We start from the raw sequence: 57,671 nt of genomic DNA on the forward strand, positions 1-57,671 counted from the left end.
GAAGTTATTTTTCTCGTCATCAACCAGTGACTAGCAAAACTACTTTTATTATAACATGTTTTCCTAATGATTTCGTGATGATTTTATGAACAGTTACCGTATGAGTTATGGTAAAATGAAGTTCGGTACATTTATTATTAACAATTCATTTGTACTTTAGCATATTCAACATATTTTTTCAAGAAAATAAATTTAAATTAATAATCATTTTAATCTAGGAGTGTTTCGTTTGAAAAAGAATGGTTTGATGGCCTATTTATTAATTGGTATTGGTGTATTTTTCTTACTGCGAGAATTACACTTACCGATTTTAACCGATTTCTACTCATGGCCAACGCTTTTTATACTAATAGGGGCTGCCTTTCTCATCTATGCCTTTACTAGCAAAGAATATAAACAAATATTCCCTGGTGTCGTGTTACTGGGCTTCGGGATTCATTTTCATGGTCTGGCTCATTATCCTTTTTGGATTGATCATTGGGGAATGTACACACTTATCATCTCATTAGCTTTCTTGATTCGAGCCTTTAAAACGAAAAAAGGAGTAGTTCCGGGTCTTCTATTGTTAGCTCTTTCCTTGTTTGTCATGTTTGTTAATCAACAGCCAGGCTGGTTTTCGTGGGTTTATCAAGGAATGAACTGGTTAGAAAGGTTTTGGCCCGTACTATTAATTGCTATTGGATTTTATTTGTTATTGAAAAAGAAATAAGTAGCACGGTAAATGACTAGCTATAATGGTGAGGTGGATGGTCTTATGTGCAGGTGCTCCGGAAACCAGCTCAAATGCAGTGTAACCGGAGCATTGTAATGCACAATAGTAAGATCTGATTATCGATCATGATTTTAACTGCTTATTGCAGATATTGCTTCAAATAGTTCCACACATCCTCTTTTCCTTCGCTTGTTTCTGCGGAAAACGGAATGACGGTATCTTCTGCTTCCATCTCCAGTGTGTTGATCACACGCTTAAGGTGAGAGGCTTTTTTATTCTTTGGAATTTTATCTAATTTTGTTGCTATCACTAACACCGGCAGTTGATAATACTTCAGAAATTCATACATCATGACATCGTCTTTTGTAGGCTGATGGCGGATATCTACAATCAAGACGGTTAGACGAAGTGTTTGTCGCAAAGCGAAATATTCTTCCATCATTTCACCCCACTTTGCCCGTTCCTTCTTGGACACCTTGGCGTATCCATAACCAGGAACATCGACAAAATAAAAGGCATCATTAATGTTATAAAAATTCAACGTCTGCGTTTTGCCAGGTTTACCAGAAGTTCTTGCCAAATTCTTGCGTTGAATCATCTTATTAATAAAGGATGATTTCCCTACGTTCGATCGACCTGCCAAGGCAATTTCCGGCCATTGATCTTGAGGGTACTGTTTCTCTGAGACTGCACTAATCACAATCTCTGCTTTATTGACTTTCATGTTTCTCCTCCAATAATGCATACTTTAATACGGTATCCAAATGATCGACTGGAACGAAGCTAATTGCTTCCTTTACACTATCGGGAATATCTTCTAGATCTTTCTGATTATCGGCTGGGATAATAATCGTTGTAATGCCCGCGCGGTGAGCACTTAATGACTTTTCTTTTAGTCCTCCGATTGGAAGCACCCTCCCCCTTAAGGTGATTTCACCAGTCATACCAACCTCTTTGCGTACCGGTCTTCCAGTCAGTGCTGAAATAAGCGCTGTCGCCATCGTAATCCCTGCTGATGGGCCATCTTTCGGTGTTGCACCTTCCGGAACATGGATATGAATATCATTCTTTTCCAGAAAGTCAGGATCAATTTTTAATGTATCTGCCCTTGATCGAATATAACTCAATGCTGCCTGAGCCGATTCTTTCATGACATCCCCTAGTTTCCCCGTTAATGTAAGTTTTCCTTTACCCTTCGCAAGGCTTACTTCAATGGATAGAATATCGCCACCAGCAGCTGTATAAGCAAGGCCTGTAGCTGCACCTATCTGATCATTCAGCTCCATCATTCCATAACGAAATAGTGGTTTACCAAGTAGCTCTTCTAGTTGTTTTTCTGTGACAACGACACGCTTTTTGGCACCTGAGACAATCACTTTTGCAGACTTACGGCAAAGTGATGACAATTGTCGTTCTAAGCCACGTACGCCCGCTTCCCTCGTATATAAGCGAATCAACTTTAATAATGCTTGATCTCTTATTTGTAGCTGACTCTTCTTTAAGCCGTTTTCCTCTAGCTGTTTTGGTAATAAATGCTGTTTGGCAATAAAAAGCTTTTCTATTTCTGTATAGCCTGGAATCGTGATGACTTCCATTCGATCCAATAAAGGTCGTGGAATGGTCGCCAGATTGTTTGCCGTCGCAATAAACATTACCTTTGATAAGTCATAAGTCTCTTCTAAATAATGATCACTATAATTATGATTCTGCTCTGGATCTAGTACCTCGAGCATTGCAGAAGATGGGTCACCACGAAAATCATTAGACATTTTATCAATCTCATCTAACAAAAAGACGGGATTAATGGTTTCCGCTTTTCTCATACCTTGGATAATCCTGCCTGGCATAGCGCCAATATACGTACGACGATGCCCTCGTATTTCTGCCTCATCACGAACACCACCAAGGGAAGCACGGACAAAATGACGGTCAACAGCTTTCGCAACAGAGCGTGCCAAGGATGTTTTTCCCACCCCGGGAGGGCCCACCAAACATAAGATAGGACCTTTCAGAGAATTAGTCAGCTGCTTTACTGCCAAATACTCAAGCACGCGCTCTTTCACCTTATCCAATCCATAGTGATCTTCATTTAAGATTTGTTCAGCATGCGCAAGATCTAAATTATCCGTCGTTTGTTCTATCCAAGGCAGGGCAAGAATCCAATCAATATAGTTACGGATAACCGAGCTTTCTGCAGAACTTTGCGGCACACGTTCATATCTAGATAATTCCTTGTCTACTACTTCGACGACACGCTCCGGCAATTCCTTTTCTGCCATTTTCTTGCGTAAATCGGCAATCTCACCTGTTTTGCCATCCTTGTCACCTAACTCTTTCTGAATCGCCTTCATTTGTTCTCGTAAGTAATATTCCTTCTGCGTATCCTCCATTGACTTCTTTACTCGCTGCCCAATCTTCCGTTCTAATTCCAACACTTCTTTTTCATTTGAAATAATATCCAACAGTAGCTGCAGTCTGGCCTTTACATCTAATGTCTCTAGTACCTTTTGCTTGTCCGACATTTTCAAAGTGATATGTGAAGCTACAATATCGGCCAATTGACTGGGCTCTTCCATGTCACTGACACTAGCTAATGTCTCCTTCGTCACTTTTTTGGATATTTTGGTGTAGTGTTCAAATTGCTCCAATAAGGCTCGCATTAAAGCGACTTCTTCTGATACGTTGTTATGAATATCCTCTAAGGCTTCAATTTCCACCAAAAAATGATTCTCTTGCTCGATAAAATGATTTAATTTCGCTCGATATATGCCTTCAATCAAGACCCGCACCGTTCCATTGGGCAATTTCAACATTTGATTAACCTTTGCTACCGCCCCTTGTGGATGGATATCTTCTGGTGACGGATCATCCAAGGCACTATCTTTTTGAGCTGCCAGGAAAATATGTTGATCAAGCATCATGGCTTTTTCCAAAGACTGAATTGATTTTTCTCGACCCACATCTAAATGAATCACCATTCCAGGGAAAATAATAAGTCCTCTTAATGGTATTAATGGCATATGTATTAAATTGGTTGTCATACGACACCTCCGTCATGCTGGCTTTATTTTTGAGTAAGTTATTCCTCTTCAGACTTATAGCAGTAAAGAAAGGAACGGAGTCACTGTTATCAGTTTAATGAAGTTTTTCGGGTTTGTAAATCCCTTTAAGAGGTTGTTCAAAAGACCAATAAAAATGACACATAAATTTCTATAATAAGATAACCTCTGTCAAGGTTATCTAGGTCCAGTGGATAACGCAAAAATCAGCGTGATTAACTCTATTTTTAAACACGCACATTCCTGCTTCCTTAATCTTCCCTAAAAAAAAGAAAAGCATACAAAATCCCTTGTTGAAAAACAAGGGATTTCATGTTTATGCACTCTCTTTTGGTGATTTAAGTTCGATAACTGTACCATCTTCATGAACCAGTTTTGGACGCCCATTCTCTGTAGCTACTGTTTCTTTTGTGATAATACATTTCTTCACATCATCTCGTGAAGGTAATTCAAACATCACATCTAACATGATACCTTCAAGAATGGAACGTAGACCACGAGCACCTGTTTTCCGTTCAATTGCTTTTTCTGCAACGGCTTCTAAGGCTCCTTCTCCAAACTCCAATTCAACATCGTCGATTTCAAATAACTTACTATACTGTTTCACTAATGCATTCTTCGGCTGCGTTAAAATATCTACCAGCGCTTCTCTGTCTAACGGTTCTAAACTTCCAATTACAGGTAAACGACCGATGAATTCTGGAATTAGACCGAAGCGTAATAAATCTTCTGGCAGTACCTTTGAAAGCAAGGCAGCTTTATCTAATTCTTGATTATCACTTTCCGCGCCAAAACCAATTACCTTTTCGCCAAGACGACGTTTTACAATCTGTTCAATCCCATCAAAGGCGCCACCACAAATAAACAAGATATTCGAGGTATCGATTTGAATGAACTCTTGATGAGGATGTTTTCTTCCTCCTTGAGGCGGTACACTTGCAGTTGTCCCTTCCAAGATTTTCAGCAAGGCCTGCTGTACACCTTCACCAGAAACATCACGTGTAATGGACGGATTCTCTGACTTACGAGCTACCTTATCAATTTCATCAATATAGATAATACCCTTTTCCGCTTTTTCCACGTCATAATCAGCCGATTGAATAAGCTTCAATAGAATATTTTCCACATCCTCCCCGACATAACCGGCTTCCGTTAACGAAGTAGCGTCCGCAATAGCAAACGGTACATTCAATATCCGGGCCAAAGTTTGGGCGAGTAATGTTTTCCCACTTCCTGTCGGTCCGATCATAGCAATGTTACTTTTCGATAATTCCACTTCATCTTTTGATCTTGGGGAATTAATTCGTTTGTAATGATTATAAACGGCAACCGATAAATTACGTTTAGCCTTTTCCTGACCAATCACATAATCATCTAGAATTTCACAAATCTCCTGTGGTTTAGGTGTCTCTTTATATTCTACTTCTTCATCTGTACCTAACTCTTCTTCCACAATTTCTGTGCAAAGTTCAATACATTCATCGCATATATAAACACCTGGCCCTGCAACTAGTTTTCGAACCTGGTCTTGACTTTTACCGCAAAAAGAACATTTTAGCTGCCCTTTCTCCTCATTAAATTTATACATGTCTTTCACCCCTTGTTCAATAAATATAGCTTAAGCTACAACCAAACAATTTTAGCAAGCCTATCTTTACGTAATCATATCAAATTGTTTCGAAATACAAAAGCAATAAACATTATCAATGTCAAAGCCTACCAAGCTTTGGACATAATTACAAATAGTTTGCACTGTTTACCATGAGCTAAACCTTTATTATGATTTTATTTTGTGACGAGAAGCTATTCGATGAATGTCGATACGAGATCCAGTAACTCCGGTACAAAACGTCCATCGTCCATTCTCAGCAGAGGATAACGAACGCTTAGTCTCACTTCTATTATGTATATGTTGACCAGCACAATGTATTGCTTCTTTTTCATGTCTTGCTCTTCTCTTTGTGATACGGATGTAATCGTGTTGTATAGAAAACAAGGTGCAAAGAGATGGCACCTTGTTCGCTATAGCGTTTATTTGGTTTTGCAATTATCTACAAGTACATTGATGGCTTTTTGAAATTTCAAATCATCCTGCAAAGCAGCGGCATTTCCACCAAGTGCTTGTTTAATTTGATCGATTTCCATATTATACATGGAAGCCATTGATTCCAATTCTTTTTCGACATCTTCATCTGTTACTTCTACATCCTCTGCTTCTGCAATAGCTTCTAATGTCAAGTTAGTTTTTACTCGCTTAGCTGCATCTTCTTTCATTTGTTCCTTCAAGGCGTCCTCATCCTGTCCTGAGAACTGAGTATACATTTCTAATGTCATGCCTTGCATCTGTAAACGCTGTTCAAACTCTTGCAGCATGCGATCTAATTCCGACTGCACCATTACGTCTGGAACATCTACTTCTGCATTATCAGAAGCTTGTTGAACAAGCGATTCCCTTTTGTTGGTCTCAGCTTGATTTTCTTTTTGTTCTTGCAGACGTTTTTTTGTTTTTTCTTTTAATTCTTCTAATGTTTCTACTTCTTCATCAACATCTTTAGCGAATTCATCATCCAATTCAGGCAGTTCTTTTGCCTTTATTTCATGAATTTTCACTTTAAACGTTGCATTTTTACCTGCTAGGTTTTCTGCATGGTATTCTTCAGGGAAAGTAACCTCTACTTCTGTTTCTTCCCCAGTTTGCTTACCAATCAACTGTTCTTCAAAACCAGGGATAAATGAATTCGAACCAATTTCTAATGAGTGATTCTCTGCTTGTCCACCTTCAAAAGCTTCACCATCCACAAAGCCTTCGAAATCGATGACAGCAGTATCCCCATCTTCAATGGCACCTTCTTCTTTTACCACTAGTTCAGCTTGCTGTTCTTGTTGTTGTTGAATCTCTGCATCTACATCTTCATCTGTTACTTCTGTGCTTTCTTCCTCGACTTCTAATCCTTTATATTCACCTAATGTAACTTCAGGTTTTACGGATACCTTCGCAGTAAAAATTAGATTTTTCCCTTTTTCGATTTGTTCAATATCCACTTCTGGCTGATCAATTGGTTCAATTCCAGTTTCGTCGATTGCCGCACTGTACTCTCCTGGAAGAATGAAATCTACTGCATCTTGGTATAATGATTCTACGCCAAAACGTTTCTCAAACATCCCTCTTGGCATTTTACCTTTACGAAATCCTGGAACTTGTACTTGTTTCACTACTTTTTTAAAAGCTTGATCTAACGCTTTATCAAATTTATCGGCATCTACTTCAATCGTCAGGATGCCTTCGTTACCTTCTTGTTTTTCCCACTTTGCTGTCATTCTTATTTCCCTCCAACATAAAACTTTGTATATTTGTCGCTTATTTTCTATTAGAACCGCACACAAATTGCAACCATTACATTATAACACAATTGCATCTGCTTTCAATAATAATGTATGTATTTTTATTTTGCAATCATTTCTGTCTTGTCCTCTTTGCTCTAAATATCAAGGATCGACGCATACAACTTATCAGACATCGTAATCATATCCACATAATGCTGTTTCATTTCCGATGTTTGGTGATCTGTATCATCGTAAAGCTGAAAACTTCTGCTCACATAATAAAATAAAGACTCTGCTAATAATTTATAATCATCCTTTGGCGGTAAAAATGGTGTATATACGTATGCGAAACGCTCCAAGATAAATTGAATCATTTGATATTTTGTTGGATCTTCCTGCTGCAATTCCTCTAAAAAGTACATAATACCCGAAAAAAATGAAGCTGGAATAATCGATTCCGTTGGATGTAACCTTATGTCATCTTGCAAGTTGAATTTCTCAATATGTATTGGTGCTTCTGTTCCCATTTTTTGATAATACTCAAGCATTGCTGTTTTCACGACAGGGTGAGTCGTTGGCTGGATCAACATTTCTCGGTATAATGGGCTGTCTTGATAAATATCCATTTTGGTTAATCGCTTGATCATATACCATTGCTGGCGGTCATTATTTTCTTGTAATGCCTGCTCTAACTGAGCGGTTACTTCATTAAAAGTCTGTTCATCATCTTGATGCTGTAATTCTTCACTTAATTGGTAAACATGACGTAGCTGTTCCTTGATCAATGCGGGCACTTCTTGATGGGGTGAATTTCCTTCCAATACTTCATCAATTACTGACATAACTTCTTCATATTTGCTCGATTGAAACAATAGGGTCGCATAAATATGCACATAGGAGGAATAATATTGATCTTGCTTCGCGATTAATTGTTCACATAATTCTTCTGCTTCTTCTGCCATATTCAATTCCATCATACAAATTAGTTTACCTGTCATCACTTCGTGGGAGTATACTCCATTCTCCGTCAGTTGATGGAAATGTTCATAAGCCTCTTGAAAATGGCTGTCCTGCATAGCCTCTGTTGCCCTTTGCTCCAATGTGTGTCTCCACTGAGGCAGCATAACTATTTTTTCTTGGTCATTTTTCATATTGTCACCTGCCTTTTTCTTCCCAATTAGTAGTATATACAACAAATTCGATCAAACGATGAATCACACTCTCCAGCCGCTGAACTTTATTGACGTTAGCATAGCGGAATAAAAATTCAGATAGGCAAAAACAACAACTTTTTATTTAAGGTCGTTTTTATTCTTTTTCTTTGATAAAGCGACTGCCGAAATCCTTAAAAACAAAATACTTCACCATAAAAAAACTAGCCAGAAATGACAAGAACATCGCTAAACCTTTGGCTAAGTTATACCGCAGCCAATTAGGAACACCGGTATAATCCAATATTTCGTTAGTACCAATAAATACAAGATTGCTGACTCCTAAGCTAATCAGCCCCTGTATAACAAAAAGGATACGTTGGCGCTTACTCCCTATAGCTGAACGTTTGAATGTAATATTCACATTCCATAAATAACTATTTGCCACTGCTAAAGAGTAGGCAATTGAATTGCATAAAACAAGCAGCATACGACTATCTGGATGAAAAAGGAGCAGCAACAGGTTCAATACTGCTATGTCCACTCCAGCATTAGAAACCCCAATTACACTAAATTGAAGAAACTGTAAAGGTCCTCGTTTTGCTTTTTGTTTTGTCATGAAATTCCTCTTTTTATACCTTTTTAAAGTTAACCACATGATGTTTACAAGTGATTAGTCCGCATAGACCATTTCTTCCTTAACTACGACCTCTTTATAATAATCCAGTACTTGTCTTGATTGGTGCTCCCAGCTCATGTTTGCCATATCAGCCCGCGCATATTGAACCAATCGTTCTCGTAACGTTTCATCTGTAAAACGTAAGACGGTGTTTGTAAAATCATCCTTTTTGTCTTTATCATATAGCAATCCATTACGATTATCTTCTACTTGCTCACAAGTTGGTCCACTTTTGGCTGCAACTAACGGTAATCCAGATGCCATCGCTTCTGTGATTACCAGCCCCAAAGTTTCTGAAGTGGACGGAAAGACAAAAATATCAGCAGACGCATATACTTTAGCCAGTTCTTCTCCATGCAGCATTCCAGTAAACACGGTGTTTGTGCCTGCAAAATAGTTTTCAAGCGACGATCGATGTGGTCCGTCCCCTACAATCGCCAGTACAAACTCATCGGATGCTTTGAGAACCGACCTGATTTTTTCAATTTCCTTTTCTGCCGCAAGCCTGCCGACAAAAAGGAGCAATTTTTTATCCGAATGACCAGCTGTTAGCTGCTTACGCATTTCCTGATCATATTTACTGGGGTGGAATAGTTCTGTATCAACACCACGTTTCCAAACCTCAACCCTCTGAAATCCATGTTCTTCTAGTTCTGTTTTAACAGCATGTGACGTGCATAAATTTAAATAAGCTTGATTATGAAGCTTACGAAAATACCACCACAAGAGACCCTTAAATATAGACAAGTGATAATAATCGAGATATTTAGGTACTTGCGTATGGTATGAAGCAATCATCGGAATTCCTAGCTTTTTGGCATACCGCACTCCGGATACTCCTAATAAGGCTGGGTTCACCACATGGACAATATCTGGCTGATAGTCTTCCAGTATCTTTTTCACCTTGCGATTTGGCAGCGCGAATTGTTTAGAGCGATAAAATGGAAGTGTTCTGGCCGGAATCCCTGTTATCATTATTCCTTCAAACTCATCTACTCCAAGATCTGGAGCTATCACATGTATGTCATGTCCCTCGCGTTTAAAGTAGCGAATGCATGCTTTAAGCCTTGTCACCACACCATCTGTTGAAGGTACAAAGGTTTCTGTCACTATGGCGATTTTCAATCTTGATTCTCCTCCTAACAGCTACAAATAACAGCTTATTTCCAAGAAGCTTGTGGTAACACATTGCCTTCGATAACCCGTGACTTATGGATGATGACTGTCCGTAGTATTTCTCGTATGACATTATCATTTAGTAAATGAGGTTCTAGTCCCAAATCTTTCAGCTTCGTATTGACTGCTTGAAAGAAATGCTCTTCCAACTCGACTCTTGGATTGTCCAAGTGAGTGATTGCTGTTGGATAACCTTCTTCTTCAGCCACCTTTTGTACTTTTTCTGCCAATTCACCAACGGAAAATTCTTCGGTGAATTGGTTAAACACTCGGAATTCTCCTTTATCAGCAGGATTTTCTGCTGCTATCTCAATGCAACGTACGGTATCTTTGATATTCAAGAAACCTCGTGTCTGACCGCCTTTGCCATAAACAGTGAGGTCATGTCCAATCGTAGACTGGATGATAAAACGATTCAACACCGTCCCAAATACACCATCATAGTCCAAACGATTCGTAAGTACAGGATCCATTTGAGTTTCTTCGGTTTCCAATCCATAAACAACACCTTGATTGAGGTCCGTTGCTCTTATCCCCCAAATTTTACAGGCAAACATGATATTATGGCTGTCATGCACTTTCGACAAATGATAAAACGAACCAGGTTGTTTTGGATAAGGTAGCACATCTTTTCGACCTTTGTGCTCAACTTCTAAATATCCTTCTTCGATAGGAATATTTGGGGTTCCATATTCACCCATTGTCCCCAACTTAATCAAATGACAATCTGGTACAAATTCTTTGATTCCATAAAGAACATTCAATGTACCAACCACATTATTGCTCTGGGTGAAAATGGCATGCTCTCGATCGATCATCGAATAAGGAGCAGAGCGTTGTTCAGCGAAATGTACGAATGCATCTGGCCTCTCTTGTTTTAATACTTCACTGAGAAAGTCGTAGTGCGTAAGGTCACCTTCATATGTAGATATTCTTTTTCCAGTTAGTTCTTCCCATTTATTCACACGTTCTTCCAAGGACGCGATGGGTGTAATAGAATTAGAGTGCAGCTCTTGATCCATTTTTCTTCTTACCATATTATCAATAATAGCTACCTCATGTCCTTTTTTGGATAAATAAAGGGCGGTGGGCCACCCGCAAAAACCGTCTCCACCTGCTACAATAATTTTCATATTTTCAACCCCCGTCACTATTTTTCTTATCTTAAACAGCCTCTGTCTCACTAAGAAGCCTGTTCATAAAATATCACGTTCACCTTGACTTTACAAATATTCTGGTACAAAGGGAGCAATTATTTAGTGCTGTTTTTCGCATATAAAAATAGCGCTTCTGTGCTCTGGTGTACCCGTCTTATTGTTCTTTAGCAGCTACTTCTTTATCTTCAAAGCCTTCATCAAAATAACGATTATAACGTGCTTTAAACTTTCTGAAGACGAAGGTTACCAGCACTTTTCCAACAGCATATCCTGGTATACCAAGAATCACCCCGACAATTCCAAATAGTTTACCAGCCACTAATAAGACAAACATGATGGTTAATGGGTGCACCTTCATCGTTTTCCCCATCACATTTGGGGAAATAAAATGCCCCTCTGCGAATTGTACCACTGCCCATACTATCCCTAGTTTTAATAACATCCAAGGTGAAGTAACCAACGATATAATAATGGCTGGAGTAATAGCAATAATGGGTCCTAAATAAGGCACAACACTAGTAATCGCAGCAACACCAGCTAGAATAATGGCGTAGTCCAAGCCAATAATAAGGTAGCCTATGTATAATAAAAGCCCAATGCATAAAGCGACAAAGATCTGGCCTTGTATGTAAGAACCAACTTGTGTATCCATCTTATGCAGAATATTGGTGACATCTTTCCTGTATTTACGAGGAAACAATTTAAGGCAATAGTTTTTAAATCGCTGTCCATCTTTTAATAAGAAAAACAACACAAATGGAAAAGTGATCAACGAAACAATAATATTCGTCAATGTAGAGGCAAAATTAGCGACACCTTCCATCGTATTTCCTAATTGTGACATAATCCTAGAAGGAAGCTCCCCTAAATTAGATTCTACCCAACTTCTTGCTTCGTTAAAATAATTGGCAAAAATGGAGTTACTCATCAAACGATTGACTCCTTCGTTAATGGTGCTTACATAACCAGGGAAATTAGAGACCAATTCCTTTATCTGTGTTTCTATAATGGGAATGATAATAAATAGTATACCCGTGATTATACCTGAAAATGCGAGAATAATTAATATAATACCCCATACCCGTTTAATTCGCCATTTCTCTAACAGATTAACAATTGGGTTCAATAAATAGTAGGCGACAAAAGCCAGAATAACCGGTGGAAAAATCGTGGAGAAAACGATATGAAATGGATGAAAAATAAAAGATATTTGATTGTATACAATCACGGTAATACCAATTAAAATCAATGTTCCTAGTATAAATAAGATATTTTTTCCACCTAAAAATTTAATCAATCGATCATGAGATTGGTTCAACGTGAGCCCTCCTTGTTTCTACGTCATTTAATTATACCACTTTTTCATTCATTCAAAACGGGAATTTGAAATGGATTTGTGCAACTGTACCATTCATTATATCACTTTACCACTTCATTCGCCTGTTTGCTGTGTCTTCATATTGGATATGATATAATTTGGAAAATAGATGATGAATGACCAGCTTAGATAACCCTGTCCCAAAACCTATTCGTACCAATATGAACAATTTTTGGATAAATATATTTTACATGGAAGGAGAGGCATTAAGATATGAATAGACAGGAAGTAGACTTCCCCTTTTTCCGTTACCTGACCTGAAACATCTTGACCTATATCAGCGGATAAGCCTAACTTGGTGTCTAGTATGAAATAAACCTTCCCTTCCTTCGTTGTTTGACCATTGAAATCGCCTCCTACATCATCAGATAATGCTGGTTTAGCGTCTAACGGCTTATTTGTGTTCGTTACCAAAACACCTTGGCTTGGATCAATTCGGATCCTCTGAGGTATTTTCGACCTGTGACCATGGTTAGACTTTCTCGTCCATTAAATTGCTGCTTATATTCTTCTTCCAGCTCTAGACTAGCTACTTGAAGACTTTGGATCGTCAAATGAATTGGGCCTGTTTCATACGTATCATTCACATCCTGTTGCTCTGATTCTATTGTAGTTGGCCAAATTCCGAAGTCTTTTTGTTGTCCTGGTTTGGTTCCACATTATGTGACAAGCAAGTCTTTGCTCACATTATTTCCTGCTAGCACTGGCAAACCATCACCTTGACGACATAGAATAGATGGGTCTGCTACTTTACATCACCCAACTGATCGGTATCGCGATTCGTTCCAGATCAACATCATTTCAAATCTTATTATAACAAGGATTATTTACTTTCTTTGCTTATACTTTCCCATCATATTAAAACAGCCAGGCAACCCAATCCATTCGATGCTTCATTTTCATTAAGTTTTGATCCTTTATTATACCTTCTAAAAACCTATTTCTAAATTTCTTATTGACATTCCGCTGTTACCTTTATATAATTGTACTTGTCCGTTAAAAATTACATACCTAAACACCAGATTATGCGGGTGTAGTTTAGTGGTAAAACCCCAGCCTTCCAAGCTGATGTCGAGGGTTCGATTCCCTTCACCCGCTCCATGTCCCAGTAGCTCAGCAGGATAGAGCAACAGCCTTCTAAGCTGTGGGTCGCAGGTTCGAATCCTGCCTGGGACGTAAAGAGAACCCTTGTCAAAATGCTGACAAGGGATTTTTTATGGTATAATATATCCTATTTTTATTGAAAAGATTACATTATTTTAAACCCTGTTTTCTTAAATATGCGTCATTTTCTTTAGCTTGTTTGCTAACAGGATTGTCCTTCCACCATGCCCAGATACCTGCTGCGATGGTCGCTATACTGGACACCCCTTCATAAATCATTTCTTCACTGAATGGAAGAGGGTTAACACCAAATGCCACTAAAGCTTGATTAAGCAACACAAAGACTAATACAATTAACCTAATAATGGCTACTTTCATCAAATCACCACCTCTTCCTATATATATATGAAAAAAGCAGCTTGCCCGATTGGACTAGCTGCTTATGTAACATGTTCTATTTTTTAGTGAAACCTTCTACAAGAAATAAATTAGCTTAAAGAAGTCTGATAAGCTAAACTTGAAATTTCTTTTCCATCTTTGGTATAAAAATGGACTTGCACATTTTCCAGATTATCATCGGACTCCAAAATGGCATAAGAACCGGGATGTGCACTGCGAGGCTGCTTGATACTGCCCGGGTTAATGAATAATTGATTCTCTATCTTTTCCGCCCCAGCAACATGGGAATGACCAAAGCAAACAACATTAGCACCAACTTCCTCCGCCCGATAAGCAACTGTCATTAGTGTCGCTTTAATGTTGTATAAATGACCATGCGTCACAAAGAAATGCAGCTTGCCAACCTTAACCTCAATATCCTCTGGCAAATTGCTGTCCAAATCCATATTTCCTTGAACGGATTCAAAACCTGCCAATTCATCACTACTACGCATTAATTCAGAATCTCCGCAATGGATCATAGCGTCTACCTCTGATCGGTGACGTTCTTGAATATGAACCAGTTCATCTGTCCAGCCATGACTATCACTGATGATTAATACTTTTGGCATATATTCCACTCCTTTACAACTGTTTTACCCAATTTTTCAGTTGATCTAACGCTTTTCTGCGATGGCTGATTTCATTTTTTTGTTCAGGAGTCAATTCTGCCATGGTTTGTGAAAGACCTTCAGGGACAAAGATAGGATCATAACCGAATCCATTCTCTCCTGCTGGCTGATTTGCGATCGTCCCTTCACATTCTCCACGCTTAAAAATCGTTCTCTGCCCTGGCTGTGCTACAGCTAATACACAAACAAAACGCGCACTTCGTTTTTGTTCAGGAATATCTTGCAAATTATGTAATACCTTTTCAACATTTGCTTGATCATCTTTGTTGAGGCCGGCATATCTGGCGGAATAAACGCCTGGCTCGCCATTTAAGGCATCTATTTCGATACCTGAATCATCTGCAATAACTGGCGTTTGTAATCTTTCACAAATAGCCTCTGCCTTCAATGCTGCATTCTCTTCAAAGGTTTCACCAGTCTCTGCAATATCTTCTACCGATTCTGTCAGATCCAGTAGAGAAGATACTTGGATCCCAAACGGCTCAAACAATCCCTTGAAATCCTTCATCTTTCCTTGGTTTTTGGTTGCAATAATTAATTCCTGCATCTAATTACTCCTTAACTTCCGGCATATATTCTAGGTACCTTTGCAATGCGTCTTGCTGTAGGAGAAAAATTTCCCTCATTCCTTTTTCGGCAAGTCCGAGCATTGCAGTTAATTGGTGGTTTGTAAAGGTAGCCTCTTCCCCCGTACCTTGAAGTTCAACGAATTCTCCTTTTCCGGTCATGACCACATTCATGTCAACATGGGCCTGGGCATCTTCGACATACTCCAAATCTAGGATTTCGGTTCCATCAGGTAAAACTCCCACCGATATGGCAGCCAAATAATCGGTGATTGGTAATGTAGTTATTTTTTTGGCATCCTTTAAGCTTCCTAAGGCTAAAACTACCGCCACAAAGGCACCTGTTATCGAGGCGGTTCTTGTACCCCCATCTGCTTGAATGACGTCACAATCGACCCAAATGGTCCTCTCACCAATCTTATCTAGATCCACCACTGCCCGTAAAGCCCGTCCGATCAGACGTTGTATCTCCATGGTGCGCCCCGAGACTTTACCTTTGGACGATTCACGAATATTTCTTGTCTCCGTTGCCCTTGGTAACATAGCATATTCTGCTGTAATCCAGCCTTTTCCTGAGCCACGCATAAATGGTGGTACCCTGTCTTCTATACTTGCGTTACAAATAACCTTTGTGTCACCTACCGTGATTAAGACAGATCCCTCTGCATGTTTAGTAAAATTAGTGTCAATTTTGATGGATCTTAATTGATCTACTTCTCTTCCCGTTTCTCGCATGTTCATTTCCTCCTTACATCCTTTTTTATCTTAACATATTTTCCGTATCAGTTGGGTATTTCATGCATATTCCGCAAACAAATCACTGGATAACCTAAAAAAAGAAAGAGATGACACGATATCATCTCTTTTGATAGTTTTAAATACTTTTAGCAGGTGTTACCATTTCTCTTGTTACTGGTTCTGTATAGGGTTGTCCCTCTTCATTTATAACCTCTTGATGGTCTTCTACCGACACTTGCACAGCTTGTACTCCTTCTTGTTCGGTTAATGTGAGAACAATCGACTGGAGTACTTCATCAGCAATGACACCTTTTTCGCTATTCGAGAGGATATTCTCATTAAAGGTTAACGATAAGGTACCATCATCCAAGGTAGGAGCTGCTGTTAACTCAGACCCGTGATTAATATAATTCTCTAAAGGTAAGTCAAAGGCAGGACCTTCCATTAGGGCTTGTACAATCGATTGTTCCGTCTGATCTTGATCCATTTCAATATGCTGGGTAACTGGAACAAAGTAAACCATTTCATCGCCCTGCATTGGAAAGTAAAGCGTAGCAGCTTCACTTTCCATTAAATCGATACCAGTTGCTTGATGGACATTAATCCCTTCATCTCTTGAGTAACCTTGGGTTAACGGTGTTCCATTCACTGGCATTGTTTGCTGTTCTTCTCCATTGATCCAAAGCTTCACGCGATCTACATTTTTGAATTCCGTTAAGGTGTGCGTCATGGATTCAATAATTTTATCTTCGTCTTCTGCTTGATAATTAGCAAACTCTTCGGAAACATTAACCACCATTGTACCATCTTCTTCTAGGTTCAAATCAATAATCTCGGTCCCAGCTGGTAAAACGGCTTGAAAACCACTAGGTAGCATAGCCGTTACCGGACCATCTTGTACTAGGTATTGTAATACCTGTTTGGCTACCTCTTTGGAAGCTGGTGCAGGTAACTCCATCTCTTGTGGTACCACCAGACCATTTTGATCCATTAAATAGAGAACATGGGATAACGTTCCGCTTGCCTCTTCCCCCTCTGTTTCATCATCTGCCTCCGCGTCTGTTTCTTCTTCTGTTCCTTCTTCTGCGCCTTCACTTTCGTCCAAATCTTCACCTGCTTCATCCGTTTCTCCTACATTTTCAATATCATCCGTTACTTTTGCATCTTCAGGAGGTGCATCTATTTGATCTAGTGTTTGTTCCCCTTCAAATACATTACATCCAGCAAGCAATACGATACTTAATAATACTAGTCCTACACTTTTTTTCATCCAATCGACCCTCATACATCAATACCTCCTCGATGGTTTGTACTATTATGTATACGAGCTTATTACTAAAATAGACCAAGTAATTAGCAAAAGGAAACAGGAGAAATAAAAAAGTGAAAGACTAGATTGAATCCAGATAAAAATGTGTTCAGTCCTTTACGGATAGCTCAAAGCAGTCATTGAACTGCCGATGAGCTCATGTTTAAAATCATTCCAACAACTTTTGTAGCGAAAATTATATATTTAGCTGATTAAGAAAGATTGGAGAACCACGCCCGATCCTTTATTACTATATAGGTTGAACTTATAAATGTAACAAAAACGTGTGACAAACAATGATCTCCTGTTAATACCTCGTTTTGATCCATTTACGCAGTATGATGAGCTATGACTTTACGGAGTGGTGTGTTTGATCATTTTATCTGCGCTATCTCGCCTCGAGAAACGATCAACTTTATTAGATAGCATAGCTGGACTCGTTACGTTACATCATCCAATGTATTGGTATCTGATTCGTTCCAGGTCTACATTATTCCAAGGATTATATACTTTTCTACCTTACAAAAAAGAGCATAAGATTTACTTATACTCTTTAGCAAGCTTTGATAACATTTGTCATCACATGTTTTTCACCGTATTCAATTCGATCTGATCAACGGCTTCTATTCTTTTATTTAACCATCTGGAGGCTATATTTTCAAACACTTGCACATCACCAGTCGTATAAAAATGGTGCCGGGACGGGGCACTTCCTTGGTAAAGTTTTTTCTGATAACCCAGAATCGTACTGACTTCCCTAGCTGTTTCTTCGCCTGAAGAAATCACCATCACCATCGGACCCATTACTTCCTGAATGAGTTCTCTAATCATCGGGTAATGTGTGCAACCTAAGATCAAGGTATCCATGTTCACATGTCGCTTAAGTGGCTGGAGGCTTTCATAAACCACTTGATATGCCTTTTCTCCTTGCACCAATCCCTGTTCTACGATAGAGACAAACTGAGGGCATGCCAGATCAAACACATCAATCTCTGTATTGATATGCTGCAGGGCATTCACATACGCCTTACTACTTATCGTCCCCTCTGTCCCAATGACGCCAATCTCCCCTGTCCTACTGTGGGTAATCGCCGCTCTGGCACCAGGCTGGATCACACCAACAACCGGTATAGTCAATTGCTCACGTAGCTGCTCTAAGGTAAATGCCGTTGCTGTATTACATGCAACCACCAGCATTTTGATATCTCTTGCTAATAAAAACTGGACCATTTCCCACGTATATTGAACCACTTCTTCTCTAGGTCGAGGTCCATAGGGACAGCGTTTCGTATCCCCTACATAAATGATCGATTCCTTCGGTAATTGACGAACTAGTTCACTAGCCACCGTCAAACCTCCCACACCGGAATCAATCACACCAATTGGTTGTTTCACGTTCATCGCCTCTTTACACTTTTACATTTTTGTTTTGCTGCTTCATTTCTTGGTGAAGTAAATGGAGGAGTCTAGATAATTGCTCCATGTCCTCTCCTTTAACATTCGAGAGAACCTCTCCTAAATACTTCTGTCTTTTTTCAATTACTTCATTTATAATTTTTCGACCTTTATCTAATAAATGGATGCGGACGACGCGACGATCTTTGGTGTCCTTAACGCGTTTCACAATATCATTCTTCTCCATTCGGTCCACCAAATCGGTGGTGGTACTGAAAGCCAGATTGATTTTCTTTGATAATTCACCTAACGTTAGATCACCATTCTCAAGAAGATACTGTAAGGCTACAAATTGAGGAGTGGTCACAGGATAATTATGTAAAATTTCCCGTCCCTTTTGTTTAATGATACCTGCAATATATCTTAATTCCTTTTCGATATCGGTAATTTGCTCTATTTCTTTTGTCAAATCCCAGCTCTCCTTCACACACATACTAACTATACTATAACATTTTTTGTTACATATGGCTAAAGGGTTTATCTGTTAAAAGGTTTTGCATTTTTTTCCGAGAATAAAAATGCACACAAGGCACAAACTTGTTGTAATGGAATGGAATGGAGGTGGATCAATGTTTACGCAATCAAATCCTGCTATATATTATGAGAAGACAGGTCATGGTGTCCCTATCCTGTTTATTCCCCCACCAGCAATGGGGCATCTTACATTTCGCTATCAAACATTATTACGCCAATACTTTACCATACTTACCTTCGATCCTCGTGGTGATGGAAACAGTAGAGTGAGCGGAAAAGATATCACCCTAGATAATTGCCTAAGTGACATCGAACGCCTCCTAAAGGAAAATAAAATAGAAAAAGCCGTTATTTGCGGTTATTCCAATGGTGGATTACTTGCTCAACAGTTTGTCTTACACTATCCTGAACAAGCAATCGGCTTGATATTAATCGATTCTTTTTTTCATCCAACGAACCTATTGTTACGACTGGAATACTTGCTCGGCATCACCATTGCAACGTACCGAGCGATTCCTCTACTGGCAAAAGGACTTGCCCTAAGCCATTTTCCAATAGACAAAGAAGCAGCAGAGATGGAGCGGGCTGTAAAAAAAACAAATACTGCTTTATTAAAACAGCACTATCGACTGGGCTTCACATCCAATTTAACGAAACACTTGCAGAAAGTAAAGGTGCCATTACTATTGATTTACGGCGCCCATGATTACTATGTACAACATGCACAATATGGTTTTCGTAAACATATAGAGGATGTTGACGTCGCCTATGTCCATCTCGCTGCCCATCAGGTGCCAACTAGACATTATCGGGAATGTAATGCGATTATTTATGATTGGATGAAGCGCAAGATATTATGTAATGGGGATGACAGCAACCATCTGTAAGGAATGATTCCTTGCTGATGGTTGTTTGGTTAACAAGGAAACCCTACTTTTTTATCAGATTTGTAGCCAAGTGATATGTTATACTAAAGTAAGAATGACCAAGAATCTTACATATTGGAGCGTGATAAGATGACAAATGTGGTAGATGCTTATTTACAAGAACATCAATTAGATCGTCAAACACTTGCAAATGATGTTGGGCTACACACAGATTCCATTGCTGATTTAACCGGTAAGGATGTTATTCATTATCCAGTAGAAGTAGTAAGTGCCATTGCCTTGTCAATGGAAGAACAAGTGGGTACCGTGCTTAAAGCGTTACTCCTATTAGAAAAAAAGACTGCAGTGATAGAAGTGAACAGTGCAGCTGGACTGTTGCAAGCACTAAAGAATAAGGAAGACTTGATTATGATCCAAGGGGAATATGCAACAGAAGTACGTGAGTTAATCGATACCAAGCTGTCTGACACAGAATTACTAGGCTCAGAATTAGGTGCTGCAGGTACATTGTCCATCGCTGCTGAAGGCATTTACCGGCTTATTCAAACCTTCAGTAAACAAGCAAATGAACAAAAGCAGCTGGAAACACGAATCAGACGGTATAACGGGAAAGAATATAGCTCTCACACTATTGTGCTATATTTGCGTGATGTTGACTATTGACATTTTTATGTTTTCTCTACACAAATGAAAATGATGGAACAATAACTTATAGAAAAAATGAATGAATACGGGGATGAGGAGAGAGCAAACGATGAATATAGCTGTTTTACATGCACATCATTCCAATATCGATTATATGGAGCCACTACTTGCTACCAAGACAACGAAGCAATTACATTATGTTGATCCAGGGTTGCTTTACATTATTCCCAAACATTCAACCTTGAGGATAAAAAAGTTGGTAGCACAACAGTTAGCACGAATAGCTGAATCAAACCCCGATCTCATCCTTATCACTTGTACCAATTATGCTTTATACATAGAAGATCCTTCTATTTCAGAAATTCCCATTATAAAGCTGGATGACCTTTTCTTTCGAAGCCTACAATCATTTAATAAGGCTTCCTTCTATTTCACTAACCCTCAAACCGTAGCTGGTACAATGAAACGAATGAACGATTATACCAAAAACAGTATTCCTAAAAATTATCAAACTCATGTAATAGAAGGCATATTCGATTGGATAATGGCGAATGAAAAGGATAAGTATGATCAGGCAATTGTTCAGTACATCCTAGAAAAACCGCCCGAACACGTAATAGCTTTTCCACAACTATCCATGTCAAATGCAGCGAAAATATTGAGACAAGAAGGATTAGAGGTTCTAACACCAATAGATGCTCTCGAAAAATACCTGTATAGTTATAGAAAGCTGCAATAACAAATACAGAGCGCTTTTTGCCCCATTTTTTGCATGACATTTGTATGGTGATTTCTCACAAGAAAAAGGGTGTTCCTCCTACCCTGGAACACCCTTTTTACTCTACAGCTTTAACTCACCCATTCGCAAAAGCTCCACGACAGCTTGGGAGCGCCCCTTTACACCCAATTTTTGCATGGCATTTGAAATGTGATTTCTCACCGTTTTTTGCGAGATAAATAATTCGTCAGCAATTTCTTTGGTTGTTTTATCTTGAACCAATAGCTCAAAGACTTCTTTTTCTCTTTTGGTTAGTAATTGCTTCGGCTTGTAGTCATTATCCTTCAAATGTGAACCCCTCCTTGCTAACTTAAGGGCGCTGAACTAGAGGGTAATTACTCAGTCCATTTATCATATGTTGCCCTAACAAAAGGGTGCCCTACAAGCGTCTAATTCCGCGAAAAAACGGCCCATATTCTTTCAAGAAAAAATATTGTTTTGCGTACATGTTAGGTGTTCATCATTTTGCTTTATCTTTAAGCACAGGCATTAAAGGTTATTTCCAAATGATAGTGTATTACAATGAACTTATCATTTGTATTCGTTTTTTAAAGGAGTGATATTATAAAAGAGGGAAACTTTAACCTTACCGCTACCACATTGTCGATCCTTTATGCTATTGTGATGTTTTTCATTTTAACATCAGCTCCTTCAGGAGAATCTCCAGATCACCCACTATGGGTATACACCTTGATTCCTGCCGGAGTTTCAGTTATTTTGATCTTGTTTAAGTATATAATTAAAAAAGACTTTCTACGAGATCTCTATGACAAGGATCATGATAATTAATACACTGGATTATACATGACTAAACTAGATACTGCCCTTTTAAAGTGGTTGTTGCAACATTTCATCATTCATTTAACAACTATATAAGTTGAACTTATAAATGTAACAAAAACGTGTGACAAGCAAGTCTTCGTTCGCATGATTTCCTGATAATACCTCGTTTGATCCATTCGTGTGAATGACCATTCACACGCCTTTCAGCTCGCTGAAAGGTAGCCCCTATCAGATCAATGAGAAATTATTTAATTCAACTTATATAGTACTGTTTATATATAATACTAGACTATTTCCTGCCGCAATGCTGACTGCAATTTCTTTCCACATAGATTACTACAAACCACAAATAAACCATCCTGACCTTGTTCCTTGGCAGGGGAATCAGCTGTAGTAACAATCATCGGGACTTTTCTTTTCAAGGTGTGAAAGTAGATAGATACGACTTCGCCTTCTCTATTAGAATAATCAAATCCTTTATGGAATTTCACATCTATCGCTTTTAAAGATTGGTTATCACCTATTTTCTTGCCGCAGTATGCACATTCAAACATAAGTTGACCATTCCTTTCTCCTAATTGATATGAAAGCCCATTCATCATTGTTCCGTTCAAGCTTCTGGACAACATTACCCTATATAAGCACTCGTTTCTCCTTCCTCTCTCTTCCTATGATATACTTATTTTTGTACTGATAAAAGAGAAAGGGATTTTTGTCTTGCTTGTCTTTATAACCATGTTAGTTATTGGATTATTATTAGGATTTATCGGGGCAGGAGGATCGGGGGTTATAATTGCCGTATTAAGTGCTGTATTCGGGTTTCCGATTCACACGGCATTGGGAACCTCTTTGGCAGCCATGGTTTTCTCCTCCTTATCTGGCACTCTCAGTCACTTAAGAGAAGGTAATACAGTGATAAAAATTGGTGTTGCAACAGGTGTATTCGGGGCATGTGGGGCTTTTTTTGGTTCACAGCTAGCGAATATTATTCCAGGAGAAGAGTTAAAATGGTTCACAGCAGGTATGTTGATCTTGTCTGCCATCTTACTTTGGCTCCGTGTTACGATTGGCTTTGGCCGCTTTGCTACACAGACATTTGCAAGCCATAATCGATCGAAGCCTGCCCGTTTTTGGCTAGCGGCGGGAAGTATAGGTATAGTAACAGGTTTATTGTCAGGAGTGTTCGGTATTGGCTCCACGCCATTTATTCAGATTGGTTTGCTTGTTTTCTTTGGGTTATCGATTCAACAATCAGCCGGAACGACGATGCTAGTGATTATCCCAATTGCTTTAATTGGTGGTCTTGGTTATTATAGTGTCGGTTTTCTCGACTTACAATTATTTATCGAAGTAGTGGCAGGCACGATGGCTGGGTCTTATCTAGGTGCCAAATTCACCACACGATTACATCCACTCGTATTGAAAATTGCTATGGTTGCTGTACCTTTACTTGGCGGGATTGTGTTATTGTTTTGATGAATATTAGTTCTTTTCGTGCTTCAAAGTAAATGTCTGTTAAGATTTATAAAACCCTTCTTCGAGAACTCGAAGAAGGGTTTTATGCTTAATATGCATAATCACTACCGAAGAAATTCTTAAATGATTGAATATTAGTATCCCGATTTAATGCGGCAATCGATGTGGTCAATGGAATGCCTTTTGGACAAACTTCCACGCAATTTTGTGCATTACCACATCCAGAAATCCCACCATCTTCCATTAAGGCATCCAGGCGATCTCCTTTATTCATCTCACCAGTTGGGTGAGCGTTAAATAATCGGACTTGTGATAAGGCAGCTGGGCCAATAAAGTCAGAATTGCTGTTTACATTTGGACAAGCCTCTAGACACACACCACATGTCATGCACTTCGATAGTTCATAGGCCCACTGGCGTTTTTTCTCGGGCATTTTTGGACCAGCACCAAGATCATACGTACCATCGATCGGAATCCAAGCCTTCACTTTCTTCAAAGCATCAAACATGCGACTGCGGTCAACAACTAAATCTCGCTCCACTTTGAACGTCGTCATTGGTGCTACTCGGATCGGTTGTTCTAAGTTATCCACCAGTGTAGCACAAGCTTGGCGAGGCTCTCCATTAATCACCATCGAACAAGCACCACAAACCTCTTCTAAGCAGTTAGACTCCCATTGCACTGGAGCAACGTGCTGTCCTTCTGCATTAAATGGATTACGCTGTGTTTCCATTAAAGCAGAAATAATGTTCATATTCTTGCGATAGTTTATCTGAAAAGTCTCCTCATAGGGAGCTGAATCAGGACTATCTTGACGTGTTACAATCATCGTGAATTTTTCTTCTGCCATGTTTCGCTACCCCCTCTTATTTTGTCTTACTATAGTCACGTTTTCTTGGTTCAATAAGTGACACATCCACATCTTCATATTCAAATACAGGTGCCTTTTTAGATGGATCGAAGCTGGCCTTTGTTGTCTTCAGCCATTCCTCATCATTACGATCCGGGAATTCCGGTTTATAGTGAGCCCCACGGCTTTCATTTCGATTATAAGCACCTTGTGTAATCACTCGAGCCAAATGAAGCATATTCTTTAACTGACGAGTAAACATGACACCAGCGTTATTCCAGCGGGAGGTATCGTCCATATTGATATGATCCCAACGCTGTAACAACTCTTGGATTTTCTCATCTGTTTTTAACAGACGATCATTCTCACGTACAACCGTCACATTATCGGTCATTAATGCACCAAGTTCTTTGTGAATTTGATAGGCATTTTCTTCCCCACGCATGTTTAACAACTCTTCAAACTTCGCTTCTTCCTCTTTGAGTTGACGATCAAATACATCAGAAGAAATGTCTTCAATGGTTGTTTCCAAACCATCCATGTATTTAATCGCATTCGGTCCAGCGACCATACCGCCATAAATAGAGGATAACAAGGAATTAGCCCCCAAACGATTGGCGCCATGCTGTGTATAGTCACATTCACCAGCAGCAAAGATTCCTGGAATATTGGTCATCTGCTCATAATCCACCCATAGACCACCCATGGAGTAATGAACTGCTGGGAAAATCTTCATAGGTACCTTACGCGGGTCTTCCCCAACAAATTTTTCATAAATTTCAATAATACCACCAAGCTTGACATCTAATTCTTTCGGATCTTTATGAGAAAGGTCCAAATAAACCATATTCTCGCCGTTAATACCTAGCTTTTGATTGACACAGACATCAAATATTTCTCGTGTGGCAATATCCCGTGGAACAAGGTTACCATAGGCGGGATATTTCTCTTCTAAGAAATACCAAGGTTCTCCATCCTTGTAAGTCCAAATTCGTCCACCTTCACCACGTGCAGATTCACTCATCAAGCGAAGTTTATCATCTCCAGGAATGGCCGTCGGATGGATTTGAATAAATTCGCCATTGGCATATACTCCACCTTGTAAATAAAGAGTCGCTGCCGCAGATCCTGTATTAATAACAGAATTCGTTGACTTACCAAAGATAATCCCTGGCCCACCAGAAGCCAGAATAGAGGCATCTGCCTTAAACGCTTTGATTTCGTGGGATTTAATATGTTGACCAATCACCCCGCGACCAATGCCATCATCATCGATAATCGCCGAGATAAATTCCCAGCCTTCATACTTGGTGACTAAGCCTTGTACTTCGTAACGACGAACTTGTTCATCTAATGCATACAGCAGTTGTTGCCCTGTAGTGGCACCCGCATATGCTGTGCGGTGGTGTTGTGTTCCACCAAAACGACGGAAATCCAACAATCCCTCTGGTGTTCGGTTAAACATAACTCCCATCCGATCAAGCATATGTATAATACCAGGTGCTGCGTCACACATTGCTTTTACCGGTGGCTGGTTGGCCAAAAAGTCTCCGCCATATACCGAATCATCAAAGTGCTCCCACGGGGAATCTCCTTCTCCTTTTGTATTGACAGCACCATTGATACCACCTTGTGCACAAACAGAGTGAGACCTTTTTACGGGTACAATGGACAGGAGATCTACGTGTACACCTGCTTCTGCTGCTTTAATAGTGGCCATCAGACCGGCTAAACCGCCACCAACAATCACCATATTTTGATCACTCATTACCTACTCACTCCCTTAACATCTTGACTACTTCCATTTAAACAAACGCGAATAAAGCTCGTACACCTATGTAGGTGACCGCTAAGAATACAATTAGCGTTGCATATGTAGCGATTCTCTGCGAACGAGGTGTGACTGTAATCCCCCATGTTACTAAGAAACTCCATAAACCATTGGCAAAATGGAATGTTGTAGAAACAACCCCTAGTAAATAGAAGGCAAACATGAACGGATTTGATAGGATATCTTCCATCATGTTAAAGCCAAGCTCCTTGGTTCCTAAACCAATCTGAATTCTTGTTTCCCATACATGCCATGCAATAAATACAAGTGTGATAATACCTGATATACGCTGTAAGAGAAACATCCAATTACGGAAAAACCCGTGTCGCCGTACATTGTTCTTTGCTGTAAGGACAATATACACTCCTAATACCGCATGGAATAAAATTGGAAGAAAAATCACGAAAATCTCCAAAGCATAACGGAATGGCAAGGATTCCATAAAGTGTGCTGCCTTGTTAAAGCTTTCTGGACTATAGGCAGCAAAGTGGTTGACCGTTAAATGCTGCAGTAAGAAAATCCCGATTGGCACCACCCCTAACAGGGAATGAAGCCTGCGATAAAAAAACTCCTTATTCTCCACTTTTTTTGTACCCCCCTCTTAAAAATCATGTTTTTGCAACATACGATTCTTTCTACGCTTGATTAAAGCGCTTTACAACTCATTTCACTATGTTACGATCTCATTTGGTTACTGGCAACTCTTTTTTTATTCCCATCCAAAGAAATTCGTATATTGGCACCACATTTATTGTACTTCTATCCGCAATAAGCGTCAAGAAAACGATATATTTTTTTGAGCGACCCTCCGCACTGTGAACCATCCTCCATCAAGATGGTTAGCACGATATGCTCTTTTTTTAAGGCAAGAAAGGTTAAAATCATTAATATAATAGGATTTGGAATGATGTTGACCTTGAATGAATCCGGGGTACCGATAAGACGGATTGATGTTAAGTAGAGTCCTTATGGTAAAAGCGGATTTTGTTACTATTTCTAATATCTACTGCAATTTATATTTATCTATTGAAAAAAATGGCACTTGTCAGTTCAAGAATTCTCTTTTTTCTCACTGTTATGCCTATGAAATCAAGGGTTACAAAAGATAGTTCAAGAAAATAACCAAGAAACATTTGCAGAAAACAGAGAAAAAAGCGATAATAGTAACTAAAGATAAAGTACAGTCTGACCAAGGCAAGAGAGGGGAAACAATCTAGTGACTAAACAGAACACCAGCATAGCCACTATACTCGCGAATCTGCAAACTACTAGCAGTGGTTATGATTTAATACGTTATATCGGGCTGCCCGATATGCTAGGACAAGAGAAAGATTTGATCCTGTATATTATGGGGAAAAACCTGGCACGTAAGGCACAATGTGGAAGTAAAGAAGAAATTCAGGAATTTTTTGTAGACGCAGGGTGGGGAGATCTGCACCTACTGCAAGAGAAACGACGCGGTTTTATATATGAACTCAGTGGCGAGATCATTGAGGCAAGACAGCAAACACTCGGACAGATCGATTATGTATTAGAGGCAGGGTTCTTGGCGGAGGCCATGGTCCAGATTATGGACGAAAGCTACGAATGTATCGTGGAAGAAAAAAAACAACAGATATTACTAAACGTCTTACATAACTAAAGCCCCTTTTCCTCTTATGGAAGGGGCTTTATGTCTCTTCTTTTAATTGCTGCCAGAGATTTTCAGCTACTGGCTTAGGGATTCCCAGTTTCATAATGTCTTCCAGCGAAGCTTGCTCGATTTCTTTAACGGATTTAAAATGAGTAAGCAATAGCTTTTTCCGTTGGGCGCCAATCCCCTCAATTTCATCTAATTTAGAACGAAAGGCACTTTTACCACGCAGCTGTCGATGAAAGGTAATAGCAAAACGGTGTACTTCTTCTTGAACCCGCTGAATTAAATAAAAAGATGGCGAGCGTCGATCGAGATCGATAACAGCAGGTGGATCACCATATAACAATTCACTTGTCTTGTGTTTATCATCCTTCGCCAAGCCGCACAATGGGATGTCCAGCCCCAATTCATTCTCTAATACATCCAAAGCGGCTGACATTTGTCCTTTTGCTCCATCGACTACGATTAAGTCTGGCAGAGGCTTGTTCTCCTTTAAAACCCTTGTATATCGACGCCTGATTACCTCTCGCATCGTTTCGTAATCATCTGGACCTTCTACCCCTTTGATCTTATATTTCCTGTATTCTTTTTTTGCTGGCTGACCATCTAAAAATACAATCATCGCAGATACCGGGTCCGTCCCTTGAATATTAGAATTATCAAAGGCCTCAATGCGATGTGGTGTCTCGATATTTAATGTATCTCCTAATGTTTCCACTGCCTTAATGGTTCGTTCTTCATTTCGTTCCATTAAACTAAATTTCTCTTGTAAGGCAATTTCAGCATTCTTCTTCGCTAACTCCACTAATTCCTTTTTCCTGCCTCGCATCGGGATATTCACGTCTACCTCTAACAGTTCATGCAATAATTCTGTACTGGTGGCTATGGGGACTAGAATTTGTTTTGGTTTGGGATGGTGATGGTGTAAATAAAAACTGCCGATAAAGCTGAGGAAAGTCTCTTCTGCCTCATCAAAAAAAGGAAACATCGATATATCCCGCTCAATTAATTTTCCTTGGCGAATGAAAAATACTTGAACACACATCCACCCTTTATCATAGCTGTAATTAAAGACATCACGGTCGACCTGATCATTAATGGTAATCTTCTGTTGTTCCATCACGGATTCGATATGTTGGATCAAATCACGAAATTCCTTGGCTCGCTCGAAATTTAATGATTCGGAAGCCGTCAACATTTTTTTCTTTAAATCTGCCTTAATCTCTTGATGTCCACCTTTAAGAAAACGAGCTATCTCTTGTGTGATTTCCTGATACTCTGCCACGGATGGCGGGTTTTCCGCACATGCGAGACATTGGTTCATGTGATAATACAGACAATGACGCCCTTTGGGATTGTTACACTTTCGTAATGGGTAAAGTCTGTCTAATAACTTTTTTGTTTCTCTGGCCGCCATGACATTAGGGTATGGGCCAAAATATTTCCCCTTATCCTTCTTTACCTTACGGGTAATAATTAACCGAGGATGCCGCTCATTGGTAATTTTGAGAAAGGGATAAGACTTATCATCCTTGAGTAATACATTATACCTTGGGTCATATTTCTTAATCAGATTCATTTCCAAAATGAGTGCCTCTACCTCTGACCCGGTAACAATATACTCAAAATCGACAATCTCTCGCACGAGACGCTGGGTTTTCTGATCATTTGCCCCAATAAAGTAAGAACGCACACGATTCTTTAATAGCTTTGATTTTCCCACATAAATCACTGTGCCATGTCTATCCTTCATGAGATAGCAGCCAGGCTGGGCTGGTAACACCGCTAATTTCTCTTTAATATGTTGATTCATGAATCCCCCTCCTCTCAAAAAACAATCCCCTATGAGCTTGTCATAAGGGATTGATAATCACATTACGCATGTTTGTTGATTGTTTCAACAAGTGCCTCTTTCGGTTGATAACCAACCACTTGATCCACTACTTCCCCGTCTTTGAATAGAAGCAATGTTGGGATACTCATTACTCCGAATTTACCTGCTGTCTCTTGGTTTTCGTCTACATCAAGCTTAACGATTTGTACTGTATCGCTCATTTCCCCATCTATTTCTTCTAGGACTGGTGCAATCATTTTACAAGGTCCACACCAAGTTGCCCAGAAATCGACTAATACTAATCCTTCACTTGTTTGATCTGCAAACGTGCTATCAGTTGCTGCTGTTATTGCCATTTTTAATTTCCTCCTTCATCCTATCCATTTTCTTCATCAGTATATCATCCTTGAATAAATCATCCTAATACTTTGCTTATTCTAATAAAAATGTTGCAATATACTCCTATCTACCTTAACTTACTGTAATACCGATAAGATCAATATATAAAAGTTGAACTTATAAATGTAACAAAAACGTGAGATAAGCAAGTCTTTGCTCCCATTATTTCCCGATAATCTATTTTGATCCATTTGTGTGGATGACCATTCACACGCCTTTCAGCTCTGCATAAATGGATCAAGAGCACATATTAGATCCATGGGAAATTATTTCATTCAACTTATATAGATAGCTATTTGATGTTTAAAATTCCTATCTTCTCGGGTTAGCAAAGCATGTTGATGTTGACCTTGCACTTACACCGTCATCACATAGTAAATACCTACGATAAGAAAGATTGCCGCTATTATCATCAAGACATATGCCAATGTTTTCACAAATACACCCCTCGGTTAGATACTGGAACCAATTACATAGGATAAGCCCACCGATATCATAAGTGAAATAAAACCAACTGCTCGATTATCCTCTGCAATTTCCTGATCAATTTTATAGGTTGGTGTCAAAAACTCAAAAATAAAGTAACCGAATAATAGCAGCAAGAAGCCAAATCCCCCCCACGCAATACTTTCTAAAATCGTATCATTGTGTTCATTGGAATAGCGTAAAATATTGGCGATTCCAAATACTTTTCCACCGGTTGCCATGGCGACACTTATATTTCCTCGTCTTATTTCATCCCAATTCTTATAAGAAGTAACTAACTCAAAAATAACCAAAAATACGATTAGGCATAAGACGGCTACACTATATCTTGCAGCTGTCTCCACGTATACATTTGTCCAAAATTCAGGCATCGGTTTGCCTCCCTTTTTTTATCATGGAGTTCTCTTTCTTATTTATAAACAGAGATGTGCTCTGAACCGTCGCTTTGTTACCCGTATACAGCATTAAGCTGATTTACCATTGTGGCGGAAGACAAGTTCCATCGTCTCCCCCGTTTACTTTAATTCAAAAACTGTTACGCCACTGCCGCCTTCTCCCATTTCACCAGCACGGGAACCGGATACTTTGGAATGTTTTCGGGCGAAGTCGTTTACCCCTTTTCTCAAGGCTCCTGTGCCTTTACCATGAATGATAGATACTTTATTGTAACCAGCGAGAAGGGCATCGTCTACATATTTTTCAAGCTGGTTAATCGCGTCTTCATAACGCTCTCCACGCAAGTCTAATTCAGGCTTGACATGATATCCTGCGCCACGAATGGTGGCAATTGGCTGCTCGGTTTGCGGTTCATCTCTGCGGATAAATAAAAGATCCTTGCGTTTTGCCTTTAATTTCATAATTCCAACTTGGACTTGAAATTCATTCTTACCTGTCTGCTCTAAAATAGTGCCTTTTTGATCCAGATTTAGCAGCTTCACTTCATCACCAGTCTGTAATGTTTTGGCCTTGTTTTCATCGAAGCTAGGTTGTTTCTGCTCTTGTTTGCGAGTTAGCTCAGGATTAGCCTTTGACAAGCGTTTTCTAGCCTCTATCCATTCATGCTCTTTTAATTCTGACGCTGTTTGGGTTTGACGAAGTTGCTCCACAATCTCCTCAGCTTCTGTTCTTGCTTTCTCCACTGCTTTCTGTGCCTTTTCCTCAGCCTTTTTGTATAAAGACTCTCGTTCCTGCTCAAACTGCTTCCATTGCTTCTCCAAATCCTGTTTCACTTGCTCAGCCTCGATTAAAAGATCATGCGCTTGATCATAATCGGTTTCTGCCTTTCGTCTCGAATCTTCAAGAGAAGCAATCATATTCTCAACACTCTTGGAATCTGTGCCTATCAATCCTTTTGCTTCATCAATCACTATTTCCTGCAAACCAAGACGACGAGAAATTTCAAAGGCATTACTTCTGCCTGGTACACCGATAAGCAATCGGTAAGTAGGCTTTAATGTTTGAATATCGAATTCTACCGAGGCATTGGTTACACCTTCGCGATTGTAGCCATAGGCCTTTAGCTCGGGGTAGTGTGTGGTTGCAATCACCCTTGCCTGTTTGTTTCTTACATAGTCCAAAATAGACATGGCCAGTGCAGCCCCCTCTTGCGGATCTGTCCCTGCCCCTAACTCATCAAATAATAAGAGGGATTTCTCATCGAAGGTATCGAGAATCTCCACAATGTTTGTCATATGAGAAGAAAAGGTACTTAAACTCTGCTCAATCGACTGCTCATCACCGATATCGGCGAATACATCTGAGAAAACCGCCATTTTACAACCATCAAGTGCCGGTACATGTAAGCCTGCTTGTGCCATTAATGTACAAAGTCCAACCATCTTTAGGGTGACGGTCTTCCCACCCGTATTGGGACCAGTAATGACGATGGCCGTATAGTCTTCGCCTAATTCTACATCATTTGCCACCACTTCTTCTGCCGCTATCAACGGGTGTCGTGCCTGTCTCATTTTGATGATCCCTTGATCATTCATTACCGGACGTGTTGCCTTCATTTTGTGGCTTAGTTTAGCACGAGCAAAGATGAAATCAACAGCTGCTAGTGCCTCCACATTTTGTCGTAAGAGCGTTTCATCTTGGGCAATTCTTTCCGTCAGCTCTCGAAGAATCCGCTCCACCTCACGCTTTTCTTCTACGCGTGCTTCCTGGAGTTGATTGTTAAGATCTACTACCGCTTGTGGTTCCATAAAAAGTGTCTGTCCGGAAGAGGATTGATCATGAACAATGCCACCGATCGTACCGCGATATTCTTGTTTTACCGGCAGTACATACCGATCGTTTCGTATGGTTATAATCGCATCCGACAGCATCTTTGTTTGGCTCTTTGTATATTGATTTAAGCGATCCCGTACCCTGTTTTCACTTGTGCGGATCTTGGAACGGAGGCCACGTAATTTATCAGAAGCACCGTCCATCATATGTCCATGCTCGTCGATACAGTACTTGATCTCTCGTTCCAATTCATTCAATGGTACAATCTCTTCAGCAAACTGGTCTAAGATAGGAATCTCAATATCCTCTAGATTTTCGATAAAATATTTCAGCTGTTTTCCACCATAGATTGTACTGGCAATGTCCAGACATTCATGTGTGTTTAGTACACTGCCGATCACTGCTCGTTTGACGCTTGGCTTGATATCTACGATTCCTCCTAACGGGACATGACCCTTCAGGCGAATCACATGATAAGCCTCATCTGTTTCCTTCTGCCAGCCCACTACCTGCTCAAGGTTGGTTGAAGGCTTTAATCCATATACTTTTTCAGAGCCTAAGGAACAAGCCGTTTGTTCTAATAACAACTCGATTATTTTTTTAAATTCTAATACATCGAGGATTCGATCGTTCATAAGCTAGTCCTCCTGCTTTATTTATTTCTTTTTAAAAATTGTTGCAGTGCTTCTTTTGTCATCGTATTGATGACCGTTTGTTTCTTAATATGTCCCCTTCTCGCCGTACCGATTCCGCTTGTCATATCCTCTAACATTTGATAGTTGTGGGCATCGGTATTTATCGCAAGCGCCACGCCTTGTTCCTGCGCTTTTTCCACCCATTGTGCCGATAAATCCAGACGATTAGGGTTGGCATTTAATTCTAACACGGTATTCGTTTCTTTCGCTTTCTCGATCAACCAGTTGACATCAACAGGATAACCTTCTCGTCTACCTAACAATCTCCCCGTTGGATGGGCGATCATATGCACATATGGATTTTCCAGGGCTTGAAGCAGACGCTCATGAATTTTATCCAGAGATTGGGTAAAGCTGGAATGGATCGAAGCAATGACAAAATCTAAGGTCTTTAATATGTCATTATCAAAGTTCAAGCTAGCGTTAGGCAGAATATCCATTTCCGTTCCTTTAAGGATCAGGATATCCGGATGCTTTTCCCTTACCTTTTCAATTTCCTCTGCCTGTTTTTTCAAACGGGTTTCGTTTAAACCGTTTGCTACTTGTAAGAATTTGGAGTGATCGGTAATCGCAATATATTCATAACCCTTCTCCTTAGCACGTACGACCATCTCCTCTATCGACTGTGCACCATCACTCCAAGTTGAGTGCATGTGTAAATCACCACGTATATCCGCTGCTTCAATTAATTCAATCGGTTCGGTCGCTTCGTCTAGCTCATGCTTTCCTTCCCTTATTTCAGGAGGAATGTAAGGAAGACCAAAGGATTGATAAAACTCGTCTTCGGTAGTGAACGTAGCCACTTCACCTGTTTCTGTATCCTCGACACCATATTCACTGATTTTCTTCCCTTGTGACTTTGCTAACTGACGCATCTGCACGTTATGATCCTTCGATCCAGTAAAATGATGTAACGTAGTAGCAAATTCCTTATCGGCGACCAAGCGAAAGTCTACACCGATGGCAAACTCTCCTTGCATGACAATCGACACCTTGGTATCTCCCGAGGCAATCGTTTCCATATGTCCATCAATCTGAAGGAGTTTTTCACGCACCTTCTCTGGCTGTTTGGTCGCAATAATAAAATCCAAGTCCTTTACAGTTTCACGAAAACGACGCATACTACCAGCAATGGAAAAACGGTCGATTTCCGCTATATCGGCTAAATAATCCTCTATTTGTTTCGCCACTCGTAATACACTAGCTACCGGCAAGCGATCTGGTCTTGTGCCGATATTATGGAGTGCTTCCATGATTTTTTCTTCTGTTTTTTCACCAAAACCTTTAAGAGCTTGTACTTCTCCTGCCTCACATGCCTTGCGCAAGGTTGTTTCATCTACAACGGCTAATTCGTGATATAGTCTAGCCAGCTTCTTTCCACCTAAACCTTGTAAACCAAGTAAAGGAATCAAACCAGAAGGAATTTCCTGCTCCAATTGTTGGAGTGTCTCTGAATGGCCGGTATCAACAAATTCATTGATTACCGTGGCAGTTCCTTTGCCTACTCCTGATAACTTGGTAAAGTCATCAATCTCTGTTAAAGAACGGTCATCTCTTTCCAAGGCTTGGGCAGCCTTACGATAAGCCGAAATCTTAAAAGGATTCTCCCCTTTTAACTCCATATACGTTGCGATTTTCTCTAATAGTTTGATAACATCTTTTTTATTAATAGACATAGTCTCAACCTCTTTTCACCTTTTCAAAATCTATCACAGTGGAAAATACCCTTGCTAAAACCATGGCAAGGGTACCCTTATTCGTCATTATTAAATGGATCATTTTCAAATAGGTAGGTTGTTACCTTCTCTGTTAACACAGGTGTATGCTCCACCATTCTTTTTGCGATGCTGGATGTCTCTATATGATCCTGCACGAATGAAACGGGTGCTAGTGCCAGTATATACAATACAATAAATAGGATAAAGTACACCTCTAGAAATCCAAGTACAGCCCCTAATATTTGATTTACAAAACGCATAAGTGGGATATCCGCAACAAAATCAAGCATGGTCGCCAAGATTTGCAGGACGATTTTCGAAACAAAGAATAACACTCCGAATGCGATGGCATTATAGTAAGCAGCTTCCAAAGGTAACGTTTCACCAAATATTGCCCATGTTGAATCAGACATCATCTCTGGATAAGGGACATATAGCTCCAAATGTGCCGCCAGATTGTCGTAATATTTCGCGGCTATTATAAACGCAATAATAAAACTTATTAAATGAAGGGCTTGTAAAATAAACCCCCTTCTTAATCCTACTAAAATTCCAATAATTAATAGGATAATTATGATTAAATTCACCATGGCAGCACTATTCCTCTTTCTCGTCTAGTAATTTTTGCAGAACCTCATACTCTTCTTGTAGTTTTATGTAATCATTCATCGTATTGACAGCGGTCAATACAGCCAAATTAGTGGTATCTAGTGATTTATTTACTTCATGAATACCTCGCATCTTTTCATCGACAAGATTCGCCACATGCCGAATATGCTCCGCATCTTCATTTCCTCTTATATGATAAGATCTTCCATATATATCAACGGTGGTCCGAGATTTATCTGATTGGGACACCATGATTCCTCCTTCTTGAAAATAACCTTAAAACTAATATTAACATGAAGCATGCAATTAGAAAACTATTTGCATGTAATAACTATCTGTTATACTACTAGTGTGTGTTCAAAAAGGCCGGTGAAAAGGACCAAGAAGTTCAAGGCGACGTAGCTTTAAGTACCGGACTTTCACAGGGGGTGATGACTTCTGTGTTGTCCATAGAACGTGGACGATCTTAACAAAAGTTCCTATTTCACCAACACAAACATTCGATGCGCATTTTTGTTTGACTTTTTGAACATCCTTTACTATGTATTAGATAAGAAAGGAAGAGATACCTTGTCGAACGTTGTACTGCAAATTCCGCCGAAACATTTACAAAAAATAAAAGATTATTATGCCCAACATATTACCAAGGTGCCACCAAACTCCCTTTTCCTTGCTAAAAAAAACATGACGACGATTACCGCCTATAAATCTGGCAAAGTGATGTTCCAGGGAGATCAAGCAGAAACCGAGGCAAAACAATGGAACGAATTAGCCTTCCGTACGAAAGCATCCTCTGCAAAAACGGTGAACCAACACGATTATGCGCCACCAACTGCTATTTTCCAGCAAGCCCATATCGGTACAGACGAAGCCGGTACAGGAGATTATTTTGGCCCTGTGACCGTTAGTGCCGCTTACGTACCACAAGATCAAATAAAGGCTTTACAAACGATGGGTATTACCGACTCCAAGACAATTACCGATCAGAATATTGCACGCCTAACCAAAGAAATCGTGCAGTTAAAGATTCCATATACCTTATTAACATTGCCTAATCGAAAGTATAATCAACTACAGAAGAAAGGTTGGAATCAGGGGAAGATAAAAGCAATGTTACACCAGCATGCGATCGATAAGCTACTGGCTAAAATAGGGGCAAAAGATTCACGTGGCATTGTGATTGATCAGTTTTGTCAACCCGCTGCTTTTCTCAAGCATATCCAGCAAGAAGGGCTTAAACTTGCTGAGAAGACCTATTTTATGACAAAAGCAGAAAGTTATTCTACTTCGGTTGCCGTTGCTTCGATTTTGGCACGAGCACGATTTGTGAGGGAAATGGATCGATTATCGGAACAATATGGGATCACGATTCCAAAAGGGGCTTCCAACCGAGTCGATGAAACGGCTGCTTATCTAATTAAACAAAATGGGATAGAAGCCTTGGATGACATAGCCAAGATGCACTTTGCTAATACCGATAAGGCCATGCGTTATCTTCATTAGTATGAAAAGGGGACATCTGCTACAGATGCCCCCTTTCCTAATTCTTTTAGAGATTGTTCAACAAGTCCAATAAAAATGACGCAGCAAACTTTTTGAACGTGTACTATCTATTAAGCATCGTTAATTTCTTTGATCTTCTCCATCGCTATCTTTGGCTCTCTGTTTTCATAGAGTAGTCCATTCACTTCCTGTTGTACATCTGTAGTCTGTGTATAACAATAACCAGTAATATAAGGAATGGATTTAATCGCGTCGGTGATCTCTCGATAACGCTTGAGAAACGCTGCTTCCGAATCAACTTGGTTACCATAGCCCCAGCCCTTCTCATCCTGGAAGGCAATTCCACCATACTCGGTTAACATCACAGGCTGACCTTTGTAAGAGTAACCTTCCGCAAAGGCATACTTTCCTTTGTTGTGCGGAATCTTATTACCCAAAATCGTCTCTTTATCCTGATAACGATCGATAAATGCCTGACCAAACTCTTCATAGTCATGAAGGGCAATGATATCAGAGATCGTATGCTCCCAGCCATCATTAACAATTACTGGTCTTTCTGGATCGATCGACTTCGTTAAGTGATAGATCGCCTCGGTGAAGGCCTGTTGTTTTTTATTGGTAAAGATATTCGGCACTCCCCACGATTCATTAAACGGCACCCAAGTAATAATAGACGGATGATTAAAACGCTGCTGAACTATCTCCAGCCATTCCTTGGTAAACTGTTCGACCGCCTCATCACCATATTCATAAGTGGCAGCCATTTCGGACCAGACTAGCACCCCTTTCTTATCACACCAATACATAAAACGGTCATCCTCAATCTTCTGGTGTTTGCGGACACCATTGAAGCCCATCGCCAATGTCTTGTCGATATCTTCTATAATCGCTTCTTCTGACGGTGGTGTAATCGAGGAATCTGGCCAATAGCCCTGATCCAATAACAATTTCTGGTACACCGGAGAGTTATTTAATAATACTTGACCATCCTTGATCGATACCTTGCGCATGCCGAAATAGGATGTCACTTCATCGACCAATTGCTCACCGACATATAGCTTAAAATGAACATCATACAAATTAGGGTGCGCAGGCGACCAGAGTTTTAACTTCCACTCTTGAAAATCCGCCAATAAATCTACTTCCTGGCTCACTTGATTACGCTGTGGATAGATAGAAGTCTGTGTAATAGACTTCCCTTCAAAAGAAATCAGCGTATCTATGCGCACATCGTTGTCCAATTCGCCATTTACATGATAGGTAAACGCGATAGACTGCTGATCAATATTTGGTTCCATTTTCACATGATCCAGAGACTGAGTTGGCAGGTACTCCAACCAAACAGTCTGCCATATCCCCGTGGTTTGCACATACCAACAGCCGAAATTATAATCCACCCAGCGTTGTTTTCCTCGCGGCTGATAACAGCTGTAGCTATCTTCCACTTTTACCACTACTTGATTGGATTCTCCATATCGCACCTGATCAGAAATATCAAAGGCAAAAGCGGCATTACCACCTTGATGATCACCCACATATTTCCCGTTAATCCATACCTTCGTCAGAAAATCGGATGCTTGAAAACGTAAAATCACACGTTTTTCTGCCTGTTCTGCTGGTATTTCCACCTCTCTTTTATACCAGATATAAGGGTGGAATGCCTCCTCGCCAATACCACTTGCCTTTGTTTCATAGGTGAATGGCACTTGAATCGTCTGGTCAAAGTCTTTGTTATGAAACCACTCCGCTTTTTCTCCTTGGTTCTGGTCATCAAAAGCAAATTGCCAGGCCCCATTCAGGTTCTGCCAGTCCTCACGTTGAAATTGTGGTCTTGGGTAATCGGTTCGTTGGTGCGTTGATTGTGTTGTCATGTTCATCCATCCTTTCTTATCCTTTGATTCCTGTAAAACTAATTCCTTTTACAATTTGTTTTTCAAAAATTAAAAATGCAACAATGACTGGCAAGGAAGCAATCGCATTGGCCGTCATTGGTAATACATAGGCTTGTGAATAGGCCGAATTAAATACTGGTAGCCCTACTGGAAGGGTATACAATGTCTCTGACAAAATCGAGAGATATGGCCATAAGAAATTATTCCACGATCCAATAAAAGTAAAGATACCAATTGCAGCTAAAGCTGGTTTTGCTAAAGGTAAAACAATTTTATAATAAAGTGTAAAGTAAGAACAGCCATCAATTCTAGCACTTTCCACAATCTCTTTTGGTACGCCGTCAAAGAAGCTTTTCAAGATAATGACCCCAATTGGTGAAGCCACCATAGGCAATATCAGCCCTTCGTACGTATCAATCATATTCATCGCCTTCACAATTTCATACAATGGAATAATCGTTGCCTCCCCTGGGATCATTAACCCTAACAAAAAGAATACAAATATGGTCCGTTTGAAACGAAACTTCATTTGTGAAATCGCAAAAGCAGCTAAGGAAGTGATCACCAGCGTAATTGCCGTGGTAAAAATACCGATAATAAAGCTGTTCATCAGCCAACGTAAAATCAAACTATCCAAGATTAAATGAATATAGTTACCAATCGTATAAGGCGGCGTAAACCACTCTATAGGATTGGAGGTCATAAACCCATCCGGCTTTACGGAGACAAACAACATCCAAATAATCGGTAGCAAAAATACAGCAGCAACCAGACATCCAATCGTGATTTTTAAACCATGATACGGATCTCTATTTCTTTGTAACAATTTAGAACGATGTTGACTCATTTAATCCTCCTCCGATCTTTGAAAACGCAGTTGAATAATCGAAAGAATTAGCAAGATAAAGAATAAAGCATAGGACATCGTAGCGGCATAACCCAGATTATTTTGAGTAAAGCCTATCTCATAAATGTACTGAATCAATGGCTTGGTGGCACCACCCGGTCCACCATCCGTAATCAAGAGAATCTGGGCAAACACTTTATAAGAAGCCAGTATTTGCAATAGCAAAATGACTCTGCTTATCGGTGTCAATTGTGGCATCGTGATGTATTTAAACTGCTCCCATCTGGTTGCGCCATCTATTTCACTTGCTTCATATAGACTCTCCGGTATATCCTGTAAGCTTGCTAAGTATAAAATCATATTGAACCCGACGGTCCACCATAGAGTAACCCCTACAATGGAAAACCAGGCAAGTACTGTATCAGCCATCCAAAAAGGTTCGATATCCATACCTAATGATTGAATCACATTATTCACTAACCCATCATAAGGTTGCAGCATAAATATCGCTAAGAAGGAAATGACCGATACCGACAAAATACTTGGAAGAAAGTACGCACTGCGGAAAAAAGTTTGCAATTTACTGTTTAAGTTTGCTAACAGAGCCAACACGAGTGCTAAAATGACCATAGTTGGTGTTGTCAAAATAACAAACAGGGTCGTATTCCACAACGTACGCCAAAAGTCATTATCCGTAAACATCTCCACATAGTTAGCCAAACCGACAAAATCTAATTTCCCTACCAGGTTCCAATCATACAAACTCATTTCCATTCCTTTAAAAATTGGCAAAATGGTGAATAAGAAATAGGCGATAAAAAAAGGTAATAGAAATGGTACTGCCTTTAGTTCTTGTTTCCAAGATTTCTTCATGTTTATACTCCTCTCTGTCGATCCCTACCATCGAACAGGATTAATCGATTAGATCCTCTACATCCCTCTCTATTTGGTCAAAAGCCTCTTCAGGAGATATATCACCAGACCAAATCCTATCCAGGTTTTCTTGCATGACAGTTTGTAAACCTCTGGTATAAATCGTTTGATCCAAGAAATTGACATAGTCGGCAACTTCGGCATAATCACTTCGATAAGGTATCGATTGGAAAGCTTCTGATTCTACTACGGTATCTTTGGAAGGTATATGTCCAGCTTTCGCCCACATTTCCCCGTGGTCTGTAGCAAATTCCAAAAATTGAATAGCACCCTGTACCACTTCTTCATTCACCTCATCTTTTGCTGGAAGAATAAGCGTATGTGAACTACCCCACGCCCCTTCTTCATCGAAAAGAGTTGGAATCGGCATCGGTGTAAAATCTAACCCATCAGTGGTCTCCCAAATTCCTGTTGCCCATACACCCGTAGTGATTACTGCAGACTTTCCTGATTGGAAGTTCCCATAAAAATCGGCTTGATTTAATGGAATCACCTCATGTTCTTGAAAGAGACTTCGAACCAACTCAGCTGCTTCGATGGCTTTGTCCTCCTCTAGTGCATAACTAGTGTCATCGATGCTTTCTTCAGACAGGATATGCTCTCCACCAAGTTGTGTATAGAAGGTCCACCATAACCAAAATGGATCACTTCCATTCGTTGACAAAGCAAAAGGCATCTGCTCCCCATCCAATTCTCCTTTTAAGGTGACGAAAAAATCAACAAAACCTTGCGGCGATTCTTCCATATCGATTGAGCCATCCTCATTTAACAACCCTGCTCCATCAACAAGCTCATTATTGACATACATAATTTGCGAATGAGTATCAATAGGCACCGCGACATGTTTATCATCAAATACCGTTGACTGAAGAATGTTTTGATTAAAATCCTCCCATTGCATGACGTCTTCCTGATCTAATTCTCCAATGTCAAAAAGCAAGTCCTGATTAACGAATTCAGCTAATACATAGTCATGAGCAATCGCTATATCAGGTCCCCTGCCTGCCCCCATACTTGTCAGTAATTTCGTGTAATATTCCGCATTTTCCTGCATAATATTATGGATATAATAGTCTGATTGGCTTTCGTTGAAGGCGTTTACAATATCTTGCATATATTCCGCATCACCTCCACCAAACAAATTCCACATGACAACTTCTGTCCTCCCATCAGAGGTTTCCCCGCCCTGATTCGGCGAACCCCCGCTTAATAACCAAGAATGAGAACAAGCCGTTAAGAGAAAGAGACAACAAACGACTACAGAAACTGGTTTCCATCGTTCCTTCATACCAATAATTCCTCCTAACCGGAAGCAACTTATTATATTACAAATATTATGTTTATTTATAGGATATTTGTAATATTAACTAAAGTATACGTTTTCAAAACGGACATGTCAATGGAAAAATTGAATATTATATGTTTTAATACATTATTTTTGTAATTTGGATGTTTAAGAAAACCGAACAACCCTCGCCCGGTCCTTTATTACTATATAAGTTGAACTTATAAATGTAACAAAAACGTGTGACAGGCAAGTCTTTGCTCGCTTTATTTCCTGCTAATACCTCGTTTGATCTATGTTTGGTCCATTCGTGTGAATGACTATTCAAACGCCTTTCAGATCCATGAGAAGTGATTTCATTCTACTTATAACATCAAAAGAAAATGCTGACTACTGATAAAGAGGGGTTATAAGTAGACAACTTTACTATATGGCATAGATGGACTCGTTACATTATCCAACTTATCGATATCGCGATTTGTTCCATGTCAAAATGATTCCACATCTTACGATACCAATCATTTTTCTTATTTTAGTATAAACTAAATAACCCCTGCCATTATATTAATGACAAGGGATTATTCATCTTACTTATAATCTATTCTCATTACGATTTCTTGTGGATGATCACCGAATTCCTTACCAAATACATTCAATCCGCCTTTATGAATTGCTTCTTCTTTAATTCCTACACGAAAGGTAACGAAATTCTGATCCATTAAATGCAAATCTTCTATCGTCGCATCGGATAAGCGAATATCGTCCAACATCGTTTGTTCTTGGGTTATTTTCCATGTTTTCAAGCTACCATACTGTGTACTGGTTGATTCTGCCCAATAGGGAGGGTTCAATTTTCCTGGGCGATCACCAAAATCACCTGGACTTGTCCATGTACCTACATCCACTCCATTGACCCAAATCGTGATATCCGAGGGCCAATTATGATCATGGTTTGGTGCTTCTGAGCATATCTCTAAGGAAAATTGAATGTTTTTAATTTCTACTTGTTTCTCTAAAATAATAGGAAATGTGTACTCCAAGTATCCTTTACGAGTCCAAATAATCTGCGCCTCACTTTTGAGCGGACTGTAGAAATACACCGATTCATCTTCAGGAAATAGAATCCCGTCTCGGCTAGCCATTCCACATGTAGGAGCTACTTGAAAATCAGAGAATTGACCAATCGGCATCTCCATTTGATAACACTCTGTCTGACTTGCCTGCTTCACTTGCTGATTTAAAATAATATGTATATCATCGAAATTCCTTGTACATACCTTCATCGCCCCTCGGCTCGCCGGACGAAGTTCTGTATTAATCAAAGAGGCTTCCTCTAAGACTTTCACATGTGAAGCTGCGGTAGAAACAGGAATGTTTAACTCCTGTGATAGCTGATGCACATTAAGATTGTCCTTGTTTAACAGGTTAATCATTTGTAATCGCACCTTTGCCGACAAGGCATGGGTCACCTTTCGCAACTGTTCTGGATCATTCATCGACAATTCAAGCACAACCAACACCTTCCTTTCTTAACAACATTTATATTTATTTTCTGTTTTAATATAAATATTTTATATCATATCGAACATTACTACAAGAATTCAGCATTAAATAAAGATAATAGGTTAGCATAATGGAAAAATACACATTGTTGACTGTTTGTTCCAAGATATATTAGAAAACTCTGAAGCGCGTTGAACTCTTTGTCCTTTTTGCCAGGATAGATAGCCACATTCCAAATACAGTGTCGATAAGATAATAATGTGAACCTTACTAGGGATCACTTTGAGATAAGAATAGTGCAGGTCAACACTTCTAGCAAGTCTTCTTTAGCGTAGGCGCTGTCGGGAAGTTGTCTAGTTTTTGACACTTGTAGCCAAACAGAGAAAAGCGCAGTGTGAAGACCCCGCAGGAAACGATCTTTGCTGACTCATGAGGCTAAACCAAATGCCTCGCAGTATAGGAAACACAATAAGAGCGTTCTGTGTTCGAATCGCTTGTTGACTCATACCCTGTGGGTAAAATAGAAACCTATTTTCGGAGCGCTTCCTAGCACAAACAAACAATCAACTTTATTACATGGAATAGGTGAACTCCTTACTTTACATAATCCGTCTTATCGGCACACAGGTTCGTTCGAAGTCAAAATCGTTCCACAACCTATAATATCGAGAATGCTTTTTTATCCTACAAAATAATAACAAATTTGCTTGACATGATTGGCATCTTGGCTAGAAGAAACGTTTTTTAGGTCAAAACCTTGCGAACACCTATTATTGTCAAGATGATATTCTTTCTATATAAAAAATAGCCATACCCACTTCAGATATGGCTATCCATTAGTTATCCCCTTAATGAGGCATGGTGCTGCTCTTCCACCGCTGTAAGAATAGCTTGGTAAGAGGCTTCGACTTCTTCATCCGTTAACGTTCTATCCGGATCCTGATAAAATAAACGGAAGGCCACGGATTGTTTACCTACTTCCAAATGTTCTCCTTGATAAACATCAAAGACTTGAACATCTTGCAATAGCGCGCCACCTGCTTGCTGAATAGTAGTCTGCAATGCACCAGCAGGTACGGCTTCATCAACGACAAGCGCAATATCCCTTGTTACACTCGGATAGCGAGGGATCTTGTCAAAGCTCGGTTCATTATCGTGGATCGTTAATAAATAATCCAGATCAATGTCGAACACATAGGTTTCTTTTAGATCATAACTCTTTTGCAATTGTGGATGGATTTGACCTAGAAAACCTACCGGACGATCTCCAATAAAAAGCTGGGCAGTTCTGCCTGGGTGCATATCCAACAAACTAGCCTGTTGATAGGTGGCATCGATTTGCAATGTTGCAAATAGCTCTTCGATCATTCCTTTTACAACATAGAAATCCACCGTTTTTTTCTCTTGCTGCCAAGGGTGGTTGACCCATTCTCCTGTCAATAAACCAGATAAACGCAGTCGTTCTTCAGGCTGATCCGTTAGCTGCTCTTGCTGTGAAATAAACACACTACCGACTTCATAATAGGCGAGGTTCCCCTGTTTTCTCGCCGTATTATACGAAGCAGAGCTTAATAATTCGGGCAAACTACTTAAACGCAAGGTACTGTGATCTTCACTCATCGGCATAGCCAGCGATACTGGAGAGACCATTTCATCTGCTACTTCTGGACTAATCAACTGTGTAGCACGTTCTTTGCTCGTTAACGAATACGTAATCGTCTCAGACAAGCCCATACCTTCCAAGAGTTGCTTGATATCACGTTTTAGCTGCTGCCTATTTGTTAGCCCTCCTGCTTGCACAGCCCCCGCAGGTAAAGTGAATGGCAAATGATCATATCCATAAATGCGTGCTACTTCCTCTAACATATCCTCAAAAATAACAATATCTTGGCGTCGAGTTGGGATATAAACCGTAAATACTTCTCCATCTTGGTCATAATTAAAATGCAATTTACGCAAAATCTCGGCAATTTCTTCCTCGCTAATCTCCGTTCCTAAACGATCATTGATCACAGAAGCCTGGACACTTACAATCTTTTCCGAATAATCTAATGTATCATGCTCGACAAGTCCCGAAAAGATGGTTGCTCCAGCATGCTCTTGAAATAATTGGCATGCCCGTTGTCCTGCCAAAGATACTCTATTAGGATCTAATCCTTTTTCCATACGGGTGCTTGATTCGCTTCGTAAGTCAAAGTCTTTTGCTGCCTTGCGAACGGTTGGCCCTTCAAAATAGGCTGCCTCTAATAAGACACTTTTCGTTTGGTCCGATACCTCTGAATCAGCACCGCCCATCACCCCAGCTAAAGCTACTGGTTCTTTGCCATTGGTAATCACTAAATGGTCTGAGGTCAAGGAACGCTCCTGACCATCAAGTGTTGTGATCTTCTCTCCGTCTTCTGCCATCCTGACAACTACTTCTGCAGAGCCAAATTTGTCGAAATCAAAGGCATGTAGCGGCTGACCGAGTTCCAACTGTACATAGTTGGTAATATCAACTACGTTATTAATGGGACGGATGCCAGCCGCCATTAAGTAATTTTGCATCCAGAGCGGGGATGGCTTCACTTGCAGGTCTTTGATTAAGAACGCTCCATAATAAGGGTTTTGTTTTGCTGCTTCTACTTTTACCGATAGAAAATCTTCCGCTGCTTGATCTGTTGTCAGATAATTCGACTGTGGCAAACGAATCGGCACATCCAAAATCGCTGCGACTTCATAAGCAACACCTAACATACTCAAAGCATCCGATCGATTAGGTGTGATATCTAAGTCGATAATAGTATCATCCAGATTCAATAATTCCGTCACATTGGTACCTATTTCGGCATCATCAGGAAATACATAAATGCCGTCGGCGAATGCCTTTTGGACAAATTGTTCTTCCACACCTAACTCCTGTAAGGAGCAAATCATACCGTTGGATTCTACACCTCGTAGTTTGGTCTTCTTAATCTTAAAGTTACCAGGTAATATGGCTCCCGGTGTAGCAACGGCTACCTTCTGTCCTTGTGCAATATTTGGTGCTCCACAAATAATCTGCAGACTTTCCTCTCCAATATTGACCTGACACAAGTTTAGTTTATCGGCATTGGGGTGTTTTTCACAGGATTCTACATAACCTACGACAACCTTTTCCAATGGTTTGGCAAAGTACGCTAGACCATCTACTTCAATACCTGTTTTCGTAATGCGTTCTGCTAATTCTTTCGGGCTGACTTGGTCTATATCTACATATTCTTTTAACCAATTTAATGATACATACATGCTAGCTCCTCCTTACTTGGTGTGAAACTGTTTCAAGAATCTGACATCATTCGTATAGAAATGGCGAATATCATGAATGCCATACTTTAACATAGCAATCCGGTCTGGCCCCATCCCAAAGGCAAAACCACTATATTCTGCTGGATCGTATCCTGCCATTTCTAAAACACGAGGATGAACCATACCAGCACCTAAAATCTCAATCCAGCCTGACTGTTTGCATACACTGCAACCTTTTCCTTTACACACCTTACAAGAAATATCCATTTCAACCGAAGGCTCGGTAAACGGAAAAAAACTGGGACGAAGACGGATTTCACGATCTTCGCCAAACATTTGCTTGGCAAAATGATTTAAAACACCCTTCAAATCACTCATACGCACATTTTTATCGACTAATAGTCCTTCAATTTGTGTAAACTGATGAGAGTGAGTCGCGTCATCGGTATCTCTGCGATAAACTTTACCTGGACAAATCATTTTTACCGGTCGTTTATCCTCAATTGCATTCATCGTGCGTGCCTGTACCGGAGACGTATGGGTACGCATCAACAGTTCCTTGGTAATGTAGAACGAGTCCTGCATATCACGTGCCGGGTGTTCTTTTGGTAAGTTTAATGCCTCAAAGTTGAAATAATCGGTTTCCACTTCTGGCCCTTCTCTAACCTCAAAGCCCATGCCGATAAACAGATCTTCTATCTCTTCAATGATGGAGGTAAGAATATGGGGTCCACCAATTGGCACAGGACGTCCAGGTAATGTGACGTCGATGGTTTCAGCTGCCAACTGCTTCTCTAATTCGGCTGCTTCGATTGCCGTTTGTTTCTCCTCAATCGCGGTAGCAATCTCTCCTCGAACGGTATTGGCCATTTCTCCTATCACTGGGCGCTCCTCTTTGGATAATTTGCCCATACCTCTTAGCACTTCCGTTATCGGCCCTTTTTTCCCTAGATAGGCAATCTTCACGTCTTGCAGTTCTTTTAACGTCGTGGCGTGAGTAACTTTTTCTACAGCTTCTGTCTGTAAAGCTTCTAATTGATCTTTCATCGATTGTTACCTCCTTTTATGGATGACTGTTCGTTTCTTGAAACATACCTTCTATTGATACACGATGACTTCCAATAAAAAAAGCCCCTCCCTGTAAAAAGGGACGAGGCTATTAATTTCGCGGTACCACCCTTGTTGATACAGCATCACCAGCTATATCCACTCAAGTTATCAAGATAACGGTATAAACCGGAACACCTTTACTTGTTAGGTAAACAAGGTCTAAGTGTCAGCTCCAGAGTGAAATTCGATATGTGATCGTTAGAAACACTTCCAATCCAAGGTGTCTCCTTCCTGCAAACGATGGGTCACACATGTACTAACTCCTTCACAGCCATTAAAATAATGTTAGTAATATTCCTATTATAAGCAACTGCCAGTGATGTTGCAAGTTTCTTTTTCATTTTCCTATTTTTTCACCGTTTCGTACATCAGAATAGCGGCGGCGATGGAGACATTTAACGATTCTGCTTGCCCATGAATGGGAATGTTGACACGCTGATCGGCTTGCTCCATTAAATCTGGGCTGACACCTGCCCCTTCATTTCCGACAATGATCGCTAATTTATTGGGAACGGGTAATTGGTGATAATAATTGGCATTGTCTAGTCCAGTTGCCCACACCGTTATATCTGCTTTTTTTAATGTTTCTAGCTCCTCTAATAGATCAACTTCGAGAATTTCCAGATGAAATAACGAGCCTTGCGTACTGCGTAGCACCTTGTCATTAAATAAATCCACGGTTCCCTTTCCTAACATGACGGTGTCAAATCCCGCTGCATCTGCTGTCCGGATCATGGTGCCCAAATTACCTGGATCCTGTACTTGATCGACTAATAAGGCACGCTTGATCACTCTGTTTGTCGCATGCTTCTTTTTTACCACCGCGATAACGCCTTGTGGTGTTTGGGTGGTACTGACAGCATCCATCACATGGTCGCTTACCTCATGACAAGGATAGTGAATCCACGCTTCGGGTACTTCCACACCTGTTTGGTAAATGATTTCCTCTATCTCCCAATCGCTATAATGGGCTTCTTCCACTAAATGGAATCCTTCCACAATAAACGTTTTCGTTTGATCCCGACTTTTTTTCTTGTGCAATTTGCGCCATTGCTTCACTTTTTCATTTTTTACGGATGTTAACATACGGTTCATTCCTCTTATTTTGATGTTACTATCATACATATTATAAGACAGGTAGGTCAAACTAAAACGAAAAGATCAAGCTAAAGATAAAAGGTGGGTGAAGAAAAAATGGATTTAAACTTACGTAAGGCGATTATGTCTAATGTCAGTGGTAATTCCGCCGACGAATTAGAAGCAACGATCGTTGACGCTATTCAAAGCGGTGAAGAAAAAATGCTGCCAGGGCTTGGTGTATTATTTGAATTATACTGGAATGAAGTAGATCAAGCAGATAAAACAGAGGTATTGGAAACATTGGAACATGTCGTGCAGCAAGGGCAATAACAATAATAAAGCAACGTATCATGGCTGGTACGTTGCTTTGTTTGATCGTATACACCTATTTCCTATTCAAAATAAACATAGCACCTCCAAATCCTAAGATACACCATACCAATAAATTTAGATAATTTCCCATCGTCGCTTCAAAAGTAGAGGTTGCCAAGGAGGCACGCATCACTTCTGCCATGGAATAAATCGGCAATACTTCATGGAGAGATTGGAGCCATTCCGGCAATCGATCCATTGGAAAATTCACTGGAGAAAACATCAGTGCTCCAAATATAACTAGCTGGGAAATACCCATGGATGCCGTTGGTGACAATAAATAAGAAAATCCATACCCTACACCGATGGAGGTTAATGCAATCATCAACAATGCTGGAACTACCGTCCATGAAATATCATATCCCGGACTAAACAAAAAATGCGCAACCATCGTGGAAACGACAATTCCCGGTAAGGTAATGAATAGCCAAATGGTCGTATCTGCACTAAGAATGACAGAACGGTTAACAGGCCAGGTCCGCATAAATTCCATATACCCATCTGATTTTGCACCACCCACCTGTTGAGGTAAAATCACCATCCCTGCCGTAATCAAAATAATCGTCGGTGCACCGGTAGCCAAAAATAGGATCGTCTCCGTACTTGGACTTGGGATCAGATAGGTGAATCCAATGACAATTCCTATCGATATCAGAATTTGCAGCAATGCCATAAAAATAAAATATCCGGCATTTCTAATAAACTGCATCTGAAACACATACTTATAATGGCTGAGAATATTCATTACGAAACCGCCTCCTTGTTAGAGGTTAACTTAATATAGACATCCTCAATGGTGGTTGGAGACAAGGTATAGTCCATAACAATACCTTTATCTGCCTGATTCTTTGCCCACTCTATGGTGGCTAATACTTCCGACGAATTTAAAGAAAAAATAAGACGGGAGCCATTTTGTCGTGGTGATAGTACCCAATCTGGAAGCTCTATATGCTTTAATTCTTTACCTAGACTAAGCTCCATACGCATCTTGTCTTCCACTAAGCTTTTTATTTCCGTTGGATCTCCTTGGGTCAATATCTTTCCCTTATCCATAATCGCCACACGATTAACGGCCTTTTCCGCTTCCAAGACATTGTGTGTTACCAAAATTACGGAAGTTCCATTCTGAGTCAAATCCCGTATGACCTGCCAAAGATAACCTCTGCGAACTGGATCCACATCATTGGTAGGCTCATCAAGAACAACTAATTCACCCGGGGTAACCACCGCCATGCAAAAGGCTGTTAGACGACGTATGCCACCTGAGAGCTTTTCACCTTCTGTATTCGCCCACTCTTGGATATCCAACACCTCAAAAAGCTGTTCTACTCGCTTTGGGTCAAACTTTTTCCCTGCTCGAATTTTCCCCATCAACGTAACTGCCTGTTTTGGCGTTAAAAGGCCCAATGGTACTTGGGACTGTGGCTGCACGGAACATAAAGATCGTGCCCTGGCAGGTGAAGCCGTAACCGATTTACCTAGCAGCTCTATATTTCCTTCTTCTGGTGTTAGAAGTCCTGTTATTTGATTAACTAATGTTGTTTTACCCGCGCCATTATGACCGAGAAGTCCAAATATTTCCCCTTCCTTAATCTGAAATGTAAGATGATCATTAGCTACATTTTCAGATTTACCTTTACCACGAAAGACCTTCGTAACCCCTTTTACATCAAGTATCATTCTTTAATTCCTCCTCCTTTGCCATAAAGACACGTTCAATGAATTGAATAACTTCTTTGTTCATGGGATAAAAAACAATGCCTTCTTTTAAGTTTTGCAGTGCCCCCCACATATCTAGAAGTAACTCTTCATCATTCCCAAACATACTCTCTACCTGATTTGACCAATCCTCTACCAGCCGCTGTGCTTTTTCTGAAGCCGGGTCAAGATCCAAGTTATCTTTCATATCATGGATAACATTTATCCACTTTTTGATATCTTCTTCACTCATATTCTTCACATTCATATCCATAACTCTTTTCATTTCTTGGCTATTTAAATAATCTGCATAAGGATTTAATGTTTCTTCTGGATGCTGTTGATACATTTTAATAATGCTAAAAATGATCTGCCAATTAATTTCTCCCTCTATTTCAATTGCATACGAAACACCCAGCAATGATTTTTCTAGTGTCTCCAAGCGTTCTTGTTCTTTTTTTATCAACTCAAGCTGCTGTTGAATCGATTCCTGCCAGGTCGAAGTGGAATCTTCCAGAATTTCTTTTATTTGTTCGAGTGAAAAGCCCATATATTTTAATGCCAAAACACGCTCTAAACGCATGACATCATCCTCACTGTATAAGCGATATCCTCCCTCCGTCTTTGATGTAGGTTCGATTAACCCAATTTCACCATAATAATCCAATGTTCTTACCGTCACTCCCGAATTCTTTGATAACTTTCCAATGGTATACATCGCTTCACCTCACCTTTACTTTCTTAAGTATAAAGCAACACGTAACGTGCTGCTCAAGAGAAAAATGAAAAAAATTTATATAAAGATGGAACACTTTGCTTTGGACGTGCCATTTATGAACGAAAAGCGGAAAGCGCCCTCTTAAAAATGTAGAGATTGGAGAGACGCAACTGAGATAAAGGAAACACGGCGACGTGAGGAGTCGATGTTGACTTTCACCCGCAGGGCATAAGTGCGACTTTAGCTCTGTCTGCGCCTGTTGGCTTGCCAGTCGCTAAGTCTTCTTTATCGTAGGGCGTGTCGTGAAATCTCTAAAGTTTGGCGCTTGGAGCTGGACACGGCTGTTCCTGAATAAGAATTTATTCATGCAAAATGATATACTTTCCTATCTTACAAGAAAAGCATTGATAATCATTGCCTTTCCTGATAAAAAAGGGTATATTTAACATAGTTAGTTTGATTTTAAAAGGGGTTATCCACGATGAACATAGACGCATATAATCACCTGATCCAAACACAGGCAATGACAAATATACAAAATCCGACTTCGACCAGTCCGGTTAGCTCTCCATTTGGACAAACAATCCGGAAAATATTGCAATCTAATACAGCTATGTCTCCTCTCCGTCAACCACAACTGAGCAGTACATACTTAACGAATGACCAGCTCGCTACAGGTATGTCCATCCGGAGTCAGCTTGGTGATACAGCTGTTATGCCAAAAATAACGGTACAAAACAGTAACCCAGCGCCCGTTTCTAATGCTAATAATGATATATCCACCATTGTGGAGCAGGTGGCTAACCAGTTTAATCTAGACGCCAAATTGATCGATGCCGTTATTCAAACGGAATCTAATTATAATCCTAATGCCGTCAGCCATGCCGGTGCACAAGGGCTCATGCAATTAATGCCTGGTACGGCTCAAGGTTTGGGTGTCACTAACCCTTTTAACCCTGTCGATAATATTACAGGTGGTGCGAAATATCTAAAACAAATGCTGGATCGTTATCAAGGCAATAAGACACTAGCCTTAGCTGCATACAACGCTGGTCCGGGTAATGTAGATAAATACAACGGCATTCCACCATTCAGCGAAACTCAGAATTATGTCAAAAAAGTACTAGGAACCTACCTGGGATAACCTGCAAACTTGTAGTAGCCATAGCTAGCCCTCTCTATCAAGAGCGAGGGTCTTTTTTATATCTGGAGACGGAAGTATATCCATATGGCCTCGATTGATGACGTCCGTTTTGACTGTTTCTCCTCAGATTTTGGTCGTCATTTTTCGAATGACGGCCATTTTGGCGACTTCTCCTCAGATTTTGGACGTCATTTTCCGAATGACGACCATTTTGGCGACTTCTCCTCAGATTTTGGCCGTCATTTTCCGAATGACGACCATTTTGACTGTTTCTCCTCAGATTTTGGACGTCATTTTCCGAATGACGTCCATTTTGACTGTTTCTCCTCGGATTTTGGTCGTCATTTTCAGTATGACGAGCATTTCGGCGGCTTCCCCCCTGGAATTTTGGTCGTCATTTCTATATGACAAACACCTAATAAACTTCACAACCTTTTTAAAGTCCCACCCTTGCATTACGATGTAGTAAGATTTATAATGAAAAAAATCAAAAGAAATGAGGTGTAACAAAATGGATAAGGAAATGATGAAGGGTAGTATTGATATGCTGTTACTATCCCTGCTGACCAATCAAGACTTATATGGCTATGAAATGACTCAAAAGCTGCATGAATTTAGCGAGGAAAGCTACTTGATGAGTGAAGGGACCCTATACCCCGCATTAAAACGCATCGAACGAAAAGAATGGGTGACATCTTACTGGAGTCAGCATGGCAGTACCCGACGCAAATATTATCATTTAAGCGACAAAGGGGAAAAAGAACTCGAACGAAAACGACAAGAATGGCAATCGTTAAATAACTTGCTCGACCGCATCAACGAAGGTGCGTCCTATGAGTAAGGAATTAGAAACCTACGTAGAACGAATTGTCGCTCACACAGATTGCAATAAAGCCGATCGCGACGATTTATATGAGGAAATGCTGATTCATTTAACGATCTTGCGTGATGAGCACCGAGAACAAGGTAAAGGCTTAAAGGAGGCTAATCAGATGGCAATGAAATCCTTTGGTAAAGAAGCAGATTTAGGTGATCAATTCCAGCAGGCAATGTTCCCCTATCGAAAAGAACTGCTTTTACTATTGGCACTGCTAGGATTTATCTTCACCATTGGTCAATTCCTGTATATGATGATGGCGGAACAGGTAGTGCTGCTTTATTCATTAACCGGGATCATTGGTCACTCCGCTGTCTTGTTTTTCGCTTTGAATAAGGAATTTCCAGTTAACCGAAAGCTGTGGCTGGGATTAGCACTCTTATTGAATTTCCTGCTGTTACTTTGGAATGGGAGTCTCTTATCTGGAAACAATGGCGTGTTGTTTGTCGCCTATTTGCTAATATTGATTCTAAATGTATTCCTGCTTTACCGAACCGTACTCACTTATCCGACCAACACCAGCAACAAAAAAACAAGGCGCGTGATTCATGCGGTCAATATCACATTAGGCATCCTAACCATACTCCCCGCCGCCTATATCTATGCCATGGCGATCGGCTTTGGCGCACCGCAGACTATGTTTTTTTATCTTTTGGGACCGATAATCGGTTGGATCATACTCTATAGTGCACAAGTATTACTAGCTCGACGCTATCCCAAGACCTCTTTAGGAAGTTTAGTATTATCGCTCGGAATGCTCAGCGCTATTCTATGGCTGCCATTTTTACTTGCTTCCCTATCATTCGACGCCTAAGATCGCTTTGCAACAAAGGAGGACGACCAGATGAAGAAAAAGGGATTGCTCATTACCTTTAGTATCATTCTCGTGATAACGGCAGGATTGATTGTTACGGGTATCTTATACAATGCTCAAATCAATGCTCAACCTAGTTTTACCGGAGAATATGATATAAATCACAACCAGCCGTTGTACGTCATGAAAGCAGATGAGACGGAAACCCTTTATTTACAAGGAGAAAATGGCGGCGTTCATAAACTCTATGAAGCGGACGAAAATCTAAAAATAATGAGTCCCATTTTCACAGGTGAATCAGAGGTTTCATTTATACTAACGAATGGACCGCCAGAGGCCCCGCCAGGAGAACAAGAATTTCAATTGGTGCACAGTAATGTACTGACCTATGACGTAGAAGAAGAAGAGCTGACGACAAACCTTGAGGCAAGGGGTTATATAACCAACCTGCTCTATGATCAAGCGGAGCAACACATGATAGTAAGCGGGGTGCATGTCAGTACAGAGGGAGAACCAGAACCAGGCTTTATCTCTTTTGCTTCTGCCCTCTACACACTAACAAAAGATGGCAACTTTGAAAAGATACATGACTTTGACGCCTATGAACCAGGATCCCTTCAGATAACCGAAAATGGCGAGAAACTTTATATGATTTTACCGGATGATTTTGAAGATGTATCACCAGACTCGATGTTCGAAGCTACTGAAAGAATCTATGAAATGGCGATCGATCAGCCTAAGGAAATGACCGTCGTTTCCCAACCAGATAATCAAGTGCCTATCAGTGAATTTGTGTTGCTAGAACAGGAGAACAAGCTGCTGTATCAAACCATTATAAACTTTAATGAAGGGGAAAACTATTTATACGATTATGTTTGGTTTGACTTAACGAATCAGGAAGAAGGCGAAAGGCTGCATATCGATGAAGCCAGCGAAAACGCCAAGACAAACGAAAACTGGCTCTATTATACCAAAACAACCGATAAAGCAGACCAAACGAAGGTGTATAAGTTGTATCGCTACGATTTACTTCGGGATACGGGCGAAGAGGAAATCGAGCTGCGGGTAGAACCGGAAGAGTAAAAGGCAAGACTTTTTAAAAAGGAAATATCGTTCCATTAAAAGACGCACCAACTTATAAAAGTTGGTACGTCTTTTCGCCATTATGCAAAGGTAAGTTGTTTCACTGTTTTACTATCCAATTGTTTGATCACTTCCACAATTAATTGTACAGCATGTTCGAAATCATCTTGGTGCAGTATTGCTGCGTGCGTATGGATATAGCGCGTAGCTACGGTGATCGACAAGGCCGGTACCCCATTAGCTGTTAAATGAATCGAACCTGAATCTGTACCTCCGCCTGGCATGGTCGTGTATTGGTAAGGGATATCGTGCTGATCGGCTGTATCAACAACCAGATCCCTTAAACCTTTATGAGATACCATGCTTGCATCGTATAAAACAATTTGTGGGCCCTCTCCGATTTTACTATCTGCATCCTTATCGGATACGCCTGGTGTGTCACCAGCAATTCCTACATCCACCCCAAAAGCAATATCTGGTTCAATCGTATAAGCAGACGTCTTCGCCCCGCGCAATCCGACTTCTTCTTGAACCGTTGCCGCACCATAGACACGGTTAGGATGATCTTGTCCTTCCAAGCGACGTAATACTTCAATCGCAATCGCGCAGCCAATTCGATTATCCCATGCCTTCGCCAATAACAACTTTTCATTTTTTAACTGCGTAAATTCGAAATACGGGACGATCGAATCGCCTGGTTTCACCCCAAAATCGGCTGCTTCTTCTTTACTCGTTGCCCCGATGTCAATAAACATATCCTTGATTTCAACGGGCTTCTTGCGGGCTTCGGCTGATAAAATATGCGGAGGTTTCGAGCCGATAATACCAGTCACATCACCTTTTTTAGTCAATACCGTCACTCGTTGAGCTAGCATAACCTGTCCCCACCAGCCGCCAACGGTTTGGAAATAGACAAAGCCTTTCTCATCAATTCTTGTCACCATGAAACCAACCTCATCTAAGTGTCCAGCAACCATCACCTTAGGACCACTAGCGTCGCCATTCTTCTCCGCGATCAAGCTGCCTAAATGGTCGGTATACACCCGATCGGCATACGGGGTAATCCATTTTTTCATTACTTCACGCGCTTCTTTTTCATCACCAGGGATAGACCTTGCATCCGTTAATTCTTTTAACATGTCTAACTGTTCCTTGTTTGTCATATCCTACATCCTCCTGCCATTTAGTAACCTTGATTTTGTCGTTCAAAGTTAATCTTATTCTTATCCATATAGGCTTTTTTTATATCCTCGGGAGAAAAACCTAAAACCTGACCAAGGCTTACATATGTATCGAATAAGGTTCGATAGGTCGTCAACGATTTGTCTGCCTTCAGG

Annotated in this window: 55 protein-coding genes, 2 tRNA genes and 1 other annotated feature (1 of these 58 only partly in view); of the genes, 15 read left to right on the forward strand and 42 right to left on the reverse strand. The window is 40.2% G+C overall.

The window, feature by feature from the left end; genetic code table 11:
- Positions 1–220 precede the first annotated feature (220 nt).
- Positions 221–709, forward strand: a complete 489-nt coding sequence (locus tag BN6556_RS18530; protein ID WP_316245339.1) for a LiaI-LiaF-like domain-containing protein — start codon at positions 221–223, stop codon at positions 707–709.
- A gap of 142 nt (positions 710–851) precedes the next feature.
- On the opposite strand, the gene yihA is transcribed toward BN6556_RS18530, so the two are convergent.
- The 10 genes from yihA to BN6556_RS18585 form a co-directional block, all read right to left on the reverse strand.
- The gene (gene yihA, locus BN6556_RS18535; protein ID WP_066194469.1) at positions 852–1,436 is read right to left on the reverse strand and encodes a ribosome biogenesis GTP-binding protein YihA/YsxC; all 585 of its coding nucleotides are present in this window, start codon (positions 1,434–1,436) and stop codon (positions 852–854) included.
- The gene (lon, locus tag BN6556_RS18540; RefSeq protein ID WP_066194472.1) at positions 1,423–3,753 is read right to left on the reverse strand and encodes an endopeptidase La; all 2,331 of its coding nucleotides are present in this window, start codon (positions 3,751–3,753) and stop codon (positions 1,423–1,425) included. The genes yihA and lon overlap by 14 nt, the downstream gene beginning before the upstream one ends.
- 334 nt (positions 3,754–4,087) lie before the next feature.
- The gene (gene clpX, locus BN6556_RS18545; protein ID WP_066194475.1) at positions 4,088–5,359 is read right to left on the reverse strand and encodes an ATP-dependent protease ATP-binding subunit ClpX; all 1,272 of its coding nucleotides are present in this window, start codon (positions 5,357–5,359) and stop codon (positions 4,088–4,090) included.
- Positions 5,360–5,802: 443 nt separating this feature from the next.
- Positions 5,803–7,089, reverse strand: a complete 1,287-nt coding sequence (gene tig / locus BN6556_RS18550) for a trigger factor (protein WP_066194478.1) — start codon at positions 7,087–7,089, stop codon at positions 5,803–5,805.
- 161 nt (positions 7,090–7,250) lie between these two features.
- Entirely contained in the window at positions 7,251–8,246 is a 996-nt protein-coding gene (locus BN6556_RS18555; protein ID WP_066194482.1) for a hypothetical protein, read from the reverse strand.
- A gap of 157 nt (positions 8,247–8,403) precedes the next feature.
- The gene (locus BN6556_RS18560) at positions 8,404–8,865 is read right to left on the reverse strand and encodes a GtrA family protein (protein ID WP_066194488.1); all 462 of its coding nucleotides are present in this window, start codon (positions 8,863–8,865) and stop codon (positions 8,404–8,406) included.
- 54 nt (positions 8,866–8,919) lie between these two features.
- On the reverse strand, positions 8,920–10,050 hold the full coding sequence (locus tag BN6556_RS18565) for a glycosyltransferase family 4 protein (protein WP_066194491.1): 1,131 nt from the start codon (positions 10,048–10,050) through the stop codon (positions 8,920–8,922).
- A 35-nt stretch (positions 10,051–10,085) separates the two neighbouring features.
- Positions 10,086–11,234 carry an NAD-dependent epimerase/dehydratase family protein gene (locus BN6556_RS18570; RefSeq protein ID WP_066194494.1) on the reverse strand — a complete coding sequence of 383 codons (1,149 nt, stop codon included), beginning with the start codon at positions 11,232–11,234 and terminating at the stop codon, positions 10,086–10,088.
- A 178-nt stretch (positions 11,235–11,412) separates the two neighbouring features.
- Positions 11,413–12,576: an AI-2E family transporter gene (locus BN6556_RS18575; RefSeq protein ID WP_066194497.1), complete on the reverse strand. Its 1,164-nt coding sequence runs from the start codon at positions 12,574–12,576 to the stop codon at positions 11,413–11,415.
- 467 nt (positions 12,577–13,043) lie between these two features.
- Positions 13,044–13,223, reverse strand: coding sequence for a hypothetical protein (locus BN6556_RS18585; protein ID WP_066194503.1), 180 nt, complete (start codon positions 13,221–13,223; stop codon positions 13,044–13,046).
- Between the two features lie 440 nt (positions 13,224–13,663).
- On the opposite strand from BN6556_RS18585, the gene BN6556_RS18590 reads away from it, so the two are divergent.
- Positions 13,664–13,737: transfer RNA gene (locus tag BN6556_RS18590), tRNA-Gly, on the forward strand.
- A gap of 1 nt (position 13,738) precedes the next feature.
- Positions 13,739–13,812 (forward strand) — tRNA-Arg (locus tag BN6556_RS18595).
- 78 nt (positions 13,813–13,890) lie between these two features.
- Here the strand turns inward: BN6556_RS18595 and BN6556_RS18600 are convergent.
- The 7 genes from BN6556_RS18600 to BN6556_RS18630 form a co-directional block, all read right to left on the reverse strand.
- Entirely contained in the window at positions 13,891–14,118 is a 228-nt protein-coding gene (locus tag BN6556_RS18600) for a phage holin (protein WP_066194506.1), read from the reverse strand.
- A 110-nt stretch (positions 14,119–14,228) separates the two neighbouring features.
- A complete protein-coding gene (locus tag BN6556_RS18605; protein ID WP_066194509.1) occupies positions 14,229–14,750 on the reverse strand; it encodes a metallophosphoesterase family protein in 522 nt (173 codons plus the stop codon).
- Positions 14,751–14,763: 13 nt separating this feature from the next.
- On the reverse strand, positions 14,764–15,357 hold the full coding sequence (locus BN6556_RS18610) for an XTP/dITP diphosphatase (RefSeq protein WP_066194511.1): 594 nt from the start codon (positions 15,355–15,357) through the stop codon (positions 14,764–14,766).
- Between the two features lie 4 nt (positions 15,358–15,361).
- Positions 15,362–16,111 carry a ribonuclease PH gene (rph, locus tag BN6556_RS18615; protein ID WP_066194513.1) on the reverse strand — a complete coding sequence of 250 codons (750 nt, stop codon included), beginning with the start codon at positions 16,109–16,111 and terminating at the stop codon, positions 15,362–15,364.
- A 139-nt stretch (positions 16,112–16,250) separates the two neighbouring features.
- Entirely contained in the window at positions 16,251–17,399 is a 1,149-nt protein-coding gene (locus tag BN6556_RS18620) for a GerMN domain-containing protein (RefSeq protein WP_078060161.1), read from the reverse strand.
- A gap of 603 nt (positions 17,400–18,002) precedes the next feature.
- The gene (gene racE / locus BN6556_RS18625) at positions 18,003–18,818 is read right to left on the reverse strand and encodes a glutamate racemase (RefSeq protein ID WP_066194516.1); all 816 of its coding nucleotides are present in this window, start codon (positions 18,816–18,818) and stop codon (positions 18,003–18,005) included.
- 13 nt (positions 18,819–18,831) lie between these two features.
- A complete protein-coding gene (locus BN6556_RS18630) occupies positions 18,832–19,311 on the reverse strand; it encodes a MarR family winged helix-turn-helix transcriptional regulator (RefSeq protein ID WP_130860106.1) in 480 nt (159 codons plus the stop codon).
- 136 nt (positions 19,312–19,447) lie between these two features.
- Between BN6556_RS18630 and BN6556_RS18635 the strand changes: the two genes are divergently transcribed.
- The 3 genes from BN6556_RS18635 (at position 19,448) to BN6556_RS18645 (ending at position 21,623) form a co-directional block, all read left to right on the forward strand.
- The gene (locus BN6556_RS18635; protein WP_066194522.1) at positions 19,448–20,239 is read left to right on the forward strand and encodes an alpha/beta fold hydrolase; all 792 of its coding nucleotides are present in this window, start codon (positions 19,448–19,450) and stop codon (positions 20,237–20,239) included.
- A gap of 129 nt (positions 20,240–20,368) precedes the next feature.
- Entirely contained in the window at positions 20,369–20,902 is a 534-nt protein-coding gene (locus BN6556_RS18640; RefSeq protein ID WP_066194525.1) for a hypothetical protein, read from the forward strand.
- A gap of 91 nt (positions 20,903–20,993) precedes the next feature.
- Positions 20,994–21,623 (forward strand): hypothetical protein, encoded by a 630-nt coding sequence (locus BN6556_RS18645; protein ID WP_066194528.1) that lies wholly within the window; start codon positions 20,994–20,996, stop codon positions 21,621–21,623.
- Between the two features lie 102 nt (positions 21,624–21,725).
- On the opposite strand, the gene BN6556_RS18650 is transcribed toward BN6556_RS18645, so the two are convergent.
- The gene (locus BN6556_RS18650; protein WP_066194531.1) at positions 21,726–21,950 is read right to left on the reverse strand and encodes a helix-turn-helix domain-containing protein; all 225 of its coding nucleotides are present in this window, start codon (positions 21,948–21,950) and stop codon (positions 21,726–21,728) included.
- A 779-nt stretch (positions 21,951–22,729) separates the two neighbouring features.
- Positions 22,730–22,999, reverse strand: coding sequence for a hypothetical protein (locus tag BN6556_RS18655; RefSeq protein ID WP_066196628.1), 270 nt, complete (start codon positions 22,997–22,999; stop codon positions 22,730–22,732).
- A 181-nt stretch (positions 23,000–23,180) separates the two neighbouring features.
- Between BN6556_RS18655 and BN6556_RS18660 the strand changes: the two genes are divergently transcribed.
- Positions 23,181–23,921, forward strand: coding sequence for a sulfite exporter TauE/SafE family protein (locus BN6556_RS18660; protein ID WP_066194536.1), 741 nt, complete (start codon positions 23,181–23,183; stop codon positions 23,919–23,921).
- Between the two features lie 88 nt (positions 23,922–24,009).
- Here BN6556_RS18660 and sdhB read toward each other — a convergent pair whose 3' ends face one another.
- The 3 genes from sdhB to BN6556_RS18675 are packed head-to-tail and all read right to left on the reverse strand — an operon-like array spanning position 24,010 to position 27,185.
- Entirely contained in the window at positions 24,010–24,771 is a 762-nt protein-coding gene (sdhB, locus tag BN6556_RS18665) for a succinate dehydrogenase iron-sulfur subunit (protein ID WP_066194539.1), read from the reverse strand.
- A gap of 16 nt (positions 24,772–24,787) precedes the next feature.
- The gene (sdhA, locus tag BN6556_RS18670) at positions 24,788–26,539 is read right to left on the reverse strand and encodes a succinate dehydrogenase flavoprotein subunit (RefSeq protein WP_066194542.1); all 1,752 of its coding nucleotides are present in this window, start codon (positions 26,537–26,539) and stop codon (positions 24,788–24,790) included.
- Between the two features lie 37 nt (positions 26,540–26,576).
- Positions 26,577–27,185 carry a succinate dehydrogenase cytochrome b558 subunit gene (locus BN6556_RS18675; RefSeq protein WP_066194549.1) on the reverse strand — a complete coding sequence of 203 codons (609 nt, stop codon included), beginning with the start codon at positions 27,183–27,185 and terminating at the stop codon, positions 26,577–26,579.
- 633 nt (positions 27,186–27,818) lie between these two features.
- Here BN6556_RS18675 and BN6556_RS18680 point away from each other — a divergent pair.
- A complete protein-coding gene (locus BN6556_RS18680; RefSeq protein ID WP_066194552.1) occupies positions 27,819–28,244 on the forward strand; it encodes a DUF2507 domain-containing protein in 426 nt (141 codons plus the stop codon).
- A gap of 28 nt (positions 28,245–28,272) precedes the next feature.
- Here the strand turns inward: BN6556_RS18680 and uvrC are convergent, their stop codons facing one another.
- The 7 genes from uvrC to zapA all read right to left on the reverse strand — a co-directional run bounded on the left by uvrC (position 28,273) and on the right by zapA (position 36,457).
- Complete coding sequence (gene uvrC, locus BN6556_RS18685) at positions 28,273–30,051, reverse strand: excinuclease ABC subunit UvrC (RefSeq protein ID WP_066194554.1); 1,779 nt, start codon at positions 30,049–30,051, stop codon at positions 28,273–28,275.
- Between the two features lie 62 nt (positions 30,052–30,113).
- A complete protein-coding gene (gene trxA, locus BN6556_RS18690; RefSeq protein WP_066194557.1) occupies positions 30,114–30,428 on the reverse strand; it encodes a thioredoxin in 315 nt (104 codons plus the stop codon).
- A gap of 495 nt (positions 30,429–30,923) precedes the next feature.
- Positions 30,924–31,328, reverse strand: a complete 405-nt coding sequence (locus BN6556_RS18695; RefSeq protein WP_066194560.1) for a DUF350 domain-containing protein — start codon at positions 31,326–31,328, stop codon at positions 30,924–30,926.
- Between the two features lie 144 nt (positions 31,329–31,472).
- Positions 31,473–33,821: an endonuclease MutS2 gene (locus BN6556_RS18700; RefSeq protein ID WP_066194563.1), complete on the reverse strand. Its 2,349-nt coding sequence runs from the start codon at positions 33,819–33,821 to the stop codon at positions 31,473–31,475.
- Positions 33,822–33,838: 17 nt separating this feature from the next.
- Positions 33,839–35,557 carry a DNA polymerase/3'-5' exonuclease PolX gene (polX, locus tag BN6556_RS18705; protein ID WP_066194566.1) on the reverse strand — a complete coding sequence of 573 codons (1,719 nt, stop codon included), beginning with the start codon at positions 35,555–35,557 and terminating at the stop codon, positions 33,839–33,841.
- Between the two features lie 77 nt (positions 35,558–35,634).
- Positions 35,635–36,189 (reverse strand): CvpA family protein, encoded by a 555-nt coding sequence (locus BN6556_RS18710; RefSeq protein ID WP_066194571.1) that lies wholly within the window; start codon positions 36,187–36,189, stop codon positions 35,635–35,637.
- 7 nt (positions 36,190–36,196) lie between these two features.
- Positions 36,197–36,457, reverse strand: coding sequence for a cell division protein ZapA (gene zapA, locus BN6556_RS18715; RefSeq protein ID WP_066196630.1), 261 nt, complete (start codon positions 36,455–36,457; stop codon positions 36,197–36,199).
- A gap of 321 nt (positions 36,458–36,778) precedes the next feature.
- On the opposite strand from zapA, the gene rnhC reads away from it, so the two are divergent.
- Positions 36,779–37,711 (forward strand): ribonuclease HIII, encoded by a 933-nt coding sequence (gene rnhC, locus BN6556_RS18720; protein ID WP_066194576.1) that lies wholly within the window; start codon positions 36,779–36,781, stop codon positions 37,709–37,711.
- A 110-nt stretch (positions 37,712–37,821) separates the two neighbouring features.
- Here rnhC and BN6556_RS18725 read toward each other — a convergent pair whose 3' ends face one another.
- The 8 genes from BN6556_RS18725 to BN6556_RS18760 form a co-directional block, all read right to left on the reverse strand.
- Positions 37,822–39,588 (reverse strand): glycoside hydrolase family 2 protein, encoded by a 1,767-nt coding sequence (locus tag BN6556_RS18725; protein ID WP_392388601.1) that lies wholly within the window; start codon positions 39,586–39,588, stop codon positions 37,822–37,824.
- Positions 39,589–39,598: 10 nt separating this feature from the next.
- Positions 39,599–40,450 carry a carbohydrate ABC transporter permease gene (locus BN6556_RS18730; RefSeq protein WP_066194581.1) on the reverse strand — a complete coding sequence of 284 codons (852 nt, stop codon included), beginning with the start codon at positions 40,448–40,450 and terminating at the stop codon, positions 39,599–39,601.
- Positions 40,451–41,323, reverse strand: a complete 873-nt coding sequence (locus tag BN6556_RS18735; RefSeq protein ID WP_066194584.1) for a carbohydrate ABC transporter permease — start codon at positions 41,321–41,323, stop codon at positions 40,451–40,453. It abuts the gene before it with no gap.
- 40 nt (positions 41,324–41,363) lie between these two features.
- Positions 41,364–42,671: an extracellular solute-binding protein gene (locus tag BN6556_RS18740; RefSeq protein WP_066194586.1), complete on the reverse strand. Its 1,308-nt coding sequence runs from the start codon at positions 42,669–42,671 to the stop codon at positions 41,364–41,366.
- A 584-nt stretch (positions 42,672–43,255) separates the two neighbouring features.
- Positions 43,256–44,179, reverse strand: a complete 924-nt coding sequence (locus BN6556_RS18745; protein ID WP_066194589.1) for an ArsR/SmtB family transcription factor — start codon at positions 44,177–44,179, stop codon at positions 43,256–43,258.
- A gap of 832 nt (positions 44,180–45,011) precedes the next feature.
- Positions 45,012–47,438, reverse strand: coding sequence for a phenylalanine--tRNA ligase subunit beta (gene pheT / locus BN6556_RS18750; RefSeq protein WP_066194592.1), 2,427 nt, complete (start codon positions 47,436–47,438; stop codon positions 45,012–45,014).
- Positions 47,439–47,450: 12 nt separating this feature from the next.
- A complete protein-coding gene (gene pheS / locus BN6556_RS18755) occupies positions 47,451–48,485 on the reverse strand; it encodes a phenylalanine--tRNA ligase subunit alpha (RefSeq protein WP_066194595.1) in 1,035 nt (344 codons plus the stop codon).
- 96 nt (positions 48,486–48,581) lie between these two features.
- Positions 48,582–48,826, reverse strand: a binding site (T-box leader).
- A gap of 67 nt (positions 48,827–48,893) precedes the next feature.
- Positions 48,894–49,634 (reverse strand): TrmH family RNA methyltransferase, encoded by a 741-nt coding sequence (locus BN6556_RS18760; protein WP_066194598.1) that lies wholly within the window; start codon positions 49,632–49,634, stop codon positions 48,894–48,896.
- A 108-nt stretch (positions 49,635–49,742) separates the two neighbouring features.
- Here BN6556_RS18760 and sspI point away from each other — a divergent pair, with 108 nt between their 5' ends.
- Positions 49,743–49,958 carry a small acid-soluble spore protein SspI gene (gene sspI / locus BN6556_RS18765; RefSeq protein ID WP_066194601.1) on the forward strand — a complete coding sequence of 72 codons (216 nt, stop codon included), beginning with the start codon at positions 49,743–49,745 and terminating at the stop codon, positions 49,956–49,958.
- 55 nt (positions 49,959–50,013) lie between these two features.
- Here sspI and BN6556_RS18770 read toward each other — a convergent pair whose 3' ends face one another.
- From BN6556_RS18770 to BN6556_RS18780, 3 genes are read right to left on the reverse strand one after another with little or no spacing between them, the layout of a single operon-like run.
- Positions 50,014–50,745, reverse strand: a complete 732-nt coding sequence (locus BN6556_RS18770) for an ABC transporter permease (protein WP_066194603.1) — start codon at positions 50,743–50,745, stop codon at positions 50,014–50,016.
- Positions 50,745–51,680 (reverse strand): ABC transporter ATP-binding protein, encoded by a 936-nt coding sequence (locus tag BN6556_RS18775; protein ID WP_066194605.1) that lies wholly within the window; start codon positions 51,678–51,680, stop codon positions 50,745–50,747. The genes BN6556_RS18770 and BN6556_RS18775 overlap by 1 nt, the downstream gene beginning before the upstream one ends.
- Entirely contained in the window at positions 51,670–52,416 is a 747-nt protein-coding gene (locus tag BN6556_RS18780; RefSeq protein WP_066194609.1) for a MerR family transcriptional regulator, read from the reverse strand. Before BN6556_RS18780 ends, BN6556_RS18775 begins: the two co-directional genes overlap by 11 nt.
- 481 nt (positions 52,417–52,897) lie before the next feature.
- Between BN6556_RS18780 and BN6556_RS22685 the strand changes: the two genes are divergently transcribed.
- From BN6556_RS22685 to BN6556_RS18800, 5 genes are all read left to right on the forward strand, one after another.
- Positions 52,898–53,560 (forward strand): lytic transglycosylase domain-containing protein, encoded by a 663-nt coding sequence (locus tag BN6556_RS22685; protein WP_066194612.1) that lies wholly within the window; start codon positions 52,898–52,900, stop codon positions 53,558–53,560.
- An 84-nt stretch (positions 53,561–53,644) separates the two neighbouring features.
- Entirely contained in the window at positions 53,645–53,968 is a 324-nt protein-coding gene (locus BN6556_RS22005; protein WP_148436816.1) for a hypothetical protein, read from the forward strand.
- A 103-nt stretch (positions 53,969–54,071) separates the two neighbouring features.
- Positions 54,072–54,401, forward strand: coding sequence for a PadR family transcriptional regulator (locus BN6556_RS18790; protein WP_066194615.1), 330 nt, complete (start codon positions 54,072–54,074; stop codon positions 54,399–54,401).
- A complete protein-coding gene (locus BN6556_RS18795; protein WP_066194620.1) occupies positions 54,394–55,251 on the forward strand; it encodes a hypothetical protein in 858 nt (285 codons plus the stop codon). Before BN6556_RS18790 ends, BN6556_RS18795 begins: the two co-directional genes overlap by 8 nt.
- A gap of 30 nt (positions 55,252–55,281) precedes the next feature.
- A complete protein-coding gene (locus tag BN6556_RS18800) occupies positions 55,282–56,334 on the forward strand; it encodes a hypothetical protein (protein WP_066194623.1) in 1,053 nt (350 codons plus the stop codon).
- Between the two features lie 80 nt (positions 56,335–56,414).
- Here BN6556_RS18800 and BN6556_RS18805 read toward each other — a convergent pair whose 3' ends face one another.
- Together BN6556_RS18805 and BN6556_RS18810 are read right to left on the reverse strand one after the other, a co-directional pair.
- Entirely contained in the window at positions 56,415–57,497 is a 1,083-nt protein-coding gene (locus tag BN6556_RS18805; protein ID WP_066194628.1) for a M42 family metallopeptidase, read from the reverse strand.
- A 20-nt stretch (positions 57,498–57,517) separates the two neighbouring features.
- Positions 57,518–57,671 carry the final stretch of a dUTP diphosphatase gene (locus BN6556_RS18810; protein ID WP_066194630.1) on the reverse strand. 332 nt of this gene lie beyond the right edge of the window, so the window shows 154 of its 486 coding nt (coding positions 333–486); the start codon falls outside the window, past its right edge — the gene reads right to left on this strand; its stop codon occupies positions 57,518–57,520.

Source organism: Gracilibacillus timonensis, assembly GCF_900086715.1.
In the GTDB taxonomy this organism is placed as follows: domain Bacteria; phylum Bacillota; class Bacilli; order Bacillales; family Amphibacillaceae; genus Gracilibacillus; species Gracilibacillus timonensis.

Bases quoted from the DNA above. Each gene is read 5' to 3' on its own strand.
- yihA (WP_066194469.1), bottom strand. From the start codon at position 1,436: ATGAAAGTCAATAAAGCAGAGATTGTGATTAGTGCAGTCTCAGAGAAA.
- lon (WP_066194472.1), bottom strand. From the start codon at position 3,753: ATGACAACCAATTTAATACATATGCCATTAATACCATTAAGAGGACTT.
- clpX (WP_066194475.1), bottom strand. From the start codon at position 5,359: ATGTATAAATTTAATGAGGAGAAAGGGCAGCTAAAATGTTCTTTTTGC.
- tig (WP_066194478.1), bottom strand. From the start codon at position 7,089: ATGACAGCAAAGTGGGAAAAACAAGAAGGTAACGAAGGCATCCTGACG.
- BN6556_RS18555 (WP_066194482.1), bottom strand. From the start codon at position 8,246: ATGAAAAATGACCAAGAAAAAATAGTTATGCTGCCTCAGTGGAGACAC.
- BN6556_RS18560 (WP_066194488.1), bottom strand. From the start codon at position 8,865: ATGACAAAACAAAAAGCAAAACGAGGACCTTTACAGTTTCTTCAATTT.
- BN6556_RS18570 (WP_066194494.1), bottom strand. From the start codon at position 11,234: ATGAAAATTATTGTAGCAGGTGGAGACGGTTTTTGCGGGTGGCCCACC.
- BN6556_RS18600 (WP_066194506.1), bottom strand. From the start codon at position 14,118: ATGAAAGTAGCCATTATTAGGTTAATTGTATTAGTCTTTGTGTTGCTT.
- BN6556_RS18605 (WP_066194509.1), bottom strand. From the start codon at position 14,750: ATGCCAAAAGTATTAATCATCAGTGATAGTCATGGCTGGACAGATGAA.
- BN6556_RS18610 (WP_066194511.1), bottom strand. From the start codon at position 15,357: ATGCAGGAATTAATTATTGCAACCAAAAACCAAGGAAAGATGAAGGAT.
- rph (WP_066194513.1), bottom strand. From the start codon at position 16,111: ATGCGAGAAACGGGAAGAGAAGTAGATCAATTAAGATCCATCAAAATT.
- BN6556_RS18620 (WP_078060161.1), bottom strand. From the start codon at position 17,399: ATGAGGGTCGATTGGATGAAAAAAAGTGTAGGACTAGTATTATTAAGT.
- BN6556_RS18630 (WP_130860106.1), bottom strand. From the start codon at position 19,311: ATGTGTGTGAAGGAGAGCTGGGATTTGACAAAAGAAATAGAGCAAATT.
- BN6556_RS18635 (WP_066194522.1), top strand. From the start codon at position 19,448: ATGTTTACGCAATCAAATCCTGCTATATATTATGAGAAGACAGGTCAT.
- BN6556_RS18640 (WP_066194525.1), top strand. From the start codon at position 20,369: ATGACAAATGTGGTAGATGCTTATTTACAAGAACATCAATTAGATCGT.
- BN6556_RS18645 (WP_066194528.1), top strand. From the start codon at position 20,994: ATGAATATAGCTGTTTTACATGCACATCATTCCAATATCGATTATATG.
- BN6556_RS18655 (WP_066196628.1), bottom strand. From the start codon at position 22,999: ATGTTTGAATGTGCATACTGCGGCAAGAAAATAGGTGATAACCAATCT.
- BN6556_RS18660 (WP_066194536.1), top strand. From the start codon at position 23,181: ATGTTAGTTATTGGATTATTATTAGGATTTATCGGGGCAGGAGGATCG.
- sdhB (WP_066194539.1), bottom strand. From the start codon at position 24,771: ATGGCAGAAGAAAAATTCACGATGATTGTAACACGTCAAGATAGTCCT.
- sdhA (WP_066194542.1), bottom strand. From the start codon at position 26,539: ATGAGTGATCAAAATATGGTGATTGTTGGTGGCGGTTTAGCCGGTCTG.
- uvrC (WP_066194554.1), bottom strand. From the start codon at position 30,051: ATGAATCAACATATTAAAGAGAAATTAGCGGTGTTACCAGCCCAGCCT.
- trxA (WP_066194557.1), bottom strand. From the start codon at position 30,428: ATGGCAATAACAGCAGCAACTGATAGCACGTTTGCAGATCAAACAAGT.
- BN6556_RS18695 (WP_066194560.1), bottom strand. From the start codon at position 31,328: ATGCCTGAATTTTGGACAAATGTATACGTGGAGACAGCTGCAAGATAT.
- BN6556_RS18700 (WP_066194563.1), bottom strand. From the start codon at position 33,821: ATGAACGATCGAATCCTCGATGTATTAGAATTTAAAAAAATAATCGAG.
- polX (WP_066194566.1), bottom strand. From the start codon at position 35,557: ATGTCTATTAATAAAAAAGATGTTATCAAACTATTAGAGAAAATCGCA.
- BN6556_RS18710 (WP_066194571.1), bottom strand. From the start codon at position 36,189: ATGGTGAATTTAATCATAATTATCCTATTAATTATTGGAATTTTAGTA.
- BN6556_RS18725 (WP_392388601.1), bottom strand. From the start codon at position 39,588: ATGAACATGACAACACAATCAACGCACCAACGAACCGATTACCCAAGA.
- BN6556_RS18730 (WP_066194581.1), bottom strand. From the start codon at position 40,450: ATGAGTCAACATCGTTCTAAATTGTTACAAAGAAATAGAGATCCGTAT.
- BN6556_RS18735 (WP_066194584.1), bottom strand. From the start codon at position 41,323: ATGAAGAAATCTTGGAAACAAGAACTAAAGGCAGTACCATTTCTATTA.
- BN6556_RS18740 (WP_066194586.1), bottom strand. From the start codon at position 42,671: ATGAAGGAACGATGGAAACCAGTTTCTGTAGTCGTTTGTTGTCTCTTT.
- pheT (WP_066194592.1), bottom strand. From the start codon at position 47,438: ATGTATGTATCATTAAATTGGTTAAAAGAATATGTAGATATAGACCAA.
- pheS (WP_066194595.1), bottom strand. From the start codon at position 48,485: ATGAAAGATCAATTAGAAGCTTTACAGACAGAAGCTGTAGAAAAAGTT.
- BN6556_RS18760 (WP_066194598.1), bottom strand. From the start codon at position 49,634: ATGTTAACATCCGTAAAAAATGAAAAAGTGAAGCAATGGCGCAAATTG.
- sspI (WP_066194601.1), top strand. From the start codon at position 49,743: ATGGATTTAAACTTACGTAAGGCGATTATGTCTAATGTCAGTGGTAAT.
- BN6556_RS18770 (WP_066194603.1), bottom strand. From the start codon at position 50,745: ATGAATATTCTCAGCCATTATAAGTATGTGTTTCAGATGCAGTTTATT.
- BN6556_RS18775 (WP_066194605.1), bottom strand. From the start codon at position 51,680: ATGATACTTGATGTAAAAGGGGTTACGAAGGTCTTTCGTGGTAAAGGT.
- BN6556_RS18780 (WP_066194609.1), bottom strand. From the start codon at position 52,416: ATGTATACCATTGGAAAGTTATCAAAGAATTCGGGAGTGACGGTAAGA.
- BN6556_RS22685 (WP_066194612.1), top strand. From the start codon at position 52,898: ATGAACATAGACGCATATAATCACCTGATCCAAACACAGGCAATGACA.
- BN6556_RS22005 (WP_148436816.1), top strand. From the start codon at position 53,645: ATGGCCTCGATTGATGACGTCCGTTTTGACTGTTTCTCCTCAGATTTT.
- BN6556_RS18790 (WP_066194615.1), top strand. From the start codon at position 54,072: ATGGATAAGGAAATGATGAAGGGTAGTATTGATATGCTGTTACTATCC.
- BN6556_RS18795 (WP_066194620.1), top strand. From the start codon at position 54,394: ATGAGTAAGGAATTAGAAACCTACGTAGAACGAATTGTCGCTCACACA.
- BN6556_RS18800 (WP_066194623.1), top strand. From the start codon at position 55,282: ATGAAGAAAAAGGGATTGCTCATTACCTTTAGTATCATTCTCGTGATA.
- BN6556_RS18805 (WP_066194628.1), bottom strand. From the start codon at position 57,497: ATGACAAACAAGGAACAGTTAGACATGTTAAAAGAATTAACGGATGCA.